Annotated in this window: 49 protein-coding genes (2 of these 49 running past the window's edge); 16 read left to right on the top strand and 33 right to left on the bottom strand. The window is 71.4% G+C overall.

From position 1 onward, the window contains the following. Nucleotides 1-748, bottom strand: the 5' end (the start) of a protein-coding gene (gene pruA / locus ASC60_RS05455; protein WP_055547375.1) for an L-glutamate gamma-semialdehyde dehydrogenase. It extends 884 nt beyond the left edge of the window; 748 of the gene's 1,632 nt are visible here — the first part of the coding sequence; it begins with the start codon at nt 746-748; its stop codon lies beyond the left edge, outside the window. Between the two features lie 58 nt (nt 749-806). Further along, nucleotides 807-1,733 (bottom strand): proline dehydrogenase family protein, encoded by a 927-nt coding sequence (locus ASC60_RS05460; RefSeq protein ID WP_055547377.1) that lies wholly within the window; start codon nt 1,731-1,733, stop codon nt 807-809. Between the two features lie 167 nt (nt 1,734-1,900). Here ASC60_RS05460 and ASC60_RS05465 point away from each other — a divergent pair, with 167 nt between their 5' ends. Then, nucleotides 1,901-3,193: a CdaR family transcriptional regulator gene (locus tag ASC60_RS05465; protein ID WP_055547379.1), complete on the top strand. Its 1,293-nt coding sequence runs from the start codon at nt 1,901-1,903 to the stop codon at nt 3,191-3,193. 40 nt (nt 3,194-3,233) lie between these two features. Here the strand turns inward: ASC60_RS05465 and ASC60_RS05470 are convergent, their stop codons facing one another. Then, complete coding sequence (locus ASC60_RS05470; protein WP_055547381.1) at nt 3,234-3,827, bottom strand: TetR/AcrR family transcriptional regulator; 594 nt, start codon at nt 3,825-3,827, stop codon at nt 3,234-3,236. A gap of 144 nt (nt 3,828-3,971) precedes the next feature. Between ASC60_RS05470 and ASC60_RS05475 the strand changes: the two genes are divergently transcribed. Beyond that, nucleotides 3,972-4,928 (top strand): glycoside hydrolase family 6 protein, encoded by a 957-nt coding sequence (locus ASC60_RS05475; RefSeq protein WP_055547383.1) that lies wholly within the window; start codon nt 3,972-3,974, stop codon nt 4,926-4,928. A 3-nt stretch (nt 4,929-4,931) separates the two neighbouring features. Beyond that, on the top strand, nt 4,932-6,368 hold the full coding sequence (locus tag ASC60_RS05480) for a polysaccharide lyase family 1 protein (RefSeq protein WP_107096998.1): 1,437 nt from the start codon (nt 4,932-4,934) through the stop codon (nt 6,366-6,368). Here the strand turns inward: ASC60_RS05480 and ASC60_RS05485 are convergent. The 9 genes from ASC60_RS05485 to ASC60_RS05525 form a co-directional block, all read right to left on the bottom strand. Next, nucleotides 6,346-6,930, bottom strand: coding sequence for a Uma2 family endonuclease (locus tag ASC60_RS05485; RefSeq protein ID WP_055547385.1), 585 nt, complete (start codon nt 6,928-6,930; stop codon nt 6,346-6,348). The genes ASC60_RS05480 and ASC60_RS05485 overlap by 23 nt on opposite strands. 108 nt (nt 6,931-7,038) lie before the next feature. After that, nucleotides 7,039-8,559 (bottom strand): MFS transporter, encoded by a 1,521-nt coding sequence (locus ASC60_RS05490; RefSeq protein ID WP_055547387.1) that lies wholly within the window; start codon nt 8,557-8,559, stop codon nt 7,039-7,041. Between the two features lie 43 nt (nt 8,560-8,602). Further along, a complete protein-coding gene (locus ASC60_RS05495) occupies nt 8,603-9,295 on the bottom strand; it encodes a TetR/AcrR family transcriptional regulator (protein WP_234356807.1) in 693 nt (230 codons plus the stop codon). 192 nt (nt 9,296-9,487) lie between these two features. Further along, the gene (serA, locus tag ASC60_RS05500; protein WP_055547392.1) at nt 9,488-11,089 is read right to left on the bottom strand and encodes a phosphoglycerate dehydrogenase; all 1,602 of its coding nucleotides are present in this window, start codon (nt 11,087-11,089) and stop codon (nt 9,488-9,490) included. Between the two features lie 273 nt (nt 11,090-11,362). Continuing rightward, nucleotides 11,363-12,361, bottom strand: coding sequence for a ketol-acid reductoisomerase (ilvC, locus tag ASC60_RS05505; RefSeq protein ID WP_055547394.1), 999 nt, complete (start codon nt 12,359-12,361; stop codon nt 11,363-11,365). A gap of 75 nt (nt 12,362-12,436) precedes the next feature. Then, nucleotides 12,437-12,961 (bottom strand): acetolactate synthase small subunit, encoded by a 525-nt coding sequence (gene ilvN, locus ASC60_RS05510; RefSeq protein ID WP_044569623.1) that lies wholly within the window; start codon nt 12,959-12,961, stop codon nt 12,437-12,439. Between the two features lie 39 nt (nt 12,962-13,000). Beyond that, on the bottom strand, nt 13,001-14,854 hold the full coding sequence (locus ASC60_RS05515; RefSeq protein ID WP_055547396.1) for an acetolactate synthase large subunit: 1,854 nt from the start codon (nt 14,852-14,854) through the stop codon (nt 13,001-13,003). A gap of 215 nt (nt 14,855-15,069) precedes the next feature. Beyond that, the gene (locus ASC60_RS05520) at nt 15,070-17,994 is read right to left on the bottom strand and encodes a bifunctional diguanylate cyclase/phosphodiesterase (RefSeq protein ID WP_055547398.1); all 2,925 of its coding nucleotides are present in this window, start codon (nt 17,992-17,994) and stop codon (nt 15,070-15,072) included. 343 nt (nt 17,995-18,337) lie between these two features. Beyond that, nucleotides 18,338-19,342, bottom strand: coding sequence for a 2-hydroxyacid dehydrogenase (locus ASC60_RS05525; RefSeq protein ID WP_055547400.1), 1,005 nt, complete (start codon nt 19,340-19,342; stop codon nt 18,338-18,340). 73 nt (nt 19,343-19,415) lie between these two features. On the opposite strand from ASC60_RS05525, the gene ASC60_RS05530 reads away from it, so the two are divergent. The 3 genes from ASC60_RS05530 to ASC60_RS42045 all read left to right on the top strand — a co-directional run bounded on the left by ASC60_RS05530 (nt 19,416) and on the right by ASC60_RS42045 (nt 22,180). Beyond that, entirely contained in the window at nt 19,416-20,414 is a 999-nt protein-coding gene (locus tag ASC60_RS05530; RefSeq protein ID WP_055547403.1) for an aldo/keto reductase, read from the top strand. Nucleotides 20,415-20,746: 332 nt separating this feature from the next. Further along, nucleotides 20,747-21,940, top strand: a complete 1,194-nt coding sequence (locus ASC60_RS05535; protein ID WP_055547406.1) for a sorbosone dehydrogenase family protein — start codon at nt 20,747-20,749, stop codon at nt 21,938-21,940. A gap of 72 nt (nt 21,941-22,012) precedes the next feature. Next, a complete protein-coding gene (locus ASC60_RS42045; RefSeq protein WP_199830878.1) occupies nt 22,013-22,180 on the top strand; it encodes a DUF6191 domain-containing protein in 168 nt (55 codons plus the stop codon). Nucleotides 22,181-22,199: 19 nt separating this feature from the next. Here ASC60_RS42045 and ASC60_RS05540 read toward each other — a convergent pair whose 3' ends face one another. Both ASC60_RS05540 and ASC60_RS05545 read right to left on the bottom strand, forming a co-directional pair. Next, nucleotides 22,200-24,425, bottom strand: a complete 2,226-nt coding sequence (locus ASC60_RS05540) for an MMPL family transporter (RefSeq protein WP_055547407.1) — start codon at nt 24,423-24,425, stop codon at nt 22,200-22,202. Between the two features lie 135 nt (nt 24,426-24,560). Further along, on the bottom strand, nt 24,561-26,672 hold the full coding sequence (locus ASC60_RS05545) for a phosphocholine-specific phospholipase C (RefSeq protein WP_055547408.1): 2,112 nt from the start codon (nt 26,670-26,672) through the stop codon (nt 24,561-24,563). A gap of 360 nt (nt 26,673-27,032) precedes the next feature. On the opposite strand from ASC60_RS05545, the gene ASC60_RS05550 reads away from it, so the two are divergent. Then, nucleotides 27,033-28,529, top strand: coding sequence for a M81 family metallopeptidase (locus ASC60_RS05550; RefSeq protein ID WP_055547409.1), 1,497 nt, complete (start codon nt 27,033-27,035; stop codon nt 28,527-28,529). Nucleotides 28,530-28,649: 120 nt separating this feature from the next. On the opposite strand, the gene gatB is transcribed toward ASC60_RS05550, so the two are convergent. The 7 genes from gatB to ASC60_RS05585 all read right to left on the bottom strand — a co-directional run bounded on the left by gatB (nt 28,650) and on the right by ASC60_RS05585 (nt 38,006). Further along, a complete protein-coding gene (gene gatB, locus ASC60_RS05555; protein ID WP_055547411.1) occupies nt 28,650-30,155 on the bottom strand; it encodes an Asp-tRNA(Asn)/Glu-tRNA(Gln) amidotransferase subunit GatB in 1,506 nt (501 codons plus the stop codon). 14 nt (nt 30,156-30,169) lie between these two features. Further along, on the bottom strand, nt 30,170-30,409 hold the full coding sequence (locus ASC60_RS05560; protein ID WP_055547413.1) for a hypothetical protein: 240 nt from the start codon (nt 30,407-30,409) through the stop codon (nt 30,170-30,172). Then, nucleotides 30,406-31,899 (bottom strand): Asp-tRNA(Asn)/Glu-tRNA(Gln) amidotransferase subunit GatA, encoded by a 1,494-nt coding sequence (gene gatA, locus ASC60_RS05565; protein ID WP_055547415.1) that lies wholly within the window; start codon nt 31,897-31,899, stop codon nt 30,406-30,408. The genes ASC60_RS05560 and gatA overlap by 4 nt, the downstream gene beginning before the upstream one ends. A gap of 5 nt (nt 31,900-31,904) precedes the next feature. Next, nucleotides 31,905-32,201 carry an Asp-tRNA(Asn)/Glu-tRNA(Gln) amidotransferase subunit GatC gene (gatC, locus tag ASC60_RS05570; protein ID WP_055547417.1) on the bottom strand — a complete coding sequence of 99 codons (297 nt, stop codon included), beginning with the start codon at nt 32,199-32,201 and terminating at the stop codon, nt 31,905-31,907. A 179-nt stretch (nt 32,202-32,380) separates the two neighbouring features. Then, nucleotides 32,381-34,465 (bottom strand): bifunctional diguanylate cyclase/phosphodiesterase, encoded by a 2,085-nt coding sequence (locus tag ASC60_RS05575; RefSeq protein WP_055547419.1) that lies wholly within the window; start codon nt 34,463-34,465, stop codon nt 32,381-32,383. 280 nt (nt 34,466-34,745) lie between these two features. After that, the gene (ligA, locus tag ASC60_RS05580) at nt 34,746-36,980 is read right to left on the bottom strand and encodes an NAD-dependent DNA ligase LigA (protein ID WP_055547425.1); all 2,235 of its coding nucleotides are present in this window, start codon (nt 36,978-36,980) and stop codon (nt 34,746-34,748) included. 15 nt (nt 36,981-36,995) lie between these two features. After that, entirely contained in the window at nt 36,996-38,006 is a 1,011-nt protein-coding gene (locus ASC60_RS05585; protein WP_079038203.1) for a methionine synthase, read from the bottom strand. Between the two features lie 70 nt (nt 38,007-38,076). Between ASC60_RS05585 and ASC60_RS05590 the strand changes: the two genes are divergently transcribed. After that, nucleotides 38,077-39,348 carry a PQQ-binding-like beta-propeller repeat protein gene (locus tag ASC60_RS05590; protein ID WP_055547427.1) on the top strand — a complete coding sequence of 424 codons (1,272 nt, stop codon included), beginning with the start codon at nt 38,077-38,079 and terminating at the stop codon, nt 39,346-39,348. Nucleotides 39,349-39,364: 16 nt separating this feature from the next. Here the strand turns inward: ASC60_RS05590 and ASC60_RS05595 are convergent, their stop codons facing one another. Then, nucleotides 39,365-40,054 (bottom strand): SDR family oxidoreductase, encoded by a 690-nt coding sequence (locus ASC60_RS05595; RefSeq protein ID WP_055547429.1) that lies wholly within the window; start codon nt 40,052-40,054, stop codon nt 39,365-39,367. A gap of 170 nt (nt 40,055-40,224) precedes the next feature. Between ASC60_RS05595 and ASC60_RS05600 the strand changes: the two genes are divergently transcribed. Beyond that, nucleotides 40,225-40,845 carry an SRPBCC family protein gene (locus ASC60_RS05600; RefSeq protein WP_055547432.1) on the top strand — a complete coding sequence of 207 codons (621 nt, stop codon included), beginning with the start codon at nt 40,225-40,227 and terminating at the stop codon, nt 40,843-40,845. Here ASC60_RS05600 and ASC60_RS05605 read toward each other — a convergent pair. Together ASC60_RS05605 and ASC60_RS05610 are read right to left on the bottom strand one after the other, a co-directional pair. Continuing rightward, entirely contained in the window at nt 40,827-41,354 is a 528-nt protein-coding gene (locus tag ASC60_RS05605) for a TIGR00730 family Rossman fold protein (RefSeq protein ID WP_055548674.1), read from the bottom strand. The genes ASC60_RS05600 and ASC60_RS05605 overlap by 19 nt on opposite strands. A gap of 10 nt (nt 41,355-41,364) precedes the next feature. Further along, on the bottom strand, nt 41,365-41,661 hold the full coding sequence (locus ASC60_RS05610) for a hypothetical protein (RefSeq protein WP_055547433.1): 297 nt from the start codon (nt 41,659-41,661) through the stop codon (nt 41,365-41,367). 102 nt (nt 41,662-41,763) lie between these two features. Between ASC60_RS05610 and ASC60_RS05615 the strand changes: the two genes are divergently transcribed. The 5 genes from ASC60_RS05615 to ASC60_RS05635 all read left to right on the top strand — a co-directional run bounded on the left by ASC60_RS05615 (nt 41,764) and on the right by ASC60_RS05635 (nt 46,230). Beyond that, the gene (locus ASC60_RS05615; protein WP_159043207.1) at nt 41,764-42,582 is read left to right on the top strand and encodes a helix-turn-helix transcriptional regulator; all 819 of its coding nucleotides are present in this window, start codon (nt 41,764-41,766) and stop codon (nt 42,580-42,582) included. Further along, on the top strand, nt 42,579-42,830 hold the full coding sequence (locus tag ASC60_RS05620) for a DUF397 domain-containing protein (protein ID WP_055547437.1): 252 nt from the start codon (nt 42,579-42,581) through the stop codon (nt 42,828-42,830). The genes ASC60_RS05615 and ASC60_RS05620 overlap by 4 nt, the downstream gene beginning before the upstream one ends. Nucleotides 42,831-42,910: 80 nt before the next feature. Next, the gene (locus ASC60_RS05625) at nt 42,911-44,344 is read left to right on the top strand and encodes a WGR domain-containing protein (protein WP_055547439.1); all 1,434 of its coding nucleotides are present in this window, start codon (nt 42,911-42,913) and stop codon (nt 44,342-44,344) included. 275 nt (nt 44,345-44,619) lie between these two features. Beyond that, nucleotides 44,620-45,486, top strand: coding sequence for a hypothetical protein (locus tag ASC60_RS05630; protein ID WP_055547441.1), 867 nt, complete (start codon nt 44,620-44,622; stop codon nt 45,484-45,486). Between the two features lie 183 nt (nt 45,487-45,669). Then, nucleotides 45,670-46,230: a Uma2 family endonuclease gene (locus ASC60_RS05635; RefSeq protein WP_055547444.1), complete on the top strand. Its 561-nt coding sequence runs from the start codon at nt 45,670-45,672 to the stop codon at nt 46,228-46,230. A gap of 68 nt (nt 46,231-46,298) precedes the next feature. On the opposite strand, the gene ASC60_RS05640 is transcribed toward ASC60_RS05635, so the two are convergent. The 3 genes from ASC60_RS05640 to ASC60_RS05650 form a co-directional block, all read right to left on the bottom strand. Then, nucleotides 46,299-47,795: a class I SAM-dependent methyltransferase gene (locus ASC60_RS05640; protein WP_055547446.1), complete on the bottom strand. Its 1,497-nt coding sequence runs from the start codon at nt 47,793-47,795 to the stop codon at nt 46,299-46,301. A 328-nt stretch (nt 47,796-48,123) separates the two neighbouring features. Further along, nucleotides 48,124-49,275: a tRNA 2-thiouridine(34) synthase MnmA gene (gene mnmA, locus ASC60_RS05645; protein ID WP_079038205.1), complete on the bottom strand. Its 1,152-nt coding sequence runs from the start codon at nt 49,273-49,275 to the stop codon at nt 48,124-48,126. 51 nt (nt 49,276-49,326) lie between these two features. Beyond that, nucleotides 49,327-50,238, bottom strand: a complete 912-nt coding sequence (locus ASC60_RS05650; protein ID WP_055547450.1) for a TIGR03619 family F420-dependent LLM class oxidoreductase — start codon at nt 50,236-50,238, stop codon at nt 49,327-49,329. 179 nt (nt 50,239-50,417) lie between these two features. Between ASC60_RS05650 and ASC60_RS05655 the strand changes: the two genes are divergently transcribed. Continuing rightward, entirely contained in the window at nt 50,418-51,053 is a 636-nt protein-coding gene (locus ASC60_RS05655) for an N-acetylmuramoyl-L-alanine amidase (RefSeq protein WP_234356857.1), read from the top strand. A gap of 73 nt (nt 51,054-51,126) precedes the next feature. Here the strand turns inward: ASC60_RS05655 and ASC60_RS05660 are convergent, their stop codons facing one another. Continuing rightward, nucleotides 51,127-52,296: a cysteine desulfurase family protein gene (locus ASC60_RS05660; protein ID WP_055547452.1), complete on the bottom strand. Its 1,170-nt coding sequence runs from the start codon at nt 52,294-52,296 to the stop codon at nt 51,127-51,129. Between the two features lie 107 nt (nt 52,297-52,403). Here ASC60_RS05660 and ASC60_RS05665 point away from each other — a divergent pair, with 107 nt between their 5' ends. Then, nucleotides 52,404-53,255 (top strand): alpha/beta fold hydrolase, encoded by an 852-nt coding sequence (locus tag ASC60_RS05665; protein ID WP_055547453.1) that lies wholly within the window; start codon nt 52,404-52,406, stop codon nt 53,253-53,255. A 199-nt stretch (nt 53,256-53,454) separates the two neighbouring features. Here ASC60_RS05665 and ASC60_RS05670 read toward each other — a convergent pair whose 3' ends face one another. The 5 genes in view from ASC60_RS05670 to ASC60_RS05690 are tightly spaced (at most 54 nt apart) and all read right to left on the bottom strand, a layout consistent with a single transcriptional unit that may run on beyond the window. Further along, on the bottom strand, nt 53,455-54,330 hold the full coding sequence (locus ASC60_RS05670) for an SRPBCC family protein (RefSeq protein ID WP_055547454.1): 876 nt from the start codon (nt 54,328-54,330) through the stop codon (nt 53,455-53,457). After that, nucleotides 54,327-54,635, bottom strand: a complete 309-nt coding sequence (locus tag ASC60_RS05675) for a helix-turn-helix transcriptional regulator (protein WP_055547456.1) — start codon at nt 54,633-54,635, stop codon at nt 54,327-54,329. The genes ASC60_RS05670 and ASC60_RS05675 overlap by 4 nt, the downstream gene beginning before the upstream one ends. Before the next feature lie 54 nt (nt 54,636-54,689). After that, on the bottom strand, nt 54,690-55,349 hold the full coding sequence (locus ASC60_RS05680; protein WP_055547457.1) for a trimeric intracellular cation channel family protein: 660 nt from the start codon (nt 55,347-55,349) through the stop codon (nt 54,690-54,692). Between the two features lie 41 nt (nt 55,350-55,390). Then, nucleotides 55,391-56,461, bottom strand: a complete 1,071-nt coding sequence (locus ASC60_RS05685) for an ABC transporter ATP-binding protein (RefSeq protein ID WP_055548675.1) — start codon at nt 56,459-56,461, stop codon at nt 55,391-55,393. 41 nt (nt 56,462-56,502) lie between these two features. After that, nucleotides 56,503-56,856: the final stretch of an ABC transporter ATP-binding protein gene (locus ASC60_RS05690; protein WP_055547458.1), read on the bottom strand. Its footprint extends 780 nt past the window's final position; only the last 354 of its 1,134 coding nucleotides appear in the window; its start codon lies off the right edge, out of view; the stop codon is at nt 56,503-56,505.

The raw sequence follows: 56,856 nt of genomic DNA on the forward strand, positions 1-56,856 counted from the left end.
AGACGTCCTTGCCGTCGCCCGTGACCAGGTTGATCACGCCCTTGGGCAGCCCGGCCTCCTCCAGCAGCCGCATCAGCAGCACGGCGGCGTGGGTCTGGGTCGGGGAGGGCTTCCAGACCACGACGTTGCCCATGAGGGCGGGGGCGGTGGGGAGATTGCCCGCGATGGCCGTGAAGTTGAAGGGCGTGATCGCGTAGACGAAGCCCTCCAGCGGCCGGTGGTCACTGCGGTTCCACACGCCCGGGGAGTTGGCGGGCGGCTGCTCGGCCAGGATCTGGCGGGCGAAGTGGACGTTGAAGCGCCAGAAGTCGATCAGCTCGCAGGGCGTGTCGATCTCGGCCTGCTGCACGGTCTTCGACTGGCCCAGCATGGTGGACGCGGCCATGGTCTCGCGCCACGGGCCGGACAGCAGATCGGCGGCCTTGAGGATGATCGCGGCGCGGTCGTCGAAGCTGAGCGCCCGCCACGCCGGGGCGGCGGCCAGCGCCGCGTCGATGGCGTCCTGGGCGTCGTCCTTGGTGGCGTTCCCGTAGGTGCCGAGGCGGGCCGCGTGGTTGTGCGGCTGTACGACGTCGAAGCGCTCGCCGGCGCCCATCCGCTTCTCGCCGCCGATGGTCATCGGCAGGTCGATCGGGTTGTCGGCCAGCTCCTTGAGCTTGGCCTCGAGGCGGGTGCGCTCGGCGCTGCCGGGGGCATAGGTGTGCACCGGCTCGTTCACCGGCACGGGGACCTGGGTCACAGCGTCCATGATCGCCGTTGTCTCCTTTGTCGTGAGGGTCGTCGTGGTGGTCGTGAGCCGAGGGCTGTCAGCCGCGGCCGGCGAGCGAGCGCAGGAAGAACGCGAGGTTCGCGGGGCGCTCGGCGAGCCGGCGCATGAAGTACCCATACCAGTCTGTTCCATACGGGACGTAAACCCGCATACGGTGACCTTCCGCGACCAGCCGCTCCTGCTCGGCCGGACGGATGCCGTACAGCATCTGGAACTCGTACTCGTCCTTCTTGCGGCCGAGGCGGTGCCCGAGGTCCTGCGCGATGGCGACCATGCGCGGATCGTGCGAGCCGACCATGGGATAGCCGTCGCCGGACATCAGGATCTTCAGGCAGCGCACGAAGGCCCGGTCCACCTCGCGCTTGTCCTGGTGGGCGACCGAGGCGGGCTCGTTGTACGCGCCCTTCACCAGCCGCACCCGCGAGCCTTCCCCGGCGAGCGCGCGGCAGTCGTCCTCGGTACGGAAGAGGTACGACTGGACGACCGCCCCGGTCTGCGGGAACCGGGTGCGCAGCTCGCCGAGGATCGCGAGGGTGGAGTCCACGGTGGTGTGGTCCTCCATGTCGAGGGTGACCGTCGTCCCGGCCGCCGCCGCGGCCTCGACGACCGGGGTCACATGGGCGAGGGCGACGTCGTGGCCGCCGGGCAGCGCCTGGCCGAAGGCGGAGAGCTTCACCGACATCTCCGCGCGGGCCCCGAGCCCCTCCCCGGCCAGCGCCTCGGTCAGCGCCAGATAGGCGTCCCGGCTGCGCAGCGCCTCGGAGCGGTCGGTAACGTCCTCGCCCAGGTGGTCGAGGGTGACCTCCAGGCCGTGGGAGGTGAGCCCCCGCACCGCGGCCATGGATTCGGCCAGCCGTTCACCGGCGACGAACCGGTCCACCATGGGGCGGGTGACCGGCGCGCCGGACACGATCCGGCGGATGGCAGCGCTGCGCGAAGCGGCGAGCAGCACGGGTCCCAGCACAGGGCACCTCCACGATGACGGCCGGTGAACGGCTCCGACAACTCACCGTGAAACCTAAGGATCGCGCGGAACCGGGACCATCGACAGCTGTCACGCATCCGTGTCCGGGATCTCAGACACCTGTATGAGAGGCTGATCCCGCAGTCGGGGAAGGAGGCCGGAGCGCCATGCGCGAGGACTATCAGCAGCTGGTGGACGAGATCACCGCGACGCTCGGGGCGCCCGCGACCCTGGAGAACCGCGACTTCGCGCTGATCGCCTTCGGGGCGCAGGACAGCGACGACGCCGAGGAACCGACGCTGGACCCGGTCCGTACCCGCTCCATCCTGCAGCGCCGCTCGACGGCGGCGGTGCGGGCCTGGTTCGAGGCGTTCGGGATCGCCCGGGCGCAGGCACCGCTGCGGATCCCGCCGGACCCGGGGGCCGGGGTCTTCATGGGCCGCATCTGCCTGCCGGTGCGGCACCGGGGCGTCGTCCACGGCTATGTCTGGCTGCTGGACGACGGCCACCTCTCCGACCTGGAGCTGGGCGGTCCCGGCGGTCCGCCCTCGGACCCGCGGCTGGTCCGGGCGATGGAGACCACGGCCCGGATCGGCGCCCTGCTGGCGGCCGAGGCACGGGCCGGGGAGGAACTGGGCGAGCTGCTGCGCGAACTGCTCACCGGGCCGCCCGCCACCCGCGACGCGGCCTGCTCGGGCCTGCACACCGCGCTGCGCGGCACGGCCGACGGGCCGATGGCGCTGGTGGCGGTCCTGCCGTGGGTTCCGGGCACGGGCGAGGACGAGGACCACCCGGGCCTGCCCCACCTGCCGGGCATCGCCGCGGCCTGTGTGATCCCCGACGAGACGGCGCTGGCCGCCCTCGTCCGGCTGCGCGCCCCCACCTCGCTCGGCCCCGCCCGGGCCACCGCCGAGCAGCTCCTCCGCTCCCCCCGCGCCGCGGCCCCCGACGGCGCGCCGCCCGCCCATCCCCTCCACGTGCCCGGCGCCGCGCCGGCGGCCCGGGGCGGCGGGCCACACGGCGCGGACCTCCCGTGCGGCGGCGGCCGGGAGAGCGGCGCCGGGCTCAGCGAGGCGCGGCGCGGGCTGGACGAGCTGCCCGCCGCCTGGCGCGAGGCGCTGTCCGCCGCCCGGGCCGCGCGGGCCGACGCCCGGCTCGACCCGATCGCGGAGTGGACGGCCATCGGCCCGTACCGGCTGCTGGCCACGCTCCCCATGGCGACCCCCGACGCCGCCGTGCGCCCCCTCCTGGAGCGCGCGCACGCGGAACTGGCCCGCACCGCCGAAACGTTCCTGGACTGCGCGGGCCAGGCGAGCCGCACCGCCCAGATCCTCGGGATCCACCGGCAGACGCTCTACTACCGCCTCTCCCGGGTACGCCAGCTCACCGGCCTGGACCTCGACGCGGGCGACGACCGCCTGCTCCTCCACATGGCCCTCAAGGCCGCCCGGCTGCGGTAGCACCGCTCCGGGCCGGCGCGGCCCGCTCAGCCGGACGCGCTCAGCCGGCCGGGGCCGGGGGCGTGCCGCCGACGACGCGGCGCATCGCCTCGATCAGGTCCCGGGCGTCGGGCGCATGGCCGGGGTTGATGGCCTGCTGGACGGCCATCCCGCTCACCAGGGTCAGATAGAACGAGCCCAGCACCCGGGAGGTCTCCTTATCGACCTCGCCTCCTTCGACGCCGTGGAAGAGCCCCACCAGCCCCTGGCGTGCCTCCGGCTGGGCGCGGTCGAAGGCCTCCCGCAGCGCGGGGTCGTGCTCGGCCTGCATGACGGCCTCCAGTTGGGCCCGCCACATCGCCTGGTGCTTGCCGAACAGTTCGAGGGCCCGGGACCAGCCCGACTCGAAACGGTCCGTCAGCTCACCGCCGGTCGTGGTGTCCTGGGCGAGGGATGCCTGGACCTCGTCGGCCCAGTCGCTCATGGCCGCGAACAGCGCCTCCCGTATGAGGGCGTCCTTGGAGCCGTAGTGGTAGCCGATGGACGCGAGATTGGCGCCCGAGGCGGCCACGATGTCCCGCGCGGTCGTGCGTGACCAGCCCTTTTCCAGCAGGCAGCGCTTCGCCCCGGCCAGCAGATCCTCTCGATGTCCCATGACGTCAGCCTATCCCCGGCCCCATACAAGCGTCTAAGACGCCCGTATGCCGGGACATCACGGACGGCAACCTTTCGGCGCTCGGCGGCAACCAGGAAGCAGTCCCGTCTCCCGTCCCCCGGTCCGCGAGAGGACTGATGCAGCATGCGTGTCATCAGAGCGTTGGCGGCCGCCGCGCTCGCCACCACCTTCCTGGTCGGCGCGGGCCAGGCATCCCGCGCCGCCGCGGGCGAACTGCCCTCCGTCACCGCCTTCTTCAACGACCCCGGCTCGCAAGTCAACAAGTGGGTCGCCGCCAACCCGAACGACTCCCGCCGGGCCCGTATCGCCTCGCGGATCGCGTCCCAGCCCCAGGGCGTCTGGTTCTCGCGGTACACCCCGGGCACCGTCACCGAGGACGTCCGTAAGGTCACCTCGGCCGCCTCCGCCAAGGGCCAGGTGCCGGTGCTGGTCGCCTACCAGCTCCCCAACCGCGACTGCGGCGGCGCCTCGGCGGGCGGGGCCCCCGATCTGGCGAGCTACGACGCCTGGATGCGCGGTTTCGCCGCCGGGCTGGGCAGCGGGCCCTCGGTCGTCATCCTCGAACCGGACTCGATCGCGCTCATCAGCTGTCTGTCGCCCGCCGAGCTGAGCGGCCGCTACGCCTCGCTCGCCCGCGCCTCCGCCACCATCCACGCCGCCGCGCCCAAGGCCCGGGTGTACTTCGACGCCGGTCACTCCGCCTGGAACAGCCCCGCCGTCCAGGCCTCCCGACTGCGCTCGGCGGGCGTGCTGAGCAGCGGTGACGGTATCTACAGCAACGTCTCCAACTACCGCCGCACCGCCGACGAGGTGGCCTTCGCCAAGGCCGTGCTGGCCCAGTTCGGCGGCTCCTCGGGCCTCACCGCGGTCATCGACACCAGCCGCAACGGCAACGGCCCCGCGCCCGGCGACACCTGGTGCGACCCGCGCGGCCGCAAGGTCGGCGAGAACCCGACGGCGGGCACCGGCGATCCGGCGATCGACGCCTATCTGTGGATCAAGCCGCCGGGCGAACTGGACGGCTGCGCGGGGGCGGCGGGCTCGTTCTCGCCGGACTACGCGTACGAGATGGCGGGCTAGGGCGTGTTGCGCCGATCCGCGTACGCCGCGGCGGCCGCGCTCCTGTGCGCCGTACTGGCCGCACCGGGCGGGGCCGCCGCGGCACCCTCCGCGGCGCCATCCGCGCCATCGGCCCGGCCCACCGGCTGGGCCACGGCGGGCCCCGGCACCACCGGAGGGGCGGGCGCCGCGCCCGACAGCGTCCATGTGGTCCGCACCCGCGCCGAGCTGCGGGACGCCCTCGCGGGCCACGGCGATCCGACGGCCCCCAAGGTCATCCGCGTGCGCGGCCACCTGGACGGCAACGAGGCCGACGACGGCCGCCTCCTGGGCGCCCAGGACTACGCCCCCGGCTGGGACCTGCGGCGCTACATGGACTGCTTCGGGCCCGACGGTACGGCGTGGAGCGACGACCGCTACGCGTGGTGCAAGCGGATGCGCACGCTCCGCGTCACCGGCTCGAACGCCCAGAAGCAGCAGATCCAGCTCACCGTGCCCAGCAACACCACGATCCTGGGCACCGGCCGGGACGCGGCCCTGCTCGGCGTCTATCTGACCGTCAACACCGGCCGGAACATCGTCATCCGCAACCTCCGCTTCGAGGCTCCCGCCGACCACTTCCCCAGCTGGGACCCGGGCGACGGCGCGAGCGGCGCGTGGAACGCGCGCTTCGACTCGCTGTCCATCGTCACCGGCCGCAACATCTGGATCGACCACTGCGCCTTCTCCGACGGCCGCTACCCCACCAGCCGGGCGGCCGTCGGCTTCCACGGCAAGCGCGTCGAACACCACGACGGGCTGCTGGACATGGAGGACGGCACGGACTTCGTGACCGTCTCCTCCAGCCGCTTCAGCGACCACGAGAAGACCCTGCTGATCGGCTCCGGCGACGGCAAGGGCGACCGCGACCGCGGCCATCTGCGGATCACCTTTCACCACAACCTGTTCTCCGACACCGCGCAGCGCAGCCCCCGCGTCCGGTTCGGCCAGGTGCACACGTACAACAACTACTTCCGCGGCTCCACCGACGCCCCCGATTACCCGATGCGCGGTCAGGCACTGGGCGGTAGCTCCTATTTCCTGGGCGCCGGGCTCGAATCGAAGATCGTCTCCGAGTACGACGTCTTCACCCACACGGGCCCGGGCGCCTCCCCCGACATCACGGTGGCCACCTTCCACGGCAACCAGTTCTCGGCCACCGGCGCCACGTACAACGGCCGCCGCGTCGACGTGAACCGGATCGCCCGAGCGAAGTTCGAGGCCGAGGCCGCCCGGGCCCGAGCGGAGGCCGACTCCTCGGGCACCGAGCCGCCTGAGTGGGCACTGCGCACCTTCACGACGGACACCGGCTGGACCCCGGCCGACGTCTACCGCTACCGCCCACAGCGCTCGGCGGGGGCGGTGATACGGACGGTGCTGCGCGAGTCGGGGCCGACCCTCACAATCGGTCGATCTCGGTGAGGTCGATGTCGATGTCGAAGGGGACGGTGAGCTTCAGCCGGTCATGGTGAATGCCGGTGGGGACGTAAGCGCCGGTCGCAGGGTCCAGCTCGTAGACGTAGACCACCGGACGACGCCCTTCGCCCTTCTCGATCCGCCAGAAGTGCGGGATTCCCGCCTTGGCGTACAGCTGGGGCTTGCGCTCACGGTCGCGGCCTTCCGACTCCGGCGACACCACCTCCACCGCGAGCACGGCATCCGCGGCGTCGTAGCCCGTCTCATCCGCTTCGTCGGAGACGGCCTCCGCACGCAGGATTGAGATATCGGGCTCGGGACGGTTGCCCTTGTTGATGGTGATGGTCATCTCGCGGCACACCCGCAGCGACTCCGGCACCGAGGCCCGGAGGCCGGTCTCCAGCAAGTACATGGCCAGCGAATGAAAATGCCTCTGCGGACTCACGAAAACGAGGCTCCCGTCGATCAGCTCAGTGTGCGGCGGGAGATCCGGCATGCGGTCAAGGTCATCTGCGGTGAAGCCGCCCGAGGGCGGAAACGCCCAGGCCGGAAGAGGTTCAGCAGTCATGGTTACTCCCATGGACGAGATTCTTGCCGCGCCGCCCAGCCTAGCGGGCGGGAACGCCGGGGCCACCCCTCACACGAGTGATGGGCTACCCCGGCGTTGACGACCGGCTCAGGCCAGGTGTACGGGGGCCGGCGCGGCGCCGTGGGCGGCTTTGTCGCGCTCAGGGCGGGGGGTGTTCATCAGGACACCCACCACCACCGCTGCCGCCGTGAGGATCACCGACGACCAGACGAACGCGTGGGAGAAGCCCTCGACCAGTCCGTCCTTGGCGGTGGCCGGTGTCATGCGGCGGGCGTGGTCGCGCAGGTAGTCGGCGGTCGCGCTGGTGGCGATCGTGTTGAGCATCGCCGTGCCGATCGAACCACCGATCTGCTGGGCCGTGTTCACCGTGGCGGAGGCGATGCCCGCGTCCTGCGGCCGCACGCCGTGGGTCGCGTAGTTCATCGAGGGGGCCATCACCAGGCCCATGCCGAAGCCGACGAGGAGTTCGGAGGGCAGCACGCCCGCCGCGTACGAGCTTCCCGTCTCCAGCGGGACCAGCAGCGCCACCCCGGTGGCCGCGCACAGCAGACCCGGCACGACCAGCGCCCGGGGCGGCACCCTGGGGATGAGGCGGGCGGCGACACCGCCCGCCGCGGCCAGCACGGCCGCGGTCATCGGCAGGAAGGCCACGCCGGTGACCAGCGCCGAGTACCCCTTGACGATCTGCATGTAGTAGGTGAGGAAGAGGAACATCGCGAACATGCCGACCACCGACAGGCCGACCGCCAGATAGGCGCTGCCCCGGGTACGGTCCGCGACCACCCGGATCGGCAGCAGCGGCCGGGCGGCGCGTCGCTCCACCAGGACGAAGGCGGTGAGCAGCACCACGCCCAGGACGAGCAGCCCGGTCACCAGCCGGGAGTCCCAGCCCTCGGACTCGGCCTCGCTGCATCCGTAGACCAGTGACACCAGACCGGCGACGGCCAGCAGCACCCCGGGGATGTCGAAGCGCGCCCGCTCCCCGGCGGGCCGGTCGGCGGGCAGGACCGACCAGCTGAACGCCGCGACGACGGCGATCGGCACGTTGACGTAGAGGCACCAGCGCCAGTCCAGGTACTCGGTCAGCAGCCCGCCGACGACCAGGCCGATCGCGCCGCCGCCCGCCGCGATCGCCCCGAAGATGCCGAACGCCTTGGCGCGCTCGCGCGCCTCGGTGAAGTTCACGGCCAGCAGCGACAGCGCCGAGGGCGCGAGCAGCGCGGCGAAGGCGCCCTGCAGCGCCCGGGCCCCGAGCAGCGTCCCGAGCCCCTGGGCGGCGCCGCCGAGCGCGGAGGCCCCGGCGAAGCCGATCAGACCGATCAGGAAGGCCCGCTTGCGGCCGGTGTAGTCGGCGATCCGGCCGCCGAACAGCAGCAGACTGCCGAAGGCCAGGGTGTAGGCGGTGATGACCCACTGCCGGTCACCGGCGGAGATGCCCAGGTCGCGCTGGGCGGAGGGCAGGGCGATGTTCACGATGGTGATGTCGAGAACGATCATCAGCTGGGCGAGGCCGATGAAGAGCAGGGCGAGCCAGCGCCCAGGGTTGGCCTCGGACGATGCGGCAGCGGGCGGTGTGGCCTCGGGCGGTATGGCTGAGGGCTCGGACATGAGGGTGCCTTTCTGGTCGTGCGGTGCGGACGGCGAGCGGTGATCAGTCGACGTCGGCACGGGCGTCGTCGATCACTCGCTCCCGGATGCGGGTGAAGGCGGCGGCGTCCACCGCCGGGCCGCCGAGGGGCGTGGCGGGCCGCGCGGAGCCGCTGGGGCGCAGCCCGTCCACGTACAGATCGAGCTGGCGGTGGGCGAGGGCGTCGTCGTCCGGGATGCGGCCGCCGCCGGGCAGTGGCCGAGAGAGCCGGATGATCATCAGGACGATGTCGCCGAAGACGACATCGGGGCGGATCGCACCGGCCGCGCGGGCGCGGGCGAGGAGGCGGTCGACGGTCTCGACGGGGTCGGCGGCGTCGCCACGCTCCCGCCCGAAGAGTTCGCCGGCGGTGATGTGGCCCAGCAGGGCCGGCACCACGGACCCGATCTTGAGGTCGAGGGCGTCGTGCATGAAGCGCCGCAGGGCGCCGGCCGGGTCGCCCTCCGCGCCGGCGGCCCGCCGCGCGGCCGCGTCCACCGCGGTGAAGACCTCGGCGGCCACGCCGCGGAGGAGGTCGGGGCGGGTGGGAAACCGCCGGTAGAGGGTGGCGATGCCGACCCCGGCGCGCCGGGCGATCTCGTCGAGCGGGGCGTCCGGCCCCTGGTCGGCGAAGACCTCCCGGGCGGCGCGCAGGATCTCCTCGCGGTTGCGGCGCGCGTCGGCGCGCATGCGGGGCCGGGCGGGATCAGTGGACACGACGGGTCTCCTGCCAAGGGCGCACACCAAGCTATGTGGAGAGTTTTTCTCCACATAAATGAGAGCCTAGCGCTCCGCGCCACCTTATTCAACAGGTGATGAAAAAGGTCCGGCGGCAGGACACCAAAAGGGCCCGGCCCCCGCTCGGAGCGGGGGCCGGGCCCTGACGGCGCGTGGGTGCCGCGCGGCGGATCAGGCCAGGTTGACCGAACGGGCCGACGTGGCGCCGATCTCCTCGGCGATCTCGGTGAGCACACCCTGCGGAATCGTGTCGTCCACGGTCAGCGCGACCAGCGCGGCACCGCCCACGGCGGCACGCGAGACCTGCATGCCCGCGATGTTGATGCCCGCCTCGCCCAGGATGCGGCCGAGCGTGCCGACGACGCCGGGACGGTCGGTGTAGCGGAGGAAGGCCATGTGGTCGGCGAGCGCCAGGTCGACGTCGTACTCCCCTACCGCGACGATCTTCTGCAGGTGCTTCGGACCGGCCAGCGTGCCGGAGATCGAGACCTCCGTACCGTCGGCCAGGGTGCCGCGCACGATCACCACATTGCGGTGCTCCGAGGACTCCGAGCTGGTGGTCAGCCGCACCTCGACGCCGCGCTCCTGCGCGAACAGCGGAGCGTTCACGTAGCTCACGGTCTCGTCGACGACGTCCTCGAAGACGCCCTTGAGCGCGGACAGCTCCAGCACCTTGACGTCGTGCTGGGTGATCTCGCCGTACACCTCGACATCGAGCCGGACGGCGACCTCGCCCGCGAGCGCGGTGAAGATCCGGCCCAGCTTCTCGGCCAGCGGCAGCCCGGGGCGTACGTCCTCGGCGATCACGCCGCCCTGCACGTTCACCGCGTCGGGGACCAGCTCGCCCGCGAGGGCCAGCCGCACCGAGCGCGCGACCGCGATGCCCGCCTTCTCCTGGGCCTCGCCGGTGGAGGCGCCCAGGTGCGGGGTGGCGACCACGTTGTCGAACTCGAACAGCGGGGAGTCGGTGCACGGCTCCTTGGAGAACACGTCGAGACCGGCTCCGGCGACCCGGCCCTCCTTGAGGGCGGCGGCCAGCGCCGCCTCGTCCACGATCCCGCCACGAGCGGCGTTGACGATGCGGACCTCGGGCTTGACCTTGCGCAGCGCCTCGTCGCCGATCAGGCCGACCGTCTCGGGGGTCTTGGGCAGGTGGACGGTGATGAAGTCCGAGACCTCCAGCAGCTCGTCGAGGGAGAGCAGCTTGACGCCCATCTGCGCGGCACGCGCGGGCTGCACGTACGGGTCGTACGCGACGATCTTCATCCCGAAGGCGGACATGCGCTGGGCCACCAGGACGCCGATGCGGCCGAGGCCGACGACGCCGAGGGTCTTCTCGCTCAGCTCCACACCGGTGTACTTGCTGCGCTTCCACTCGCCGTTCTTCAGCGCGGCGTTCGCCTGCGGAATGTTGCGGGCGGTGGCGACCAGCAGGCCGCAGGCCAGCTCGGCGGCGGTGACGATGTTGGACGTCGGCGCGTTGACGACCATGACGCCCGCCTTGGTGGCGGCCGAGACGTCCACATTGTCCAGGCCGACGCCCGCCCGGGCGACCACCTTCAGCTTCTTCGCCGCGGCGATGGCTTCCGCGTCGACCTTGGTCGCGCTGCGGACGAGGATCGCGTCCACGTCGGCAAGGGCGGGAAGCAGTTCGTCTCGGTCCGCGCCGTTGCAGCTCCGGATCTCGAAATCCGGGCCCAGGGCGTCGACCGTGGCGGGCGACAGCTCTTCGGCGATGAGTACGACGGGTTTACCGGGGGAAGCAGTGCTCACGTGGTCTTCAGTCCTCACTAGTCCTCAGCGGACGGCCGTCCCGACGGCCGCAGGCGGTGAAGGGTTCCAGCCGCGTGGAAGACGCACGACGCTGTGAGCCTGACGCGTTTGTTGCAGGAAAGTGTAGTAGCGATCGGGCCTGCGTAATGCGCCTATGCGGCAGGATCACCCGCACGTGGTGGTGCGTGGTGGACAACGGCGAACCGGGTGTGGCGGAGGTTCCAGGGAACCCCCGCCACATCCGGGGCACGGCCCACCGCGCCGTCCGGGCGCTTACGCCTCGTCGTCGACCCAGCTCATGAGCTTGCGCAGCTCCTTGCCCGTGGTCTCCAGGAGGTGGTTCTCGTCCGCCTTCTTCAGCTCGTTGTACTTCGGCAGACCGGCGTTGTACTCCGCCATCCAGTTCTTGGCGAAGGTGCCGTCCTGGATCTCGCCGAGGATCTTCTTCATCTCGGCCTTGGTGGAGTCGTTGATGATCCGCGGACCGGAGACGTAGTCGCCCCACTCGGCGGTCTCGGAGATCGACCAGCGCATCTTCTCCAGGCCGCCCTCGTACATGAGGTCCACGATCAGCTTCAGCTCGTGGAGGCACTCGAAGTACGCGATCTCCGGCTGGTAGCCGGCCTCGGTCAGGGTCTCGAACCCGGCCTTGACCAGCGCGGCGGTGCCACCGCACAGCACCGCCTGCTCACCGAAGAGGTCGGTCTCGGTCTCCTCGGTGAAGGTGGTCTTGATGACACCGGCCCGGGTGCCGCCGATGCCCTTGGCGTACGACAGGGCGAGCGGGAAGGCGTTGCCCGTGGCGTCCTGCTCGACGGCCGCGATGCACGGCACGCCGCGGCCCTCCTCGTACTGGCGGCGGACCAGGTGGCCCGGGCCCTTGGGGGCGACCATGCAGACGTCGATGTTGCCCGGCGGCTTGATGAAGTCGTACCGGATGTTGAGGCCGTGTCCGAAGAACAGCGCGTCGCCGTCCTTCAGGTTGTCCTTCACGGACTCCTCGTAGACCTTGGCCTGGATCGGGTCCGGGACCAGGATCATGATGACGTCGGCCTCGGCGGCCGCCTCGGCGGGGCTCACCACGCGCAGGCCCTGCTCCTCGGCCTTGGCCTTGGACTTGGAGCCCTCATGCAGGCCGACGCGGACGTCGACGCCCGAGTCGCGCAGCGACAGCGCGTGGGCGTGGCCCTGGCTGCCGTAGCCAAGGATCGCGACCTTGCGGCCCTGGATGATGGACAGGTCGGCGTCGTCGTCGTAGAACAGCTCGGCCACTTCGGGATTCTCCTAGCGTGTGGGTTGTGCGTCCCACCGTATGACGGGCGGGCGGGTGAAGGTTCGGGGGTCTCGTCAGGCGGACCGGTCGAGCGCGCGCAGGCTCCGGTCGGTGATGGAGCGGGCGCCGCGCCCTATGGCGATCGTGCCGGACTGCACCAGCTCCTTGATGCCATACGGTTCCAGCATCTTGAGCATGGCCTCGAGCTTGTCGCTGCTGCCGGTGGCCTCGATGGTCACGGCCTCCGGGGAGACGTCCACGGTCTTGGCGCGGAACAGCTGGACGATCTCGACGATCTGGGAGCGGGTCTCGTTGTCGGCGCGGACCTTCACGAGAACGAGTTCCCGCTGGATGGCCGAGCCGTCCTCCAGCTCGACGATCTTCAGAACGTTGACGAGCTTGTTGAGCTGCTTGGTGACCTGCTCCAGCGGCAGCTCCTCGACATTGACCACGATGGTGATGCGGGAGATGTCGGGGTGCTCGGTGACGCCCACGGCGAGCGAGTCGATGTTGAAGCCACGGCGGGAGAACAGGGCGGCGATCCGGGCGAGGATGCCGGGGGTGTTCTCCACCAGGACGGAGAGCGTGTGCTTGGACATGGCGTGTGTCTCTCTTCTTCTTCTCTCGGTCCCGGGGCCTCAGTCGTCTTCGCTGTCGCCGAAGTCCGGACGGGTGTCACGCGCCGCCAGGATCTCGTCGTTGGAGGTGCCGGCCGCGACCATCGGCCACACCATGGCGTCCTCGTGGACGATGAAGTCCACGACCACCGGCCGGTCGTTGATCGCGTTGGCCTTCTCGATCACGGCGTCCAGGTCGGCCGGGTCCTCGCAGCGGATGCCGACGCAGCCCATGGCCTCGGCGAGCTTCACGAAGTCCGGGACCCTGGTGCCCGCGCTGGGCTGAGTGGTGTCAGCGCCGGGGCCGGAGTGCAGCACGGTGTTGGAGTAGCGCTGGTTGTAGAACAGGGTCTGCCACTGGCGGACCATGCCCAGCGCGCCGTTGTTGATGATCGCGACCTTGATCGGGATGTTGTTCAGCGCGCAGGTGACCAGCTCCTGGTTGGTCATCTGGAAGCAGCCGTCGCCGTCGATCGCCCAGACCGTACGGTCCTCCACACCGGCCTTGGCGCCCATGGCGGCCGGGACGGCGTAGCCCATGGTCCCGGCGCCGCCCGAGTTCAGCCAGGTCGCGGGCTTGTCGTACTGGATGAAGTGGGCGGCCCACATCTGGTGCTGGCCGACACCCGCGGCGAAGACGGTGCCCTCCGGGGCCAGCTCGCCGATCCGCTGGATGACCTGCTGCGGCGACAGGCTGCCGTCCTCGGGCAGGTCATAGCCGAGCGGGTAGGTCTCGCGCCACCGGTTCAGGTCCTCCCACCAGCCGGTGTAGTCGCCGGTGTGGCCCGCGTCGTGCTCGGCCTGGACCGCGACGACCAGATCCGCGATGACCTCGCGGGCGTCGCCGACGATCGGCACGTCGGCGATGCGGTTCTTGCCGATCTCCGCCGGGTCGATGTCCGCGTGCACGATCTTGGCGTGAGGGGCGAACGAGTCGAGCTTGCCGGTGACCCGGTCGTCGAAACGCGCGCCGAGCGCCACGATCAGGTCCGCCTTCTGCAGGCCGGTGACGGCGGCGACGGTGCCGTGCATGCCCGGCATGCCGAGGTGGAGGTGGTGGCTGTCGGGGAAGGCCCCGAGCCCCATCAGGGTGGTGGTGACCGGCGCCCCGGTCAGCTCGGCCAGCACCCGCAGCTCGGCGGTGGCGTGCGCCTTGAGGACGCCGCCGCCCACGTACAGCACCGGGCGCTGGGCCTCGGTGATCAGCCGGGCGGCCTCGCGGATCTGCTTGGCGTGCGGCTTGGTGACCGGGCGGTAGCCGGGCAAATCGGTCTGCGGTGGCCAGGAGAACGTGGTCTTGGCCTGGAGGATGTCCTTGGGGATGTCGACCAGCACCGGGCCGGGGCGGCCGGTGGAGGCGATGTGGAACGCCTGGGCGATCGCCTGGGGGATGTCCTCCGCCTTGGTGACCAGGAAGCTGTGCTTGGTGATCGGCATGGTGATGCCGCAGATGTCGGCTTCCTGGAAGGCGTCCGTACCGATCGCCTTGGACACGACCTGACCGGTGATCGCGACGATCGGGACGGAGTCCATGTGGGCGTCGGCGATCGGGGTGACCAGGTTGGTGGCGCCGGGGCCCGAGGTCGCCATGCAGACGCCGACCTTGCCGGTGGCCTGGGCGTAACCGGTGGCGGCGTGGCCCGCGCCCTGCTCGTGGCGGACGAGTACGTGCCTGACCTTCGCGGAGTCCATCATCGGGTCGTACGCGGGGAGGATCGTGCCGCCGGGGATCCCGAAGACGGTGTCGGCGCCCACCTCCTCGAGCGAACGGATGAGGGACTGCGCACCCGTGACGTGCTCGACGGTCGCGGACTGGGGTCCGCCGTTACGGGCCCGCGGCTGGGGATGATGGGCCCCGGAGGCCTGCTCGGTCATCTGCGTTCTCTTCTCGAATGAGGTGTGATGCGGGAGGAAGGCGGTGCACAGGCGTCAGTGCAACAAAAAACCCCTCGTGCCGTGAGGCAAGCGAGGGGAGCGCGCCGGTGAGGGTCCGCAGGGCTTCAACATGACCCTGCTCAGCCGACGCGCTGTCCAAGTACGAGAATTCGGGTGCGCATGGATCCGACCCTCCCCCCCGCGCGTATCAAGTGTCAAGTGGGTGGGACAGGAGTCTCAGTATTTGAGCGGGTCGGTGGGTGGGTGTGATGCGCCTCCGGGCGCCGGGGCCCGTGCCCGCCGTATGCGCCGTGCCGCACCGGCAGCCCGCCGCCGACCAGCAGCGGGGCGTCCGAGCGCGGCACCGGATAGCCACCGCGGATCAGCGCCCGGCGCAGCCGGTGCTCGTCCAGCGGCCCGCTGAAGACCATGCCCTGGGCGTGGGTGCACCCCATGCCGCGCAGAGTCACGAGCTGCTCGGGCAGGTCCACGCCCTCCGCGATGGACTGCATCCCGAGGTCGCCGCCGATCCGCAGCAGCCCTGAGGTGATCTTGTGCAGCCGGGAGGACTCCACCACCCCCTCGACCAGCCCCTGGTCCAGCTTGAGCACGTCGATGGGGAGCCTGCGTAGCGCCCTGATCGCGGCGTAGCCGCTGCCGAAGCCGTCGAGCGCGATCCGCACCCCCAGGCGGCGCAGCGCGCCGAGGCGGTGCTCCAGCTCGTCCAGCGGCACCCGGGGATCGCTGTCGGTCAGCTCCAGGATGAGCGCGCCGGACGGCAGGCCGTGCCGGGCGAGCAGGGTCTCGACGGCCTTGGGCGGCATCGACTTGTCGACCAGACGCCCCGCGGGCAGCCGCACGCAGACGGGGGCCATATGGCCGTCGCGACGGCGCTCGGCGGCCTGTTCCACGGCGGCCTCCAGCGTCCACCGGGTCAGCTCGGCGGTGCGGGCGCCTTCTTCGCCCGCGCGGCCGTGGTCGCCGCCGCGCCCGTTGTCGGCGACCCTCAGGAACTCGGCCGGGGTGAACAGGATGCCCTGGGCGGAGCGCCAGCGGGGCTGCGCCGCGACGGCGGTGACCCGGCCGGTCGCCAGCTCCACGACGGGCTGGTGCAGCAGCACGAACTCACCGTCGTGCAGGGCGGCGCGCAGTCTCGTGGCGACCTCGGCGCGGCGCGCCACCTCGGCCTGCATCTGCGGGGCGTACAGCTCGACGCGGTTCTTCCCGGCGGCCTTGGCCCGGTACATGGCCAGGTCGGCGTTGCGCATCAGGGCGCCGGGGCTGGTGCCGGGCTCGGCGAAGGCGACGCCGATGCTGGCGGCGACCCGCACCTCGGTGCCGCCCTCGACCCGGTAGGGCTGGGAGAGCCGGGCCCGCAGCCGGTCGGCGATCTCCAGGATGTGGCATTCGCGGGTGCTGGTGTCCCCGGCGCCGTCGCCCACGATGAGGGCGGCGAACTCGTCGCCCCCGAGCCGGGCGGCGCAGTCGCCGGAGCCGGAGCGCACGGACTCCTGGAGCCGGCGGGCGGCCTGGACCAGCAGTTCGTCGCCCGCCTGGTGGCCGACGGTGTCGTTGACGGCCTTGAAGCCGTCGAGGTCGATGAAGAGCACGGCGGTGCCCGCGTCGGTGCGGCGGCGGCCGCCGACCGCGTGCCGGACCCGCTTGGTGAACAAGGCGCGGTTGGGCAGGTCGGTCAGCGGGTCGTGCTCGGCGCTGTGCTGGAGCTGGGCCTGGAGCCGGACCCGCTCGGTGACATCGCGGCTGTTGAAGATCAGGCCGCCGTGGTGGCGGTTGATCGTCGACTCCACGTTGAGCCAGTCGCCGGAGCCGGAGCGGAAACGGCACTCGATGCGGGTGGTGGGCTCCTCGCCCGGCGAGGCGGCCAGGAAGCGGCGGACCTCGTGGACCACCGGGCCCAGGTCCTCGGGGTGGATGAGCGAGGCCAGTTCGGAGCCCATCAGCTCATCCGCGTCCCGCCCGTAGACGCCGGAGGCGGCGGGGCTGACGTACCGCAGGATGCCGGTGGGCGCGGCGATCATGATCACATCGCTGGAGCTCTGCACCAGGGACCGGAAGTGGTTCTCCTTGTGCGCCAGCTCCTGGGTGAGCGCGATGTTGTCCATGAGCATGATCGCCTGCCGGACGAGCAGGGCGAGCACGACCGCGCAGGCGGTGAAGAGCACTCCTCCGTCGACCGGGCGGCCGTCCATCACGTTGAACAGGATCCCCAGCGTGCAGACGGCGGCGGCGAGATACGGCGCCAGGGCGGCGAACGCGCCCGCCGTGGGGCGGCTCGGCCGGTCGGAGCGGCGCGCCACGGGCGGCGGGGTCTCGGCGGCTTCCCGCCGGGCCACCCAGGGCGCGTACGCGAGCAGCAGCGAACCGGCGAACCACCCGGCGTCCAGGATCTGGCCGGAGTGGTAGCGCTCGTGGAGCAGCGGCGAGGTGAACAGCGCGTCGCACAGCACCGTCAGGGCGAACGCGGCGATCGCGGTGTTGACCGCAGACCGGCTGGCCGACGACGAGCGCCGGAAGTGCAGCACGATCACCATGCTGACGAGCACGATGTCCAGCAGCGGATAGGCGAGCGAGAAGGCCCTGCGGGCCACGCTCTCGGCGTCCCCGCCGAACTCCCCGGTGTGGGCGAGCGCGAGGCTCCACGACAGGGTCATCAGCGATCCGGCGATCAGCCAGGCGTCCAGGCCCAGGCAGATCCATCCGGCCCGGTTCTGCGGGCGCTTGGCGAGCACCAGCATGCCCACGATCGCGGGCGGCGCGAAGAGCAGGAAGCAGACATCGGCGAACGAGGGGGTGGGCACGGAACGGCCCAGCACCACCTCATACCACCCCCAAGTGGCGTTGCCCAGGGCGGCCATGGCGGAGGAGGCCGCGAACAGCAGCCATGCAGGGCGCATCCGCCCCGAATTCCCGCGCCCGTGCCACAGGCAGGAGGCCGCGGCCGTGAGCGCGGCCGCGGCCAGGCCGAAGTCGCCCATGAAGACGGCCAGTTCGGCCGATCCCCAGCCGAGCACCGCGCCCACCGCGTACCCGGCGCAGACCAGGACGAGGACGACCTGGGGCAGCAGCCGGGTGCCGCCGGAGACCGACGGCCGGGCGAGCACCGCTCCGGTGGCGCTCACCGCGCTGCCACCCGTCGTGCGAGGGGGCGCGGCCGCGCGAGCCGTATCCCCATGAGCTTCGTCATCGAGAGCCGCGCGGCTGCGCGGAATAGTCGCGGTCGACGCCTGAGCTGCGTCGGGTCGTTGGTCCATTGGCCATACATCGCCCGTCGCCCCCCTCGAGTTCCGGTCCATCGCTGACGCCGTCAGGTCATTGGCGCAGCCCCCGCTCGGGACGATACACCAGACTGGTCACTCAGGGACATAGGCCATCTACTCACCGTAACCGACTACGGCGTTGCGTATACGGAGTGCAGTCAATCGATGTCTGTATGTGCTGCCAGGGGCATGTTGCCCCCCTCGTCTACCCCGTGGTCATCATCAGATGTTCCATCGGCTCGCCCGCGGCGAACCGGTGCAGCTGGGCGCGCAACAGCCGCTTGGCGCGCGGCCGGAAGGCCGACGAGGGGCCGCCCACATGCGGGGTGATGAGCACTCCTGGAGCGTGCCACAGCGGATGCCCGGCGGGCAGGGGCTCGGGGTCGGTGACATCCAGCGCGGCGCGCAGCCGGCCGCTCTCCACCTCGGCGAGGAGCGCCTTGGTGTCCACCACCGCGCCCCGTGCGACATTCACCAACAGCGCTCCGTCCTTCATCTTCGCCAGGAAGTCCGCTCCGGCCAGGCCCCGGGTCTGCTCGGTCAGCGGAGTCACCAGGACAACGACGTCGGCCTCCGGAAGCAGTTGAGGCAAGGCGTCGATCGGGTGCACCGGACCGCGCTCGGTCGTGCGCGGGGAGCGCGCGACGCGCGTCACCCGCTCGCACTCAAAGGGTTCGAGCCGGTCCTCGATCGCGCTGCCGATCGAACCGTATCCGACGATCAGAACGGACTTGTCGGCGAGCGCCGGACGGAAGCCGGAGTTCCATTCCCCGGCGTCCTGGGCGCGGACAAATCCGGGGATGTCACGCAGCGACGCCAGGATCAGGGTCAGGGCCAGCTCGGCGGTGCTCGCGTCGTGCAGACCCCGGGCGTTGCACAGCTGCACGCCGGGGACGACGCGTGACATGGCGGGCAGCAGGCTGTCTATGCCCGCGGTGAGCGTCTGGATCACCCGCAGGCCGGTCATGGCCTCCAGCGGCCGGGCCAGCACCTCGGGACGCTTCATGTACGGCGCGCAGTAGAAGGCGACGCGGGCGGGGTCGGTGGGGTACTCGGGGCCACCGTCCCAGTGGGCGTACTCCAGGCTCTCGGGCAGGCCCTCGATCTCCTCGGGCGGGATGGGCAGCCAGACGAGGGGGCGGGCCGAGCCGCCGGACGCGGCATGAGACGAATCGTGGTGCCGGAACGTATCGCTGTGATCTGCACTCATGCCAGGAGGCTATGCGAAGTGAGGCTCTCCGCAGAGGTTAGTTTGGTGCGAGAAACGGGAGGGGTCAGGCCAGGTGGAGCGCAGGACAATCGGAGCGGCGGCGCTCGAGGTGGGTGCCATCGGCCTTGGGTGTATGCCCATGAGCTGGGCGTACACCGCTTCGCAGCGCAACGGCGAGCGCTCGCTGCGCGCCGTGCACACCGCGCTCGACGCGGGTGCGAGCCTGCTCGACACCGCCGACATGTACGGCCCCTTCACCAATGAACTGCTGGTGGGCCGGGCGCTCAAGGAGCGGCGCGCGGACGCCTTCGTGTCCACCAAGTGCGGGCTGCTCGTCGGCGAGCAGCACATCGTGGCCAACGGGCGGCCCGGCTACGTGAAGCGGGCGTGCGACGCCTCCCTGCGGCGGCTGCAGACCGATGTGATCGATCTCTACCAGCTGCACCGGGCGGATCCCGAGGTGCCGATAGAGGAGACCTGGGGCGCGATGGCGGAGCTGGTCGCCGCGGGCAAGGTGCGGGCGCTGGGGCTGTGCGCGGTGGGGGCGCGGGCCCAGCGGCGGGCCGGTGCGCGGATGCACGACGCGACGGTGCGGCAGCTGGAGCGGGTGCAACAGGTCTTCCCGGTGAGCTGCGTGGAGGCCGAGCTGTCGGTGTGGTCGCCCGAGGCGCTGGAGGCGCTGGTGCCGTGGTGCGCCTCGCGCGGGGTGGGCTTCCTGGCGGCGATGCCGCTGGGCAACGGCTTCCTGAGCGGGACGCTCACACCGGGGCAGGGCTTCGAGCCGGAGGACATGCGCGCCCGGCACCCGCGCTTCACGGCGGAGATGATGGCGGCGAACCAGCCCATCGTGGCCGGGCTGCGGCGGGTCGCGCGGCGGCACGGGGAGACGGTGACGGCGGCTCAGGTGGCGCTGGCGTGGCTGCTGGCCCAGGGGCCGCACGTGGTGCCGGTGCCGGGGACCAAGCGGGAGCGCTGGGCGGCGGAGAACGCGGCGGCGGCGGACGTGATGCTGACCGCCGGCGATCTCGCCGAGATCGCCACGCTCCCGCCCGCCCGGGGGTCGTGGGACTAGGGGGTGTCGTGTGGATCGGGCCGGATCAGCGAGCGGCGTCTGGTGCAGGGGGCACCTCCCAGCGGTAGCTGGGGGAGCATCGCAACCCGCGTGAGGAGAGCGCAGCGGCGCTGCGTGCGACGAGCGCGGGGCCGCGAGGTGCCACCCGCCGCGGCAGCGGCTGATGTCAGGCCGGGCGTCGGGAGCCCGGCCTGATCCACAAGACACCCCCCAGGAGTGTCCGCTGGGGCGGGTGGGCTCCGGTTCGGGGAAGGGAACCCGGCGCGGAGCTGCGGTGTATAAGAATCAGTGCCGTGCCGCGGCACACGTGCCCCACCGAGAGGAACCCGACCGTGCGACGTCCTCGCATCACCCCCGCCCTCGCCGCCCCCGCCCTCGCCGCCGCGGCCGCGCTGTCGCTGATCACCGGCTGCTCGACCGGTGACGCGAAGTCCCCCTTCGAGCGGTCGGGTTCGTCCGCGCCCGGGAGGGAGGGTTCCAAGGGCGGCTCCCCGTCGTCGGCGCCCTCGGCCAGTGAGTCGGCGGCGCCCAGGAAGGGTTCGGCGAAGGTGGTGAGCATGCTCACCACCAAGCTGCGATCGCCCTGGGGGGTGGCCCCGCTGCCGGGCGGGGATCTGCTGGTGTCCTCCCGGGACACCGGGAAGATCTTCAAGATCTCGGCGGACAGCGGGAAGCAGACCGAGCTGGGGTCCGTGCCCGGCGTCTCCCCCGCGGGCGAGGGCGGTCTGCTGGGGCTGGCGGTCTCCTCCGACTTCGGCGCGGACCACATGGTGTACGCGTATCTCACCACCGACTCGGACAACCGGATCGTCCGGATGGTGTACGACGACAAGCGCCCCTCGGGTGATCAGCTGGGCGCCCCGGACACGATCTTCAAAGGCATCCCCAAGGGCACGATCCACAACGGCGGCCGGATCGCCTTCGGCCCGGACAAGATGCTGTACGCGGGCACGGGCGAGAGCGGTGAGCGGGGGCTCGCCCAGGACATGGACTCCTTCGGCGGCAAGATCCTGCGGATGACCCCGGACGGCGAGCCGGCGCACGGCAATCCGTCGGCCGATTCCGTCGTCTACTCCCTGGGCCACCGCAATGTGCAGGGGCTGGCCTGGGACGCCCGGAAGCGGCTGTGGGCATCCGAATTCGGCCAGCACACCTGGGACGAGCTGAATCTGATCCGGCCGGGCAAGAACTACGGCTGGCCGGAGGTGGAGGGCAAGGCCGGGAAGAAGGGGTTCGTCGATCCGGTCGAGCAGTGGAAGCCCAAGGACGCCTCGCCGAGCGGTATCGCGTTCGCCAAGGGCTCCCTCTGGATGGCGGGGCTGCGCGGTGAGCGGCTGTGGCGGATCCCGCTGCGGGGGACCAAGCCGGTGGCCGCGCCGCAGGCGTTCCTCACCGGGAAGTACGGGCGGCTGCGCAGCGTGGTCGCCACGGACGACGGCGGGCTGTGGCTGGTCACGAGCAATACGGACGGTCGGGGCAAGCCGGGTAAGGAGGATGACCGGATCCTGCGGCTGGACATCAGCTGACGGCGGGCGGTCCGGCCCTTTTTCGGGCGGTCTGCTTACACTGGCCGTATTCCCACACCTACGGGGGCCGCCATGTTCAACCTCATCGAGGAGCTGTTCGCGCCCGGTCGCAAACACACCGAAGAGGAGCGCAACCGGCTGGAGTTCACGCTGGAGGATGTCGGCGACGGCGACCCCCCATGGAAGGGTCCGATAGACCTCGACTCCGGCCAGGTGGTGATCCGCCCCCGCGAGGGCTGACGTCCCCGTAGGGCGCGCCCTACGGCACGGGCGTGCGGGCCGTGTCCGCCTCGGGCGCGCGCGGTCCGGGCACGGGCAGCGGGCTCCGCTCCGGGTCCGGTGCCTCGATGCTGATGCGCGGCAGGGTCCGCTCCAGCCAGCCCGGCAGCCACCAGTTGGCGCCGCCGAGCAGATGCATCAGGGCGGGGACCAGCAGGGTGCGGAGGACGAAGGCGTCCAGGGCGACGGCGGCCGCCAGCCCGATGCCGAACATGGCGATGGTCCGGTCGCCGCTGAGCACGAACGCCGAGAAGACGGCGATCATGATGAGGGCCGCGGAGTTGATGACCCGGCTGGTCTCGGCGAGGCCCACCCGGACCGCGAGCCGGTTGTCGCGGGTGTGCTGCCACTCCTCGTACATCCGGCTGACCAGGAACACCTGATAGTCCATGGAGAGTCCGAAGAGCACCGACACCATGATCACCGGCAGGAAGGGTTCGATCGGACCCGCCCTGCCGAGCCCCAGCGGTTCGCTCCCCCAGCCCCACTGGAAGACCGCGACGACGACACCGAAGGACGACGCGACGGCGGCCACGTTCATGACCGCCGCCTTGACCGGGATGCCGATGCTGCGGAACGCGAGCAGCAGCAGCACACAGCCGAGCGCCACCACCACCCCCACGAACAACGGCAACTTGGAGACGATCACCGCCGCGAAGTCGTCGTACCCCGCGGTCAGCCCGCCGACGTACACCCGCAGCGAGGTGCCCTCCTCGGCCTTCGGCAGCACCTCGGCGCGCAGCCGCTCGACGAGCCGCGAGGTGTCCGGTGACTGCGGGGCGGTGGTGGGCACGACCGTGATCACCCCGGTGTCGCCTCCGCCGCCGAGGTCCGCCGCGCTCACCGAGGCGACGCCCTCGGTGGTGCGCAGGGTGGTGGTCAGCCGGGTGAAGGCGATCCGGTCCTCGGCGCCGCCGATGCTGCCGATGAGCGTCAGCGGTCCGTTGAATCCGGGCCCGAACCCCTCGGCGAGCAGGTCGTACGCCTGCCGGGTGGTCGAGGTCTCGGGGTTGTTGCCCTGGTCGGAGGTGCCGAGCCGGAGCGAGAGGGTGGGCAGGGCGAGGGTCAGCATGACGGCGACGGCGACCGCGCCCAGCACCTTGGGGTAGCGTTCCACGAAGGACGCCCAGCGGGTGGCGAGACCGGGCACCGTAGCGGGACGTGGCCCGTGCTCGGCCAGCCGCCGTCGTTCGCGGCGGCTCAGGGCCCGCATTCCCAGCAGCCCGAGCAGCGCGGGCAGCAGGGTGATGGAGGCGGCGACGGTGAGCGCGACCGTCAGCGCGGCGGCGACCGCGACACCGTTCAGGAAGCTCAGCCGCAGCACCAGCATGCCGAGCAGGGCCAGGCACACGGTCGCGCCCGCGAAGATCACCGCGCGGCCCGAGGTGGTCACCGCGCGCTGTGCCGCCTCGGCGACCGGCAGCCCCTGCCGCAGCCCCCGGCGGTGCCGGGTGACGATGAACAGGGCGTAGTCGATGCCGACGCCGAGCCCGATCAGCATGCCGAGCATGGGCGCGAAGTCGGCCACGGTCATGGCGTGGCCGAGCAACCCGATCGCCGCGTACGCGGTGCCGACGCCGATGAGCGCGGTGGCGATCGGCAGCAGGGTCGCCGCGAGCGAGCCGAAGGCGAGGAAGAGGACGACGGCGGCCACGGCGACGCCGATGGCCTCGCTGAGGTGGGCGGGCCCGGCGGTCTCGGTGAGTCCGGCGCCGACGCCGCCCATCTCGATCTCCAGCCCCGGGGCGGCGGCCGAGCGCGCGGTGTCCAGGACCCGGTTCACCTCGTCCTTGCCCAGGTCGGCGGCGGGTTCGCGGAAGACGACGGTGGCGTAGGCGGTGTGCTGGTCGGCGCTGACGCGGCTGGTGTCGTCGGTGCCGTACGGGCCGGTGACGGAGACGACGCCGGGCAGCTCGGCGACGCGCCGCAGCGCCGCCGTCATCCGCCGCTCGACGTCCGCGGAGCGCACGGTTCCGGCGCGGTCGGCGGTGTGCCAGACGATGGTGTCGGTGTCCCCCGCCCGGTCCGGGAACCGCTGTTCCAGCAGGCGCGAGGCCGTGGAGGAGCCGGTGCCCGGGATGTCGTAGTCGTTCGAGTACGCGGACCCGGCCACGGCCGCCGCGGCGGCGACGCCCGCGAAGAGGCCCAGCCAGAGCACGATCACGACGGCACTGCGCCTGATACACCATCGTGCGAGTGCGGCCATGGCTGCTTTCCGGTCCGTGCGCCGAGTGCGGCGTGATGTGCTTGTGACCAAAGCACTGTGTCAGCCGGAAAAGATCCTTTGTCCCCTTTGTGGGCTTCGCCACATCCGGAGCAAGCACCTCCGGCAGCCATGGGCTCAACCGCTGACCGAGGGACGCCCGTTCTCGATGTGCCCGGTGAGGCGGCGATGGAAGGAGGAGTCGCCCTCCGCCGTCAGCACCAGGTCGTACCAGCCGTGGCCCTCCTTCGCCGAGAACTCCACGGCCCGCGTCGAGCCCGCGCGCACGCTCACCGCCCGCTGCCGCGCGTCCGCGTCGGCCACATAGGCGCGCGGGCGCACGGTGACCTCGATCGTGCGCTCCCCCTTGTTGGTGATGGTGAGCGTGAGCTGCCGCCGGCGGGCGTCGATGCCGCCGCGCACCCGCAGCCCGGCGGCGGCGCCGTCGGCCGTGCCCCGGAACTCGCGGCGGAAGCCGTTCGGCCCGGTGACGACGACGTCATAGGCACCGTCCCGCACCGGCACGTCCCAGGTGGACAGGGTTCCGGGGGCCAGGTCGCGGTGCTGGGGCTCCTCGTACTCGCCCGCGTACGGGAAGAGGATGATGTGCGCGCTGCGCACCCCGGCGTTGGCCAGCGCCAGCCGCATGACCCCCGCCCGCGGTTCGAAGACGCCGGACACCTCCGGCTGATACGGCAGCGGGCGGGCCGGACGCGTACCCTCCTCCTGCCGTGGCATCCGCTGGTCGGCGGGCGGCCGCGGCGTCCAGTGCGCACGCTCCGGCGGGGGCGGCCCCGGGTGGCGCGGCGTCCGCGGGGCGGCGGCACCGCCGAAGGCGAAGGCGCCGGTCAGGTCGCCGCACACGGTACGGCGCCAGGCGGAGACGTTCGGCACCTCGATGCCCAGCCACTTCTCCAGGAAGCGGGTGGCGGAGGTGCGGTCGAACAGTTCGGAGCAGACGTAGCCGCCGACCGTCCACGGCGAGATCACCAGCATCGGCACCCGCATCCCCAGGCCCAGCGGCCGGCCCTGCCACCACTCCTCGGCCACGTCGGCGGGCGGGTTGGGCGGCACCACATGGTCGAAGAAGCCGTCGTTCTCGTCGTAGGTGAGGAAGACCGCGGTCTTCCGCCACACCTCGGGGTGGGCGGCGAGCGCGTCCAGGACCGCGTACGTGACGGTCGCGCTGTGCGCGGGGGTGGAGACGTCGGGGTGCTCGGAGTCCAGCGGGGACGGCACCAGGTACGACACCGCGGGAAGCCGCCCGGCCGCCACGTCGGCGCGGAACGCCTCCTCGAAGCCGCCCTCCGGCGCCCGGCGCAAGCCCCGTTCGAACAGCCGCCGCTCCTCGTCGTCGAGCTTGGCCAGACCCGCTTCCAGCCCGTCGAGAAGCCGCCGCCGCCCGGCGCCGGACGCTTCCCGCACCGCGGTGTAGAACGCGTTCGTGCTGGTGAAGCCCAGCCCGGCCAGCGCCTTGCGGGCCACGCCCTTGAACGGCCGGTAGAACTCGATGTTGTTGTCCTGGAAGTTGTCCCACTCCTGGTAGACCTTCCAGCTCACCCCGGCCCGCTCCAGCACCTCGGGGGTGGTGGTCCAGTCGTAGCCGGGGTGGCTGTCCTCCTCGTACGCGTCGTTGCCGACCGCCCGCTGCCCGCCCGGTTCGTAGCCGGTGGTGCCGCTGACCCAGTAGTTGCGGTTGGGGCTGGTGGAGGAGTGGATGGCGGAGTGGTAGGCGTCGCAGATGGTGAACGTGTCCGCCAGCTCGTAGTGGAACGGGATGTCCGCACGGTCGAAGTGGACCATGGTGGCGGGGGACTTGGCGGCGATCCAGTTGTCCATCCAGCCGCCGTTCCAGGCCCTCGCGCCGCCGTCCCAGGAGTGGTCGAGCTGGCCCACGAAACGCAGATCCTCGCGCTGCGCCTCGGCCGCCCCGCGCGCCCCGAAGGGCAGGACGTGGCCGCCGCCCGGCTTCGGCTGCTCGAAGACGTTTCGTCCGCCGGGGAGGGTGACGGAGTTGGGGTCGGCGTAGCCGCGGACGCCCCGGAGCGTGCCGAAGTAGTGATCGAAGGAACGGTTCTCCTGCATCAGCAGCACCACATGCTCGATGGCGTCGAGGCCGCCGGGCGGCGGGGCGGGCTGCGCGGCGAGGGCGGCCTGGAGCGACGGCGGCAGCAGCGAGCCCGCCGCGACCGCCCCCGTCGCGCCGGCACCGAGTGCGACCAGCTTCCGGCGTGCGATGTCCGATGCCACCTGTGCCTCCCTGTCCGTGAGCGTCCCCACGGGAAGCTAGTGCCGCGTCAGCCAAGGTTCACCCCGCTCGCCGCCCTGGCACGGCCATCTGCGGCGTTGCCGAATCGACCGAGTAGGCCCACTACGAGGCCGATCCGGCGCCTTGCATCTGACCGCACCAGGACGCCTCGCTACCGGGCAAACCTTGGCTGACGCGGCACTAATGAGAGCAGATGGCCGGTGCACGTCCCCGGCGTTACGGAGCGGCGGCCGGGAGCGGGAGGGAAGCGGCCGGGGCTCCCACGCGAGATCGTCGCTCCGCGCGCTCAACCGGCCGAGCGCATACCGTGGGCGCCATCCGAACGCCGAAAGCGAGACACCATGGCAGCCTCCGCCTCCCGTGCCCCCTCTCCGCGCCGTCGCCTGCGGATCGGCATCGGCGGCATGCACATCGAATCCAGCACCTTCAGCCCCCACCGCGCCGGCTACGACGACTTCCGGGTCACCCGCGGCGACGACCTGCTGGACCGCTACGACTGGACCCGTCCGGACGGCGACCTCTCCGAACACGTCGAATGGGTGCCCCTCGTGCACGCCGTCTCGCTCCCCGGCGGGCCCATCGAGCCCGCGACGTACGCCCGCCTCAAGGCCGAACTCACCGACCGCATCCGGGCCGCCGGCCCCCTCGACGGGCTGGTGTACGACATCCACGGCGCGATGAGCGTCGTCGGCATGGACGACGCCGAGGGCGATCTCACCGACGCGGTACGGGAGGCCATCGGACCCGACGCGCTGATCTCCGCCGCCATGGATCTGCACGGCAACGTCTCACGCCGCTTCGCCGACCGCCTCGACCTGCTCACCGCGCACCGGCTCGCCCCGCACGAGGACGCCTGGGAAACGCGTGAACGCGCCGCCCGCAAACTCGTCGAACGCCTCACCTCCGGCAAGGGCCGCCCCCACATCGCCTGGGTCCAGATCCCGGTGCTGCTGCCCGGCGAGAAGACCAGCACCCGCCTGGAGCCCGCCGCGTCGCTCTACGGGCGGCTCGCCGCCGTCGAGGCGCTGGACGGGGTCGTGGACGCGGCGATCTGGGTCGGCTACGCCTGGGCCGACGAACCGCGCTGCCGGGCCACGGTGGTCGTCACCGGTGACGACCCCGCACTCGTCGTCGACCAGGCGCGGTCGCTGGCCCGCGAATACTGGGAGGTGCGCCGCGACTTCACCTTCGTCGGCCCCACCGGCAGCGCCGACGCGTGCATCGCCGACGCCCTCGCCTCCCCCGACCGCCCCTTCCTCATCAGCGACTCCGGCGACAACCCGACCGCGGGCGGCGCGGGCGACCTCGCGTATCTGCTCGGCCGGTTGCTCGCCCACGACGACCTCGCCTCCGGCCGCGTCACCGCCCTCCATTCCGGCATCACCGACCCGGCGGCGGTCGCGCGGTGCTTCGCCGCGGGGGTGGGCGCGACGGTCTCGCTCTCGGTCGGCGGACACATCAGCGGTGCCACGGCGCACGGCGGCGCGTACGAACTGACCGGCGAGGTGGTCGCGCTCCGCCCCGGCGACGAGGTCGGCGGCGACCTCGCGGCGGTGCGGCGCGGCGGGGTCACCGTGATCCTCACCAGCCGCCGCAAGCCGTTCCATCGGGCGGCCGACTTCGGGGAGCTGGATCCGCGGACGTACGACCTGGTCGTGGTGAAGATCGGCTACCTGGAGCCGGAGCTGTACGAGATGGCGGCGGACTGGCGGCTCGCCCTGTCCCCGGGCGGGGTGGACCAGGACCTGCTGCGGCTGGGCCACCGCCGGGTGGTGCGGCCGCTGTACCCCTTCGACGACCCGATGCCGGAGCCGGACCTGACCCCGGTGCTGCTGTAGCCCCACCCCGCCCCGCCGCCGCCCCGAAAGCCGGGGCCCCGCGGCGCGGGGCCGCACACGGGACGGCGGCGGGGCGCACAGCTCGCGCCCCGCCGCCGACACCGCATCCAGCGGAAAGCGTCAGCCCTCTACGCCCAGCTTCTCCAGGATCAGCTCGCGCACCCGCGCCGCGTCCGCCTGGCCACGCGTGGCCTTCATGACGGCACCGACCAGCGCACCGGCCGCCGCGACCTTGCCGCCGCGGATCTTGTCCGCGATGGCGGCGTTCGCGGCGATCGCCTCGTCCACGGCCGTGCCCAGCGCGCCCTCGTCCGAGACGACCTTCAGGCCGCGGGCGGCCACGACCTCGTCCGGGGAGCCCTCGCCCGCCAGCACGCCCTCGATGGTCTGGCGGGCCAGCTTGTCGTTGAGGGAGCCCTCGTCGACCAGGGCGCAGACCCGGGCGACCTGGGCCGGGGTGATGGGGAGGGCGGCCGGCTCGACGCCCTCCTCGTTGGCGCGGCGGGCCAGCTCGCCCATCCACCACTTGCGCGCGGCACCGGCGTCCGCGCCCGCGTCGATCGTCGCGGTGATGAGGTCGATGGCGCCCGCGTTGAGGACGGACTGCATCTCGTGGTGCGAGATGCCCCATTCCTCCCGCAGCCGGGTGCGCCGCACCCGCGGCAGTTCGGGGAGGTCGGCCCGCAGCTTTTCGACCCACTCGCGCGAGGGGGCGACCGGCACCAGGTCCGGCTCGGGGAAGTACCGGTAGTCCTCGGCCTCTTCCTTGACCCGGCCGGGCGTCGTGGAGCCGTCCTCCTCGTGGAAGTGACGGGTCTCCTGGATGATCGTCCCGCCGCCGCCCAGCACCGCGGCGTGGCGCTGGATCTCGAAGCGGGCGGCGCGCTCGACGGACCGCAGCGAGTTGACGTTCTTCGTCTCGGAGCGCGTGCCGAACTTCTCGGCGCCGTGCGGCCGCAGCGACAGGTTCACGTCGCACCGCATCTGGCCCATCTCCATGCGCGCCTCGGAGACCCCCAGCGCCTTGATGAGTTCGCGCAGTTCGGCGACGTACGCCCGGGCGACCTCGGGGGCCTTCTCCCCGGCTCCGACGATCGGCTTGGTGACGATCTCGATGAGCGGGATCCCTGCCCGGTTGTAGTCCAGGAGGGAGTGCGAGGCGCCGTGGATGCGGCCGGTCGCGCCGCCCACATGGGTGGACTTGCCGGTGTCCTCCTCCATGTGGGCGCGCTCGATCTCGACGCGGAAGATCTCGCCGTCGACCTCGACGTCCAGATAGCCGTTGAAGGCGATCGGCTCGTCGTACTGCGAGGTCTGGAAGTTCTTCGGCATGTCCGGATAGAAGTAGTTCTTCCGGGCGAAGCGGCACCATTCGGCGATCTCGCAGTTCAGCGCGAGACCGATCTTGATGGCCGACTCGACGCCGGTCGCGTTGACGACCGGCAGCGAGCCGGGCAGGCCGAGGCAGGTGGGGCAGGTCTGCGCGTTGGGCTCGGCGCCCAGGGTGGTGGAACACCCGCAGAACATCTTGGTCTTGGTGCCGAGTTCGACATGGACCTCGAGCCCCATCACGGGCTCGTAGGCGGCCAGGGCGTCCTCGTACGACACCAGTTCAGTGACGGTCACGGAAAACTAACCTCTCAACCCGCGAGGACGTCGTCGTCGCCCAGGCGCTTCAGCTCGCGGACGAGCAGGGCGACGCCGGTGGCGATGGCGGCGGCGGACACCAGCGCGTCGGCCAGCTGCAGCTTGTCGTTCTCGAAGCGGGCCTTCTTGGCCTGCTTGATCACGCTGACCGCGCCGAACAGCGAGGTCGCGATGGACACGTAGGTGCCGGGCTTGGACTTCTTGAAGCCCTTGGCCTTCTGAATCGCACTCATAGCGACGGTGCCTCCTCAAGCAGCGGGTGGCCCCAGCGTTCGGTGAGCGCGGCCTCGACCGCGGCACCGACCCGGTAGAGCCGGTCATCGGCCATGGCGGGAGCGATGATCTGCAGTCCGACCGGCAGACCGTCCTCCGGCGCCAGGCCGCAGGGCAGTGACATGGCCGCGTTCCCCGCCAGGTTCGCGGGAATCGTGCACAGGTCGGCGAGATACATCGCCATCGGGTCGTCGGCGCGCTCGCCGATCGGGAAGGCGGTGGTCGGGGTGGTCGGCGAGACCAGCACGTCGACCTGCTCGAACGCGCGCTCGAAGTCCCGGGTGATCAGCGTGCGGACCTTCTGCGCCGAGCCGTAGTACGCGTCGTAGTAGCCGGAGCTGAGCGCGTACGTACCGAGCATGATCCGGCGCTTGACCTCCGCGCCGAAGCCCTCCGCGCGGGTGAGCGCGGTGACCTCCTCGGCGGACTTGGTGCCGTCGTCACCCGACCGCAGGCCGTAGCGCATGGCGTCGAAGCGGGCCAGGTTGGACGAGCACTCCGACGGCGCGATCAGGTAGTACGCCGCCAGGGCCTTGTCGAAGGACGGGCAGGAGATCTCCACGATCTCGGCGCCCAGCTCGCGCAGCAGCTCCACCGACTCGTCGAAGCGCTGCATGACGCCGGCCTGGTAGCCCTCGCCCGCGAACTCCTTGACCACGCCGACGCGCATGCCGCGCACGCTGCCGTTGCGGGCGGCCTCGACGACCGCCGGGACGGGGGCGTCGATGGAGGTCGAGTCGAGCGGGTCGTGCCCGGCGATCACCTCGTGCAGCAGCGCCGCGTCCAGCACCGTGCGGGCGCAGGGGCCGCCCTGGTCCAGCGAGGACGAGAAGGCGACCATGCCGTACCGGGAGACCGCCCCGTATGTCGGCTTGACGCCGACCGTGCCGGTGACGGCGGCCGGCTGGCGGATGGAGCCGCCGGTGTCGGTGCCGATGGCCAGCGGGGCCTGGAAGGACGCCAGGGAGGCGGAGGAGCCGCCTCCGGAGCCGCCGGGGATGCGGGTGAGGTCCCACGGGTTGCCGGTGGGCCCGTACGCGCTGTTTTCGGTGGAGGACCCCATGGCGAACTCGTCCATGTTGGTCTTGCCCAGCACGATCACGTCCGCGGCCTTGAGCCGCTGGGTCAGCGTCGCGTCATACGGCGGGATCCACCCTTCGAGGATCTTGGAGCCGACGGTGGTCGGGATCCCCTTGGTGGTGAAGATGTCCTTGAGCGCGAGCGGAACCCCGGCCAGCGGGCCCAGCTCCTCGCCACGCGCCCGCTTCTCGTCGACGGCGCGGGCCTGCGCGAGGGCGCCCTCGCGGTCCACGTGCAGGAAGGCGTGCACCTTCTCGTCGACGGCCTCGATACGGGCCAGATGGGCTTCGGTGACCTCGACGGCGGTCAGCTCGCCGGAAGCGACCTTGGCGGCGATCTCCGCCGCGGTGAGCCTGATCAGATCGGTCATGCGGGTCAGTCCTCCCCCAGGATCTGCGGCACCTTGAAACGCTGCTGCTCCTGGGCCGGGGCGCCGGACAGCGCCTCGTTCGGGGTCAGCGACGGACGGACCTCGTCCGGCCGCATGACGTTGGTCAGGGGCAGCGGGTGGGAGGTCGGCGGTACGTCTTGATCGGCGACCTCGGAGACGCGGGCCACCGCGCCGATGATGTCGTCCAGCTGTCCGGCGAAGTGATCCAGCTCTTCGGCCTTCAGCTCCAGACGCGCCAGCCGTGCGAGGTGGGCAACCTCCTCGCGCGTGATGCCAGGCATGCAGCGATCCTCAGGGTGAGTGTGAAGTGTTTTCCGGCCCCAATCCTATGGCGCCCCCCACACCCGGCGCGAAACGCTTTGGTACTGCCTGTCGTGGGCACCCGTCCCGCAGGGCGGGACGGGTGGGCACAACCCACCCACCGGTCCGCACCCGCCGACGAAACCGCACGGCGCGCGCCCTACGTGACGGCGTCCTCTTCCGCAGGGGCAGCAGCCTGCTCCTCGCGGCGCCAGCCGCTCTCGCCCCGGGCCCGCAGCCACGCCGTCGTCTCGTCGGGCGGCATCGCCGCGGCCACCAGCCAGCCCTGCACCGCGTCGCAGCCGAGATCCCGCAGCCGCTCCCAGGTCTCGTCGTCCTCGACGCCCTCGGCGACGACCAGCAGGCCCAGCGAATGCGCGAGATCGACAGTGCAGCGCACGATCTCCGCGTCCTCGTTGTCCACGGCGAGCCGGGCCACGAACGAGCGGTCGATCTTCAGCTCGCTCACCGGCAGCCGCCGCAGATGGACGAGGGAGGAATACCCCGTGCCGAAGTCGTCCAGGGACATCTTCACCCCGTGCCCGGTGAGCCCGGCGAGGGTGTCGGCGGCCCGCTGCGGGTCCTCCAGCAGCACGTGCTCCGTTATCTCCAGCTGGAGCGCCCCGGCCGGGACCCCGTGCCGGGCGAGCCGCCCGGCGACGGCACCGGCGAAACCGGGGGTGTGCACATCGCGCGGCGAGACGTTGACGGCGACCGGCACCTCAAGGCCGTCGGCGCGCCAGCGCGCGACCTGGCCGAGCGCGGTCTCCAGGACGTACTCGGTGAGCCGGGGCATCAGCCCGGAGCTCTCGGCCATGGCGATGAACTCGTCCGGCGGCACCTTCCCCCGGTCCGGGTGCACCCAGCGGACCAGCGCCTCCAGTCCGGCGACATGGCCGTCGAAGCCGACCTTGGGCTGGTAGTGCAGCTCGACGTCGCCCGCGTCCAGGGCGCGCCGCAGATCACCCAGCAGGCCGAGCCGGTCGGGGGTGTTGCCGTCGCGCCGCGCCTCGTACAGCTCGACGCCGCTGCGGTCCCGCTTCGCCTGGTACATGGCGACGTCCGCGCGGCGCAGCAGCCCCTCGGCGTCGAGGGCGTGGTCGGGGTAGACGGCGACCCCGGCGCTGGCCTCCAGCACCAGGGTCAGCCCGTCCAGGTCGAGCGGCGAGCCGAGGTCGCCGACGAGGACGCGGGCGCTGCGCTGGGCGCTGGTGAGCGAGTCGGTGGTGGGCAGCAGGACGGCGAACTCGTCGCCGCCGAGCCGCGCCACCTCGGCGCCGCGGGGCAGCGCCAGCCGCAGCCGCTCGGCGATCTGGAGCAGCAGCCGGTCGCCGGCCAGATGGCCGAGGGTGTCGTTGACCGAGCGGAAGCGGTCGAGGTCCAGCAGGACGAGCGCGGTGCGGGCCCCGGCCCGCTCGGCCTCGTCCAGCGCGGTCCAGGTGCGCTCCAGCAGCCACTGGCGGTTGGGCAGGCCGGTGAGCGGGTCGCGCAGCTGCTCCTCGGCCCGCACCCGGGCGATCCACAGCGTGGAGTCGAGGGCGACGAGCGGCACCGCGAACAGCGGGAGCAGCAGCGGGGTGTCCCCGGCGACGACGACGATGAGCGGGGAGATGCCGAGCAGCGCGATCCCGACGAGGGCCTGCCGGAGGAGGGCGGTGCGGGCGACGGTGGGCAGTCCGGCGCCGGGTGGCGCGAGGGAGTACCACAGCAGGGAGCGGGTCACCGCGAGGTAGACGAAGGCGGCCAGGATCGTCTGGGGGACGGCGGAGGCCTGCCATGTGTCGGTGTGCCAGGGCTGTTCGACGGAGGGGGTGGTGCCGAAGGCGGCGAGGGTGAGGGCGGCCGCGCCGACGCCGAGGATGTCGACCGCGCCGTGCAGCGCCGCCTGCCGCCAGCGGTGCCGCCGGGCGGCGCCGACCAGGACGACGACGGCGAGGCTGACGAGGGTGGCGGGCATCCAGCCGTAGAGCAGGAGCGCGGCAAGGGTTAACGCGGCGCCCGATCCGGTGCCGCCCCACCAGCGGTCCCGGCCGAGGGCGACCAGATGGCCGACGATGATTCCGGTGAGGACCGCGAGCGACCAGCCCACGGTGCCGTCGGGAAAGAGCGCATGGCCCGCGTCGAGCACTCGGAATACTCCGATGCCGAGTGCGAAAGCGGCCATGGCGACCGCGGCGGCGGGCAACACGGGCAGCAGAACCCGGCGCAGCCGCGACGCCGGTGCGGCGCTTTCGGTCGGTTTCATACCCGTCCCTCTCACAGCCGGCGGTGCCAGCGCCACGGCAGGCGCACACCTCAACAGTAGGCGGCAGAAGGGGATGGTGGGCGGCGATCGGCAGCGGTTGCCCGAATGCCGCCCGACGATCCATAACCTTCTGGTATGCGCTGTAAGGGTGATGCCCGCTGGCTGTGCCCGGGAAGTGCTCCCAGTCGTATTCCGGCCAGCTTTGAACTGTTGTGGAGCCCAAGATGGCCGGACTACTGCGCCGTACGGGTGGTTGGACTACTCCTCGTGAGCGACCTGACTACCCCTCGGACTTCTCTCCCGGTTCTTCCGCCGCCTCTCCCCCGGTCTCCTCCGGTGGTGTTACGGCGACCTCGCGGGCGGCGTCGGGGCCCTGTTCGAGGAGGACGCCAAATCCGTCGTCATCGAGCACGGGGACCTTCAACTGCATGGCCTTGTCGTACTTCGATCCGGGATTGTCGCCGACGACCACGAAATCGGTCTTTTTCGAAACAGAGCCGGTGACTTTCGCACCACGGTTCTGCAGCGCCTCCTTGGCGCCGTCCCGGGTGTGCGATTCCAGCGTGCCCGTGACCACCACGGTCAGCCCCTTGAGCGGCAGCGGGCCCTCGTCCTCGCCCGCCTCCTCCTCCAGGCGCACCCCGGCGCGCCGCCACTTCTCCACGATCTCGCGGTGCCAGTCGACGGCGAACCACTGCTTCACGGAGGCGGCGATGATTCCGCCGACGCCCTCGGTGGCCGCCAGCTCCTCCTCGTCGGCCTCGGCGATCCGGTCCAGCGAGCGGAATTCCCGGGCCAGCGCGGCGGCCGCGACCGGGCCGACGTGACGGATCGAAAGGCCGGTGATGACCCGGGCCAGTGGGCGCTGCTTGGCGGCCTCGATATTGGCCAGCATCGCCAGGGCGTTCTTCTTCGCCTCGCCCTTCTGGGTGGCGAAGAAGGTGACGACCTTCTCCTCGCCCGACTCCGGATCGCGCTTGGGCAGCCCGCTGTCCGGATCCATCACATACGAGCGGATGGGCAACAATTGTTCGATCTTCAGATCGAACAGATCGCCCTCGTCCCTCAGCGGCGGTTCGCTGGGCTCCAACGGCTGGGTGAGGGCGGCCGCGGCGACATAACCGAGGTTCTCGATGTCCAGGGATTTCCGCCCCGCGAGATAGAAAATCCGCTCGCGCAGCTGCGCCGGGCAGGACCGGCCGTTGGGACACCGCAGATCGACATCGCCCTCCTTGGCGGGCTGCAGCGGGGTCCCGCACTCCGGGCACTCGGCCGGCATCACGAATTCGCGCTCGCTGCCGTCCCGCAGATCGGCGACCGGTCCCAGGATTTCCGGAATGACATCGCCCGCTTTACGCAGCACCACAATGTCACCGATCAGTACACCTTTGGCCTTGACCACGTCCTGGTTGTGCAGTGTCGCGAATTCGACCTCCGAGCCCGCGACTGTGATCGGCTCAACCACCGCATAAGGCGTCACCCGCCCCGTGCGCCCCACGCCCACCCGGATGTCGACCAGCTTGGTGTTGACCTCCTCCGGGGGGAACTTCCACGCGATCGCCCAGCGCGGCGCCCGCGAGGTGGAGCCGAGCCGCCCCTGCAGCGGGATCTCGTCCAGCTTGATGACCGCGCCGTCGATCTCGTGCTCCACCGAGTGCCGGTGCTCGTTGTCCCCGTAGTACGCGATGTACTCGCGCACGCCCTCGATCGTGTTCACGACCTTGAAGTGGGCCGCGGTCGGCAACCCCCACTCGTGCAGCAGCTCATACGCCTGGGACAGCCGGTCGATGGCGAAGCCCTCGCGCGCGCCGATGCCGTGGACCACCATGTCCAGCGGGCGGCCGGCGGTGATCTTCGGGTCCTTCTGGCGCAGCGAACCCGCCGCCGCGTTCCTCGGGTTGGCGAACGGCGGCTTGCCCGCCTCCACCAGCCGCGCGTTCAGCTCGTCGAACGCCTTCCTGGGCAGGAAGACCTCGCCGCGCACCTCCACCAGCGCCGGGACGCGGTCGCCCGTCAGCCGGTTGGGGATCTTGGCGATGGTGCGCACGTTGGGGGTGATGTCCTCGCCGGTGCGCCCGTCGCCACGGGTCGCGGCGCGGGTCAGCCGCCCGTGCTCATAGGTGAGGTTGACCGCGAGACCGTCCACCTTCAGCTCGCACAGGAAGTGGTACGCGCCGGTGCCCAGCTCCTTGGCGATGCGGTCGGCCCAGGTGGCCAGCTCGTCGTCGTCGAACGCGTTGTCCAGGCTGAGCATCCGCTCGCGGTGCTCGACCTCCGTGAACTCCGTCTCGTACGCCCCCGCGACCTTCTGGGTGGGCGAATCGGGGGTTCGCAGCTCGGGATGGTCCTCCTCCAGCGCCTCCAGTCTGCGCAGGAGCCTGTCGAACTCCGCGTCGCTGACGACCGGGGCGTCCTTCACGTAGTACCGGAAGCGGTGCTCCTCGACCTGCTCAGCGAGCTTGGCGTGCTCATCCCGTGCCTCCGTGGGCACCGTCGACTGCTGTTCGCCGGCCACCGTGTCGTCCTCCCGTCACTCAGGGTTGTCCGCGAGCGATCTCGCCGCCCGGACACAGTGGGCCAGCGCGGCGCGCGCGTACGCGGGCGAAGCGCCCGCGAGCCCGCACGACGGCGTGATCACCACGGACTCCGCGAGAGTCCCCGGTGACAGCCCCAGCCTGCGCCACAGCGTCCTGACACCCCCGACGCTACCGGCAGGGTCCGACAACGCGGCGTCGATGCCGGGTACGGCGCCGACGAACAGCGCCGTGCCCCCTTCCACGGCCTCCCCGATCGCCTCCTCCTCACGCTCCGTGAGCAGCGAGAAATCGAACGAGATCCCGCCCGCCCCGGCCCTCCGCAGCAGCCCGAACGGCACCCCCGGCGCGCACGAGTGCACCACCACCGGCGCCTCGGCCGCCGCCACCAGATCCCGCAGCGCGCCCTCCACCACGCCCCGGTCCACCGCGGCGTGGGTGCGGTAGCCGCTGGCGGTACGGACGGTTCCGGTCAGCACCGCCGTCAGCGACGGCTCGTCCAGCTGCAGCACCACCTCGGCACCGGGCACCCTGCGGCGCACCTCCGCCAGATGCGCGCGCACCCCCTCGGCCAGCGAGGCCGTCAGATCGCGGCAGGCCCCCGGGTCGCTCAGCGCCACCTCCCCGTTCCGCAGCTCCAGGCTCGCGGCGAGGGTCCACGGCCCGACGGCCGACACCTTGAGCGCCCCGCGGTGGCCTTGGGTGAACTCCTCCAGCGCGTCCAGGTCCTCCCCCAGCCAGGACCGCGCCCGCCGGGTGTCCCGCCCCGGCCGGTCGCCGATCCGCCAGCCGCTCGGCTCGACACGGGCGTACACCTCGACGAGCATCCCGGCGGTCCGCCCGATCATGTCCGCCCCGGGCCCCCGCGCGGGCAGCTCCGGCAGATACGGCAGGGCCTCAAGCGACCCGGTGACGGTCTTCGCGGCCTCCCGCGCGTCCCCGCCCGGCATCGACCCGACCCCGGTCGCGGCCCCCGCGCCCCAGCTGTGCTTCTTCGTCTCGCTCACCCCGGCAAGGGTAGGCGGTGATCGCCACTGGCTAAGGTGTCATGACCACGCCGCAGGAACAGGGGGGTTCATGGGCAAGCCGAACTGGCGGTCGCACCGGTCGCTGGGATTATCACTCGTGCTCGTGCTGGCCGTCGGCGCCGGGCTGACCTGGTGGCTGACGCGGGGGCCGGACGAGTACGGGGAACGGGTCAGCGGGCCGCATGGCGCGTACCCCTCCTCCCGTACCGGCGCCCCGGCCGCACCCGGCCGCTTCACACGCAGGGTCAACGACGCCGTGGACATCGTCGACGGGCTCTCCTTCCATCTCTCCGGGCACACCGAGAAGATCCACGCCCAGGGCCTCGTAGCCCGTAATCTGCGCACCGGCAAGACGTACTGGCACTACAAGCGGGACGGGAAGCGCATCGAGGCGGTGCGCGTCGCGGAGGGCACCGCGGTCCTGCGGTACTTCGACGGCCCGCTGATCGCCGTCGACATGCGCTCCGGCAGGCGGCGCTGGTACCAGGACCTCCCCGAGGAGCGCCGGTCCGGCGACGGGTTGTGGATCGCGAACGGCGTCGTCGCGATGTACACCGAGGGCAAGCTCGTGGCGTTCGACCTGAAGTCCGGCAAGCGGTCGTGGACCGCCGGGGTTCCCCGGTCCTGCCGCCTCGACAGAGTCCGGTACATCGTGCCCACCGCCTTCGGGGTCGAGGCCACCTGCGGCGGTGGGCCCCTCGCCGAAGACGTCGTCCTGGGGATCGACGCCCGGCGCGGCACGGTGCGCTGGCGCCATCCCGACTGGATGGGCGGTCTCCGCTATCTGAACCTCACCGACCACACCGTGTTCGCGCCCTACTGGAGGGACAACAAGCACACAGCCGTGATCGACGTCTCCGGAGCCGAGCCGACCATCCGCACCGCGCCCAACCCGGACCTGGACTGGGACGGGCAGGACGGCACCGTCGTGACGACGACGTTCGGCAAGGAGGGCAAGCTGTGGAGAGGGGACAACGTACTGCGGGCACGCGGCGCGGAGGACGGACGCGTCCGGTGGACCCACCACGCGCCGAGGGACCGGCGGTTCGGGCGGACGCTGGTCACGGAGGGCCGGGTGTACGTCGTGGAGCAACCGCAGGAGGACCGCGACCACAAGCCCGAGCCCGGCCCCACCCGGCTGCTGGTCCTTGACCTGGCGAGCGGGAAGACGCTGCACACCGCCCCCGTGCCCGCGCCCGCCCACCACGACTACGTCGGCACCCTCGACGCCTGGGTGGTGCGGGACGGCGTCGTGGCCGTCGCGTGGGATGCCGACACCCCCTACCACGACCCCGTCGACTTCACCGTCCTCGGCGGCTGACGGACGGCTTCCGGACTCAGCCGCGCGGACGGATCTGAAGGTCCGTGATCTCCGCGTCGTGCGGGAGGTCGAGGGCGGTGAGGACGGTCGTCGCGACGGTCCCCGGCGCGATCCAGCGTTCCGCGTCGTACTCCTTGCCCTCCTGCTGATGGACCTTCACCTGCATCGGCGTCGCCGTGCGCCCCGGGTAGACGGTCGTCACGCGCACACCGTTACCGCTCTCCTCCCAGCGCAGCGCGTCGGCCAGCGCCTTCAGACCGTGCTTGCTGGCCGCGTACGCGCCCCACTGGGCGTTGGCGCGCAAGCCCGCGCCGGAGTTGACGAAGACGACATGGCCCTGCGCCAGCCGGAGCTGCGGCAGGAGCAGCCGGGTCAGCTCGGCGGGCGAGACGAGGTTGGCGGCGAGCTGCCGGTTCCACGCCTTGGGCGTCAGCTCGCCGATCTCGCCGAGGTCGACCACGCCCGCGATGTGCAGCAGCGAGTCCAGCCGCTCCGGCAGCGCCTGGTGACTCAGCGCCCACGACAGCTTCTCCGGGTCCCCCAGGTCGCCGACGACCGTACGCACCCCCGGGAACCGCCCGGCCAGCTCCTTCGCCCGGCCGGCGTCCCGCGCCAGCAGCCACAGCTCATCGCCCCGCTCGGCCAGCCGCTCGGTGACCGCCGCGCCGATGCCCGAGCCTGCCCCAGTGATCAAATGCGTTCCCATGCCCCCAGCTTGCCGCACCGGCTCCGGCCCCACGGCATCGCCCTTCCGGCGCGACGCTAGATCTTCACGCTTTGGTTTGAGGTTCTTACGAAACCCATTGACACTGCCTCCGACTCTGCGTTAGAACTTCTAACGAACACGAGAACGACTAACCTCTCCTGGAGGACCCGATGCCGCGCATCCGCCCGTTAGCCACCTTGTTCGCGATCCCGCTCGCCGTCGCCGCCACCCTCGGAACGGCCACCCCGTCCGCCCAAGCCGCCTCCGGCGGTGCGCCCGCATGCCGAGGAGAAGGCGTCGACCCCGCCGCGCAGATCCGCCACCGGACCGACACCGTGATCAAGGCGCCGCTCAGCACCATCTGGAAGCTGCAGACCGACGTGGAGCGCTGGCCCGCCTGGCAGGCCCCCGTCCTCACCATGAAGCGCCTCGACCCGGGCCCCCTGCACAAGGGGTCGCGGTTCCGGTGGACCACCCCGGCGCCCGCCACCCCCACGACGCCCGGGACCACCCTGAGCATCACCTCGACCGTCCGCCAACTCCAGCGCGGCTCCTGCATCCTGTGGAGCGGGCCCGCGATCGGCGAAGGACTGCGCATCGACGAAGGTGTCCACCTGTGGAAGTTCACCAAGGTCAAGGGCGGTGTGCGGGTGCACACCGAGGAGACATGGACCGGCGAGCAGGTCGAAGCCGATGTCCCCACCGCGACCGAGGCCCTTGGCCAGGGCCTCGAACAGTGGCTACGCGACCTGAAGGCCACCGCCGAAGCGGATCAGACCGACTCCAGGTAGGTCATCGCCTCCACGCCGTTCTCCGCGAAGTGCACCAGCTCGCCGAGCGGACGCGGCAGGAAACCCTCGGCCTCCATCCGCTGGAACTGCTGCTTCAGCCCGTCGTAGAACCCCGCCGCGTTCAGCAGCACGACCGGCTTGATGTGCAGCCCGTGCTTCTTCAGCTCCAGGATCTCCGTCGCCTCGTCCAGCGTTCCGGTCCCGCCCACCATGATCACCACCGCGTCGGCGCGGGCGAGGAGCTGCGCCTTGCGGTCCGCGAGGTCCTTGGCGATCACCATCTCGTCGGCGTCCTCCCGGGCCTTCGCGGCGAGGAATTCCACCGAGATCCCGACCAGCCGCCCGCCGTGCTCCTGCACCCCGTCGGCCATGACCTTCATCAGCCCGACGTCCGACCCGCCCCAGACGAGGGTGTGTCCGCCCTTGCCGATCAGCTCGGCGAACTCCCGGGCGGGGGTGGTGTAGCGGTCGTCGAGGTCGGCGGCGGAGCAGAAGACGCAGATGTTCATGCCGGTCACTCTACGAGCCGGGCCGGGCACCTTCACGGCTCCGCGCCACGCGGATCGCGTCGCGCAGGGCTTCGGAGAGGCGAGCGGAGAGAAAGCGGAATTCGCCGAGCGGGACTTGGGGATCGGCGAGCATCGCGCGAGCGTGTGCCAGGAGTTCGTCGCCGGTGGAGAGCTGCATGGCCTCGACCTCGTCGGCGAGAGCGGATACGCGGCCGCTTCCGTCGGTGGAGAGATAGCACGGGCGGCCGTCGTCGGTCGTCCAGGGTAGCAAGCGGAGACCGGTCGGTGAGGTGACTTCGTGCGACATGTGCCCACTGTCACAGGTCGCGTCTAGCCTGGTCGCGGAATCGGCATAACGGTGCGTGACGGGTTCGCGACCGTGCGATCTGTGCGATGGGGAGGGGAACCGTTGACCGAACGGAAGAAGAAGCCGTCACCGGCCGCGAAGGTCTTCGGAGCGCAGTCCCGCATGATGCGGGAACGGCTCGGCTGGACCATGAAGGACCTGGAGAAGCGGATTCCGTATACGGAGTCGATGATCGCCAAGGTGGAGCGCGCCGAGCGGGTGCCGAAGCCGCCGTATGTGGTGGCGGTGGACGAAGCGCTCGCCGCGCAGGGGCTGCTGATCGAGGCGGCGAAGCTGCTGTGGCAGGACGGGCCGCCGGAATGGACGCAGGAGTACCGCGAGTTGCAGGCCCAGGCGTTGTCGCTGTGGGTGTACTCCACGCACATCCTGCATGGGTTGCTCCAGACGGAGGACTACGCGCGGGCGGTGTTCCGGTCCGTACGCCCCAGCCTGGATGAGGAAGCGGTGGAGCTTGCCGTACAGAGGCGGCTTGCGACGCAACAACTCCTGCACCGCAAGCCCGCGCCCAGGCTGGCTTTCGTCCTGGAAGAGGCCGTACTCAAGAAGATGACCGGCGGCCGGGCCGTGTGGGAAGGCCAGTTGCGTCACCTGCTGAAGTGCGCCGAACTGCACAATGTGCAACTACAGATCATGCCGAACTCCCGCGAGACCAATGCCGGGGTCGAGGGCCCGTTCGTCTTGCTGGAGACGCCAAACCACTGCACGCTTGGCTACGTTTCAGGCCAGCAAGGCAGCTACTTTCTCGCGGACGCTGAAGACGTGAGCATGCTCAGCCACCGCTATGGCACCATCCAGTCGCAAGCCCTCGATCCCGAGTCATCCGTGGCTTTCATCAAGCGACTGCTGGCAGGAGACAAATGAACACCGAACTTGCCTGGTTCAAGAGCAGCTACAGCGGTGGGCAGGACGAAGCCTGCGTCGAAGTAGCCGTCGAATGGTGCAAGTCCAGCTACAGCGGTGCCGAAGGCGAAGCCTGCGTCGAGGTCGCCGCGTGCCCTGATGCCGTGCACGTCCGCGACTCCAAGGACACCGCGATACCGGCCCTCACCGTCCCCGCACCCGCCTGGGCGGCCTTCGTGTCCTTCGCTGCCGCCCGCGACGCGGACTGATTGTCAGTGGCCCCTCCTACGGTCTGAGCAGTGGGGCCCACCGGACAAGGCGGCGGGCCCGTCCTGGGGAGGGGTCTGCCGTGTCGACGACGTATCTGGAGCTGTCGCAGGAAGGCGAAGGCGCACACAAGTTCTACGAGGTCGCCGTCAACGGGCTGACCGTGACGGTGCGGTACGGGCGGATCGGCGCCGCCGGGCAGACGCAGACGTCGACGTTCGCCACGGCGGAGAAGGCGAAGGCCGCCGCCGCGAAGAAGCTCGGGGAGAAGGCCCGCAAGGGATACGCCCCGGCCGTTCCCGGGCAGCGGGCCCCGCGCCGGGTGACCCGGCGCCAGGTGACCTCCGCTCCGTCCACCGCGCGTGCCGTGGCCCCCGTGCTGTGGCGATTCCGCACCGGCTCGTCGGCCTTCGGCATCCACGTCGATGACGACCGGTGCTGGGTCGGCAACCAGGCGGGGGATGTCTTCACCCTGGACCACGACGGCGGCGTCCTCGCCCACTTCAACCTGCCGGACGGGGTGAAGTGCCTGGTCGCCGACGACTTCTGGATCTACGCGGGCTGCGACGACGGCAAGGTCTACGACCTGTCCTCGAAGCTGCCGTTCGCGGCGTACGACATCGCGTCCGACATCGACATCTTCTGGCTGGACATCCATGAGGGCGTCCTCAATGTCTCGGACCAGGACGGCCGGCTCACCGTCATCGACCACGAGGACGAGCACCAGTGGGCCCGCCGCAGCCAGGGCAAGCATGCCTGGATGGTCCGCGCCGATGACCGGGCCGTCTACCACGGCCACGAACAGGGCATCACCGCCTACGCTCCCGACGGCGGCGGCGAGCTGTGGCACAGGCAGACCACGGGCAGCGTTCTGTTCGGCTGGCAGGAGGACGACAGCGTGTACGCGGGGACCGGGCGCCACGTGGTCCAGCGGCTGTCGAAGGCGACCGGCGTGGTCGAGGCGACCTATGCCTGTGACGGCGCGGTGTACTCGTGCGCCACCTCGCCCGGTGGGCGGTTCGTCTTCGCCGGTGACTCGGCGTCGTCGGTCTACTGCTTCGACCAGGACGGCACACGCCTGTGGAAGCTCGGCACGGGCGGGGGCTCGGCGCTGTCGATGCAGTACCGCGACGACCGGTTGTACCTGGTGACCACGGACGGCTCGCTGGTGTGCGTGGACGCGAGCGAGGCGGCCATCTCGGCGGCGCATCAGGGCACGGTCCCGGCGGTGCGGGACGTCAAGCTCGCCGCCGCCATGCCGACCTACGCCCCGGCCACGGCCGTGGGATCGGTGGCCACCGTCACCCAGGCCCCGGCCGGGTCGGTCGTCGTCGAGTGCGTCCAGGACGGCGGCCGGGTCCGGGTGCGCGTGGTGTCCGAGGGCTACGACCCGTCCTGGAAGGTCCAGTTCCCGCGCGCGATACGGGAGCCCGGGGCGCGCTATGTCGTGGACACCCTGCACGCGGCGGCCGGGGGCTTCTACCGGGTCCGCGGTGACATCCGGCGGCTGCTCTGACGGACGACCGGATGCCGGGCCCCCGTCGCCCGGTGCAGCGGAGCCAGGCGCCGGGCAGCCGACAGCCGGTGGGACGGCGCCCTACCAAAGAACCCCGGTAGAGAACTCCCACCCACCCACCCCGCCAACTCATCACCCCATCGGGTGACTTGGGCGCGAATATGCCAAGGGTCGCGTTAGTCTCGCCGCAACAACCTCACACAGACGTCGGCCCCCGCCGGGACTGCCATCCCAAGGCGAGGGCCTGACCAAACCAGGAAGAGACGAGCTTCCCGATGGCTGTCACGCAGTCTAGTGCGCCCGTGCGCGCTCGCGCCGACGCTCCCGCGTCCGGCGTCACCCGCATCCGCACCCGGCACACCGCCAATTTCACGGTGCTCTCGAATCGGCTCGCCCAGCGGGCGGGCAGTGCGGTGACCGTCGGCGTCGCCGCGTACATCCTGTCGCTGCCCGACGGCGCCTCCATCCGCATCGACGCGCTCTGCGCCCACTTCAAGGAGGGCCGGGCCCGGATCTCCGCCGCGCTCAACGAGCTGGAGGCGGAGGGCTGGCTGGAGCGGCGCGTCGAGCGGGGGCCAGGCGGGCGGATCGTGACGCGGACGTTCGTCTACGACGCGCCGGGCCGTACGGAGAGCGACGCGCCGTCGGCCGTGCCGCCCGTCGTCGGGGCGCCCGTCGCGGAGCCGGGACCGAAGCCGGGACCGAAGCCGGAAGCGGCGCAGGCACATGCGCCGGAACCGGCGCAGGAAGCGGCGCAGGGCGCCGCGCCCGATCCCCGGGCCGCCGCCGTCCTCGGCTCCCTGCGCCACCGCGACCGGCGCCTCGTGCTGTCCGAGCGAGAGACCGCCGCGCTGGCGCCCGCCGTCGCGGAGTGGCTGGACCGTGGGGTCGGGCCGTACGAGATCGCCGAGGCTCTGACCTCGGGGCTCCCCGACCGCATCGACCGCCGTCCGGTGCGGCTGCTCGCCTACCGCCTGGCCGCCCTGCGGCCGCCGGAGCCCGCCGCCGCCGACCCGGCGCCGCCCCGTCCGATGCCCTTCCAGGACTGCGACGGCTGCGACCGCGTCTTCCGCGCGCCCCAGCCGGGGCGCTGCCGCGACTGCCGAGCCTCGGCGGCCAGCTCGGCGCTACTCGCCGCTTAACCGTGACGTGAACCCACGCTCTCCGACCTGAAGGAAGAGGAATGACCGCATGACGCCCGCACACCGCGGCACCCCGCGCTCGCCTGCCGCACGCACGACGTCGCCCATAGCGCCGACTGTGTGCAGGGACACATACGCACAGCTACCCTGGCAGAGGCCAGGGTCACGAGGGGAGGGCACACCATGACAGCGCAGATGGAGAGCCCAGTGCAGACCGAAGAGATGCGGCGCTTCGAGGAATTCGACGCGGCATTCCCGGACTACCACGCCGAGATGATCGATGGAGAGGTCTACGTCAGCACCTTGGTTACCAGCGCCCATGGGCAGATGGTCATGGCCATCGGAGCCCAGCTCATGTCCAGGTGGTGTGTCATGACCGAGGTCGACACCCTCTACGACGGCTGGCACGGCACGACGCTACTCAGGCCGGACATCTCCGTCGCGGATCCCTCCTACCGAGGGACGCGACTCGCCACGTTTCCGGCCGACGAGATCATTCTCGTCGTCGAGGTCGTCTCGGAGTCCAATCCGGAGAACGACACCGAGAAGAAGGTCAAGAAGTACGCCCTCGCCGGGATCCCGTACCACCTGATCGTCAACCCCATCCAGGGGAGGTGCCTGCTCTACTCGCTGCCCAGCGGGGACCACTACCGCGGATCGGTTGAGGCCGACTTCGGGGAACCGGTGCCGATTGGTGATCCGATCGACATGACGCTCGACACCAAGGCTCTCTACACGTACTGAGCGACCCACAAGCGGCCGGTGGCGGGCCCGCCCGCCACCGGCCGTACCGGGTTACCGAACGGACCGGGCTACCGGGTGAAGTGGAAGATTCCCCATGTCACGTGGTTGTTCCTGCCGCCCTCGACCCAGTTGGTGAGACCTTTCTTCATGTGGGCGAGGTAGTCGGCGCTGACGTGTTCCGCCAGGCCCTCGGACTCCTGGCGGCGGGTCTCCTCCAGGACCCGGGCGTAGTGCGCGATCAGGTGGTCGCGGTGCTCCTCGAAGCCGCCGCCGACCTCGGTGAAGCCGAGGCGGGCCAGTTCGTGGCGGTAGAAGTCCGGGGAGCCCATGGTGTCCAGGTGGATGCGGTCCAGGATGGGGCGCAGGGTTTCGGGCGGGCAGCCGTCCGCCGCCATGGGGTCGGTGAAGATGAGGTGGCCGCCGGGGCGCAGGACGCGGGCGGCCTCCGCCAGGGGACGGGTGCGGCTGCCGCTGTGCAGGAACGCGTCCTGGGACCAGACGACATCGACGCTGTTGTCCGGCAGCGGGATGGTCTCGAAGGAGCCGTCCACCACCTCGATGATCTCGCTGAGCCCGCGCTCGGCGTTGATCGCGCGGTGCCGCTCGTTCTCCACCTCGCTGAGGTTGAGCGCGGTGACGCGGCAGCCGTAGGTCTCGGCGAGATAGCGCGCCGAGCCGCCGAAGCCGGATCCGAGGTCGAGGACGCGGGAGGAGGGTGTCAGGTCGAGGCGGCTCGCCATGCGGGCCACGGTGCGCCTGCTGGCCTCGGCGATCGGCTCGTCGGGCCGGTCGTAGAGACCGATGTGGATGTCCTCGCCGCCCCAGACGCGCCAGTAGAACTCGTCGGCGTCCGTGGAGTTGTAGTAGGCGCGGGCGGTGCCGACGGTCGCGGAATAGTCGGCGGTCGGCTCGTCCGTCGCGATGTACTCCTTCTCCGCGACGTGGATGAAGAAGTCGGGCCGCTCCTCCCGGTAGGTGTGCTGGAAGTCGCCGTACGTCTCGATCCGCTGGAAGCCGACCTCCTGCATGAGCCGGCGCGTGTAGTCCTTGCGCAGCGGAAACATGTTGAGGTGGTAGACGGAATCGTCGGGGAAGCTGTAGCGCATGCGGCACAGCCCCTCGTCGACGTGCTCCGGCTCGACCGCGACGTCTTCGCCGCAGTAGTAGTACACGTGCTTGCTGGTGAAGCCGTTGTCGAGCATCGCGTCGTAGTTGCGGTGGTCCAGGATGAGGATGCCGTCGTGCTTGAGCATCGCGTAGAACTCGGCGAGGGCCTTGCGCCGGTCACGCTCCGAGAAGAGGTGCGTGAAGGAATTGCCGAGACAGACGATGGCGTCGTACTGGCCGTGCACGTCGCGGTTGAGCCAGCGCCAGTCGGCCTGGACGACGCGGAGGATGTGCTCGCCGTGTTTGAGCCCGTTGTCGAACGCCTGGGCGAGCATTTCGGCGCTTCCGTCGACGCTCGCGGTCTCGAATCCGGCTTCCAGAAGCCGTACCGAATGAAACCCGGTCCCCGTGGCCACATCGAGGACCGTCTTTACGCCACGCTCCCGAAGGAGGTCGATGAAGAACGTACCCTCACTTTCCGATCGCTTTTCCCAGTCGATGAGCGAGTCCCATTTTTCAACGAAGCTTGGTACGTACTCCTCGGTGTAGTGATCGGTGTCCCTGACCTCGAATGGATTGTCTCCGAATTTCTGGACAGATCGCGCAGAAATAACGAAACCTCCGGTACTGAGACAGCGGACAACGGCACCCGTGTCCAGAAGTGCGCCTCCCCGGAGCCGCGTGATCTATGCCACCCACGAGGCCAATTGCATGTAAATACCAGGCAACACGGACCGACCTATCTGGAATACACCGCTTTATGCTGTTCTTTAGCGTTTCGCCCCGTTACGCCTGTACGGCGGGGCGGGACCGCTCCGTCGCCGCGATGGTCGCCGAGCCCACGACGCGGGTGCCGTCGTAGAGCACGATCGCCTGGCCCGGGGCCACTCCGCGGACCGGCTCGGCGAAGGTCACCCGCAGCTCGCCGTCCACCGGCTCGGCCGTCACCCCGGTCTCGCCGCCGTGGGCGCGGAGCTGGGCGGTGTAGGTGCCGGGACCGGTGGGCGCGGCGCCGCACCAGCGGGGCTTGATGGCGGTGAGCGCCGAGACGTCCAGGGCCTCGGCGGGGCCGACGGTGACCGTGTTGTTCACCGGGGAGATGTCCAGCACGTACCGCGGCTTGCCGTCGGGCGCCGGGTGGCCGATGCGCAGCCCCTTGCGCTGGCCGATGGTGAAGCCGTACGCGCCCTCGTGGGTGCCGAGCTTGTGGCCGCCCTCGTCGACGATGTCGCCTTCGGCGGTGCCGAGGTGACGGGCGAGGAAGCCCTGGGTGTCGCCGTCCGCGATGAAGCAGATGTCGTGGCTGTCGGGCTTCTTGGCGACGGCCAGACCGCGCCGCTCGGCCTCGGCGCGGATCTCGTCCTTGGTGGTCAGGGTGTCACCGAGGGGGAACATGGCGTGGGCGAGCTGCCGCTCGTCCAGGACGCCGAGGACGTACGACTGGTCCTTGGCCATGTCGCTGGCCCGGTGCAGCTCCAGTGCGCCGTCCTCGCCGCGGACGACCGTGGCGTAGTGGCCGGTGCACACGGCGTCGAAGCCGAGCGCGAGGGCCTTGTCCAGCAGCGCGGCGAACTTGATCTTCTCGTTGCAGCGCAGGCAGGGGTTGGGGGTGCGGCCCGCCTCGTACTCGGCGATGAAGTCCTCGACCACGTCCTCGCGGAACCGCTCGGCCAGGTCCCACACGTAGAAGGGGATGCCGATCACATCGGCGGCCCGGCGGGCGTCGCGCGAGTCCTCGATGGTGCAGCAGCCGCGGGCGCCGGTGCGGAAGGACTGCGGATTGGCGGAGAGCGCGAGGTGGACGCCGGTCACATCGTGGCCCGCCTCGGCCGCCCGCGCGGCGGCGACCGCCGAGTCAACGCCGCCGGACATGGCGGCGAGGACGCGCAGGCGACGGCCGTCGCGGGGACCTGTGGGCGCACCGGGGAAGTCAGTCATAACCCAGCCAGCATAATTCGCTGCGCGGGGAACGGATAACGGGTTCCGCGCTCAGCCGGCGCGGACGCTTTCCAGCACGCGCCCGGCCAGGTCAAGGGCCTGATCGGCGTCCTTGGCGAGGTAGGACAGCTCGACGAAGCAGTGCTCGACGCCCGCCTCCCGCTCCGCGCGGGTGATCGTGGCCGCGATGTCCTCGACCGAGGCGTCGGCATCGGGGTTGACGCGGAGGATCGCGCCGAAACGGGCCGGATCCCGTCCCTCCCGCTCGACCGTCTCCCGCAGCCCGGCCAGGCCTTGGGCTACGGGCGCGATGGGGTCGGTCCCGGCGTACTTCCGGCCGACGAGCGCGATGGGCAGCCAGCCGTCGGCGCGCCGGGCGGCCCGGGCGAGGGCGGCGGGGGCGAAGGCGCCCAGGTAGACCGGTGGGCCGGGGCGGCCGACGGGTTTGAGGTCGATGTGGCTGGCGGGCACGGTCCAGTGTTCGCCGCGGTGCTCGACCGGGTTCTCCGTCCACCAGGCGGTGAGCACGTCCAGGCATTCGTCGAGCCGGCGGCCGCGCTCGGCCATGGGGATGCCCGTCGTCTCGTACTCCTCGGGCGACCAGCCGGTGCCGAGGCCGACCAGCAGCCGGCCCGCGCTCAGCAGGTCGACGCTGGTGAGGGAGCGGGCGAGCAGCGCGGGCGCGTACCAGGGGGCGTTGATGACGTTGGTGCCGAGCTGGACGCGTTCGGTGACCGCGGCGGCGGTGGCCAGCAGGGCGAACGGGTCCAGGGCGGAGCGGAATTCCGGCGGGATCACATCCGTACCGGCGTAGCCGACCTTCGGGTCGACCGGGGCGAGCAGCCGGTCGCCGACCCACAGGCTGTCCGCGCCGAGCGCTTCGGCCTGCTGTGCGAAGCGTGTGACGTGCTGTGGATGGTGGGCCAGATCACCGAATTGGGGAAGGGTGAACCCGATGCGCATACGGCGGCTCCTCGTCGACTCGTTGTCCTCGGGCTACGGGTGATCCTCTCCGTTGGTTCAATATTCAGCTACCCGTCGGCGTACGGTTCGCGCCATGATCCGCAAGCGGCGGAACCGCACGCGTGGGCCCGCGCGTTGAAGCCTGCGTGAGTGAAACCAACGGCGGCGTGCGCCGCCGCATGAGCCGGCGCACGCTGCTGCTGGGCGGTACCGCGGCCGGTCTCGGCGCGGCCGGTCTCGCCGGGTATGCCGCGCGGGACAGCCTGGAGCACCTGTGGTGGCGGATGCCCGGTGAGCAACGGCCGCGGAAGGAGGGCGCCGTCGACCACCCGGGCGCTGACTGGGTGGCGGCCTCCGGGGCCAACTACCGCCGCGCCGACCGGCCGTACGACTACACGGTGGACCGGGTGGTGATCCATGTCGTGCAGGGTTCCTACGAGGACGCGCTCAAGGTCTTCCGGGACCCCGGGCACCGCGCCGCGGCGCACTACGTGGTGCGCCGCGACGGGCACATAGCGCAGACGGTCCGCGAGCTGGACGTGGCGTTCCACGCGGGCAACCGCTCGTACAACGAGCGCAGCGTCGGCATCGAGCACGAGGGCTTCGTCACCCGGCCCCAGGACTTCACGGACGCCATGTACCGGTCCTCGGCCCGGCTGACCGCGGCGATCTGCGAGCGCTACGGGATGGAGCGGGACCGCGAGCACATCGTGGCCCACTCGGAGGTGCCGGGCACCGACCACACCGACCCCGGCCGCCACTGGGACTGGGACCGCTATCTGGAGCTGGTGCGGGCGGTACGGATCGCCACGTGAGCGCGGGGGCCACGTCGCTCAGGCGGTGCCGAAGACGACGGCGAGCGGGCGGTCGGCCGCGCGATCTCGCCGGTCAACTGAGCCCCGCGCCGCGCGCCCGTTCCACGGCCGGGCCGATCGCCTCCGCCACCGCCTCGACATCGGCCTTGGTCGACGTATGGCCGAGCGAGAAGCGCAGGGTGCCGCGCGCCAGGGCCGCGTCGGTTCCGGTGGCCAGCACCACATGGCTGGGCTGGGCGACCCCGGCGGTGCAGGCCGAGCCCGTGGAGCATTCGATGCCCCGCGCGTCCAGCAGCAGGAGCAGCGAGTCGCCCTCGCAGCCGGGGAAGGAGAAGTGGGCATTGGCCGGGAGGCGGCCGCCCGGATCGGGGTCGCCGCCGAGGACCGCTTCGGGGACGGCGGTGCGGACGGCGGTGATGAGCGCGTCGCGCAGCGCGCCGATCTCCCGCGCGAACTCCTCGCGGTGCTCGGCGGCGTACGCGCCGGCCACGGCGAAGGAGGCGACGGCGGGGACGTCGAGGGTGCCCGAGCGCACCTGGCGCTCCTGGCCACCACCGTGCAGGACGGGCACGGGGGCGTACTCGCGGCCCAGCAGCAGCGCGCCGATGCCGTACGGACCGCCGATCTTGTGGCCGCTGACCGTCATGGCGGCCAGGCCGGAGGCGGCGAAGCCGACGTCGAGCTGGCCGAAGGCCTGGACCGCGTCGGCATGCAGCGGAACGTCGAACTCCGCCGCTACGTCGGCGAGTTCGCGCACCGGCTGGACGGTGCCGATCTCGTTGTTGGCCCACATGACGGTCGCGAGGGCGACGTCCGCGGGGTCGCGGGCGATCGCCTCGCGCAGCGCGTCCGGGTGGACGCGCCCGTACGCGTCGACCGGGAGCCACTCGACCCGCGCGCCCTCGTGCTCGGCGAGCCAGTCGACCGCGTCGAGCACGGCGTGGTGCTCGACGGGGCTGGCGAGCAACCGGGTACGGGCCGGGTCGGCGTCGCGGCGGGACCAGTAGAGCCCCTTGACGGCGAGGTTGTCGGCCTCGGTCCCGCCCGAGGTGAAGACGACCTCGCTGGGGCGGGCGCCCAGTGACTCGGCGAGGGATTCACGGGACTCCTCGACGGTACGGCGGGCCCGCCGGCCGGCGGCGTGCAGGGAGGACGCGTTACCGGTGACGGCGAGCTGGGCGGTCATCGCCTGCACCGCCTCCGGAAGCATCGGGGTGGTGGCGGCGTGGTCGAGATAAACCATGGTGAGCTCGATTCTACGAGCCGTGGGGCGAGGCCGTACCGGGTGCGCGGGCGCGGAGTCCGCGCGACCCCTTTTTTCTTCGGTAAGGAGTGTCTAGGGTTTTACTCATGACAGCCGCTGATGACTGGGACCTGGACCGCACGTATCGCAGCGCCTCCGGCGAGGTCCGCTGGGCCATTCTGGGCTCGCCGGACGCCCCGCCGGTGGTGCTCCTGCACGGCACGCCGTTCTCCTCGTACGTCTGGCGGGCCTTCGCCCGCGCCCTCGCCGACCGGTGGCGGGTGTTCGTCTGGGACATGCCGGGCTATGGGGTCTCCGAGAAGAGCGCGGGCCAGGACGTCTCCCTCGCCGCGCAGGGGCGGGTCTTCGGTGAGCTGCTCGACCACTGGGGGCTGACCGCGCCCGGGGCGGAACCGGTCGTCGTCGCCCATGACTTCGGCGGGTGTGTCGCGCTGCGGGCGCATCTGCTGCACGGGGCGCGCTACCGGCGGCTGGCCCTGGTCGACCCCGTCGCTCTGCCGCCGTTCGGCTCCGCCGCGTATCAGCTGTTCGGCGGTCACGCCGAGGTCTTCGAGCGGTTGCCGCCGGCGCTGCATCGGGCGCTGGTGCGGGAGTACATCGGCTCCACGGGCGGGCCGGGGCTGCGGTCGGGGGTTCTGGATCGGCTCGTCGAACCGTGGTGCGGGGATGCGGGGCAGCCCGCCTTCTACCGGCAGATCGCGCAGAACGATCAGAGGTTCATCGATGAGATCGCGGGGCGGTACGGGGAGGTTTCGGGGCCGGTGCTGGTGTGCTGGGGCACGGATGACGCGTGGATTCCGGTCGCGCACGCGGAGGAGCTGGCGGCGCGGATTCCGGGGGCGCGGGTGCGGTTGATCGAGGGCGCGGGGCATGTGGTGCAGGAGGATGCGCCGGCGGAGCTGATGGCCGCGGTGTGGGAGTTCCTCGGGGAGGGCTGAGGTTGTGGGTGCGGGTGCCGGTGCGGGTGCGCCTGCGGCGGACTGCTCCCCTGCCCCGCCCCTTCCCGAAACCGGGGCTCCGCCCCGGACCCCGTCTCGGGCGCTCGGGGTTTCGTGGGCGGGTGCGGGGCGGTGGGTGGGTTGTGCCCACCCACTCCGCCCCGCGGAACGATGGCCCACGACCAGGCCCACAACGGGTTCACCCCCGCATGCGCAGCAGCTTGGCGGCCAGGAGGGCGATGTGGCGGCGCCAGGCGGTGAGGGACCGGGTTCGCTCCTGCTCCGCGCCCGGCGGGCCGGTCTGGGTGAGGATGAGGCGGGCGCCGTGGCCGGTGCCCCGGGCCAGTTCCCAGCGGACCCGGCCGGCGGGCCGCCCGGCGTGCTCCCAGTCGTAGGACAGCGTCCGGGGCGCCTCGGCCTCGGTGATCGCGCCCGCCGGGACCCCCTCGGTGCGGAATCCGAACGGCACCGGCTCCCCGGCCGTGAGCCCGGCCGCGCCGGTCTGCCCGGCCAGCGCCTGCCACACCGTCTCGGCGGGGCGGACCAGTTGGCGCTCGAAGCGCAGCCGCCAGCCGCCGTCCTCGGTGGTCTCCACCGCGCCCTCGGCCAGGCCGAACGCCTCGACGTACGACTCGTGCAGCTCGGCCATGTCGCCCGGGGCGGGCTCCTCGCCGCCGAGCAGCGCGGCGAGGGCGGTGATGCAGGCGTGCCAGCCGGAGGCGAAGCTCGCGGCGCCGAAGCGGTCGCCGAAGGTGTGGGTGAGGGTCAGCAGACAGCCCTCCCCGTCGGGGCGCAGCTCCCAGCGGAGCTGGTCGTCGCCCCAGGTGAAGGCGAAGACACGGGGCGGGTCCAGCTCGGTGACCACGCCCTCCATGTCGGGGGCCTCACGGCCGGGGAAGACGAAGCCCATCCGGCCGCCGACCTCAAGGTCCACCCGGACCTCGGAGGGGAACCAGTGGGCCAGTTCGGCCGGGTCGGTCAGGGCCTGCCAGACCCTCTCCGGGGGATGGGCGAGGCGGCGCTCCAGGCGCAGGGCGGAGCGGCCGCCGCCGGACTGGCTGAGGGTGTCCTTCATGGCTCTTCTCCGTCGAGGTGGCGTTCCAGCGCGTCGAGGCGGTCGGTCCACAGCCGCCGGTACGGGGCGAGCCAGGCGTCGATCTCGGCCAGCGGCTCGGGGCACAGCTCGTACCACCGCCGCTGGGCGTCCCGGCGCACCCGCACCAGCCCGGCCTCGCGCAGCACCCGCAGGTGCTTGGAGGTGCCGGGCTGGGTCAGCCCGAGCCGGTCGGTCAGCTCGCCGACCAGTCGGGGGCGCTCCAGGAGGAGGTCCAGGATCTGCCGTCGGCTCGGCTCCGCGAGCACGTCGAACGGTATGGGCATGAAGGGAAATATAGCTTGCGGGGTATATAGCCGCAAGGGAATGTAGCTGTCCGGTCAGATGTCTTCGGTCGCCGTGCTGCGGCGGTTCCACGCGCGCGGCGCCCGCCATCCGTACCGCATCGCCAGCAGCCGGGCGACGAAGGCCACCACGGCCGCGAGGGCGCTGGTGGCCCCGGAGAGCGCGCCGAAGTGGATGAGCAGGGCGGCTATGGACGCGCCCACGATGGCGGGGACGGCGTACAGGTCGCGGTCCCAGCGCAGCAGCGAGGGCACCTCATGGGCGAGGACGTCGCGCAGCACGCCGCCGCCGACCGCGGTCGCCATGCCGAGGGTGACGGACGAGGTGAGGCCGAGCCCGTGCTCGTGCGCCTTCACGGTGCCCTCGACGCAGAACAGCCCCAGCCCGGCCGCGTCGAAGACGCCCACCGCCCGGGTGATCCGCTCGACCTGGGGGTGCAGGAAGAAGACGATGACGGTGGCGACGAGCGGGGTGAAGAAGTAGCCGAGGTCGACGAAGGCGGCGGGCGGCACCGCGCCGATCACCAGGTCCCGGAACACCCCGCCGCCCAGCGCGGTGACCTCGGCGAGCACCGCCATGCCGAAGACATCGAAGTTCTTGCGCACCGCGAGCAGCGCACCGGAGATCGCGAAGACGAAGATCCCGACGACCTCGAACGCGTGCTGGACGGACGGAGTGACCAGTTCGATGAGCACCCGACATTGTTATCCGACGATGCCGCCGCGCCCGCCCCGTCTCAGCTCTCGGTCTTCTTCGTCGCGCTCCGCACCGGTCCGGCGACCTGGCCGGGTGCCTGGTCCACCGCGTTTTCCGGGTGGTGGCAGGCCACCTGGTGGCCGGTGGCGAGCGCCACCAGCGGCGGTTCCTCCCGCTTGCACACCTCGGTCGCCTTCCAGCACCGGGTGTGGAAGCGGCAGCCGGACGGTGGCGAGATCGGCGAGGGCACATCGCCCTTGAGCAGGATCCGCTCGCGCCGGGCGCGCCGCCGGGGGTCGGGCACCGGCACCGCGGAGAGCAGCGCCTTGGTGTACGGGTGCATGGGGGTCTCGTACAGGGCCTGGCGATCGGCCAGTTCGACGATCTTCCCGAGGTACATCACCGCGATCCGGTCCGAGACGTGCCGGATGACGGACAGGTCGTGCGCGATGATCACGTACGTCAGGCCCAGCTCGTCCTGGAGGTCGTCCAGCAGGTTGACCACCTGGGCCTGGATGGAGACGTCCAGCGCGGAGACCGGTTCGTCGGCGACGACCAGCTTGGGCTTGAGGGCGAGCGCCCGGGCGATGCCGATGCGCTGCCGCTGGCCGCCGGAGAACTCGTGCGGGTAGCGGTTGTAGTGCTCGGGGTTGAGGCCGACCAGCGCCAGCAGCCGCTGCACCTCGGCCTTGACGCCGCCCTCCGGGGAGACGCCCTGCAGCCGGAAGGGCGCGCCGACGATCGCGCCGACGGTGTGCCGGGGGTTCAGCGAGGAGTACGGATCCTGGAAGATCATCTGGACGTCGCGGCGCATCGGGCGCATCGAGGCGGTGCCCAGGTGCGTGATGTCCTTGCCCTCGAACTCGATCTTCCCGGAGGTGGGTTCGAGCAGCCGGGTGATCAGCCGTCCCATGGTGGACTTGCCGCAGCCCGACTCGCCGACCACGCCCAGGGTCTCCCCCTGGCGCACGTCGAAGTCGAGGCCGTCGACCGCCTGCACCGCGCCGCTCTGGCGCCGCAGCAGCCCCTTCTTGATGGGGAAGTGCTTGACCAGGCCGGACACCGTGAGCAGGGGCTCGGGCGCGGTGGTCACCTGCTCCGGGACCGTCATCTTCGGATCCTTCACGTCTTTCGTGCCCTGGGAGTCCGTCGTCACAGCTTCGGCGCAATCTCTTCGGTCCAGATCCGCGTACGGTCCTCCCGCGCCATGTGGCAGGCGGAGAAGTGCTCGTCGCCGTCCCGCACCTGGCGCAGCTCCGGCCGCTCGGTGCGGGTGACGCCCCCTTCGGGGACGTCGGCGTACGGGCAGCGCGGGTGGAAGGCGCAGCCGGACGGGACGTTGATCAGGCTGGGCGGGGAGCCCTTGACCGGAATCAGCCGCTCGGTCTGGTCGCGGTCGATACGGGGCATCGAGCCGAGCAGTCCCCAGGTGTAGGGGTGCTGGGGCTCGTAGAAGACCTTCTCGGCGGGTCCCCGCTCCACGCACCGGCCCGCGTACATCACCAG

The organism is Streptomyces sp. NBRC 110028 (assembly GCF_001417735.1).
Classification (GTDB): domain Bacteria; phylum Actinomycetota; class Actinomycetes; order Streptomycetales; family Streptomycetaceae; genus Streptomyces.

Excerpts from the sequence above, each read along its gene's own strand:
- ASC60_RS05465 (WP_055547379.1), top strand. The coding sequence starts at position 1,901 with ATGCGCGAGGACTATCAGCAGCTGGTGGACGAGATCACCGCGACGCTC.
- ASC60_RS05470 (WP_055547381.1), bottom strand. The coding sequence starts at position 3,827 with ATGGGACATCGAGAGGATCTGCTGGCCGGGGCGAAGCGCTGCCTGCTG.
- ASC60_RS05475 (WP_055547383.1), top strand. The coding sequence starts at position 3,972 with ATGCGTGTCATCAGAGCGTTGGCGGCCGCCGCGCTCGCCACCACCTTC.
- ASC60_RS05485 (WP_055547385.1), bottom strand. The coding sequence starts at position 6,930 with ATGACTGCTGAACCTCTTCCGGCCTGGGCGTTTCCGCCCTCGGGCGGC.
- ASC60_RS05490 (WP_055547387.1), bottom strand. The coding sequence starts at position 8,559 with ATGTCCGAGCCCTCAGCCATACCGCCCGAGGCCACACCGCCCGCTGCC.
- ilvN (WP_044569623.1), bottom strand. The coding sequence starts at position 12,961 with ATGTCCAAGCACACGCTCTCCGTCCTGGTGGAGAACACCCCCGGCATC.
- ASC60_RS05515 (WP_055547396.1), bottom strand. The coding sequence starts at position 14,854 with ATGACCGAGCAGGCCTCCGGGGCCCATCATCCCCAGCCGCGGGCCCGT.
- ASC60_RS05525 (WP_055547400.1), bottom strand. The coding sequence starts at position 19,342 with ATGAGTGCAGATCACAGCGATACGTTCCGGCACCACGATTCGTCTCAT.
- ASC60_RS42045 (WP_199830878.1), top strand. The coding sequence starts at position 22,013 with ATGTTCAACCTCATCGAGGAGCTGTTCGCGCCCGGTCGCAAACACACC.
- ASC60_RS05540 (WP_055547407.1), bottom strand. The coding sequence starts at position 24,425 with ATGGCCGCACTCGCACGATGGTGTATCAGGCGCAGTGCCGTCGTGATC.
- ASC60_RS05550 (WP_055547409.1), top strand. The coding sequence starts at position 27,033 with ATGGCAGCCTCCGCCTCCCGTGCCCCCTCTCCGCGCCGTCGCCTGCGG.
- ASC60_RS05560 (WP_055547413.1), bottom strand. The coding sequence starts at position 30,409 with ATGAGTGCGATTCAGAAGGCCAAGGGCTTCAAGAAGTCCAAGCCCGGC.
- gatA (WP_055547415.1), bottom strand. The coding sequence starts at position 31,899 with ATGACCGATCTGATCAGGCTCACCGCGGCGGAGATCGCCGCCAAGGTC.
- gatC (WP_055547417.1), bottom strand. The coding sequence starts at position 32,201 with ATGCCTGGCATCACGCGCGAGGAGGTTGCCCACCTCGCACGGCTGGCG.
- ASC60_RS05575 (WP_055547419.1), bottom strand. The coding sequence starts at position 34,465 with ATGAAACCGACCGAAAGCGCCGCACCGGCGTCGCGGCTGCGCCGGGTT.
- ASC60_RS05590 (WP_055547427.1), top strand. The coding sequence starts at position 38,077 with ATGGGCAAGCCGAACTGGCGGTCGCACCGGTCGCTGGGATTATCACTC.
- ASC60_RS05595 (WP_055547429.1), bottom strand. The coding sequence starts at position 40,054 with ATGGGAACGCATTTGATCACTGGGGCAGGCTCGGGCATCGGCGCGGCG.
- ASC60_RS05600 (WP_055547432.1), top strand. The coding sequence starts at position 40,225 with ATGCCGCGCATCCGCCCGTTAGCCACCTTGTTCGCGATCCCGCTCGCC.
- ASC60_RS05605 (WP_055548674.1), bottom strand. The coding sequence starts at position 41,354 with ATGAACATCTGCGTCTTCTGCTCCGCCGCCGACCTCGACGACCGCTAC.
- ASC60_RS05610 (WP_055547433.1), bottom strand. The coding sequence starts at position 41,661 with ATGTCGCACGAAGTCACCTCACCGACCGGTCTCCGCTTGCTACCCTGG.
- ASC60_RS05620 (WP_055547437.1), top strand. The coding sequence starts at position 42,579 with ATGAACACCGAACTTGCCTGGTTCAAGAGCAGCTACAGCGGTGGGCAG.
- ASC60_RS05630 (WP_055547441.1), top strand. The coding sequence starts at position 44,620 with ATGGCTGTCACGCAGTCTAGTGCGCCCGTGCGCGCTCGCGCCGACGCT.
- ASC60_RS05635 (WP_055547444.1), top strand. The coding sequence starts at position 45,670 with ATGACAGCGCAGATGGAGAGCCCAGTGCAGACCGAAGAGATGCGGCGC.
- mnmA (WP_079038205.1), bottom strand. The coding sequence starts at position 49,275 with ATGACTGACTTCCCCGGTGCGCCCACAGGTCCCCGCGACGGCCGTCGC.
- ASC60_RS05650 (WP_055547450.1), bottom strand. The coding sequence starts at position 50,238 with ATGCGCATCGGGTTCACCCTTCCCCAATTCGGTGATCTGGCCCACCAT.
- ASC60_RS05655 (WP_234356857.1), top strand. The coding sequence starts at position 50,418 with ATGAGCCGGCGCACGCTGCTGCTGGGCGGTACCGCGGCCGGTCTCGGC.
- ASC60_RS05660 (WP_055547452.1), bottom strand. The coding sequence starts at position 52,296 with ATGGTTTATCTCGACCACGCCGCCACCACCCCGATGCTTCCGGAGGCG.
- ASC60_RS05665 (WP_055547453.1), top strand. The coding sequence starts at position 52,404 with ATGACAGCCGCTGATGACTGGGACCTGGACCGCACGTATCGCAGCGCC.
- ASC60_RS05670 (WP_055547454.1), bottom strand. The coding sequence starts at position 54,330 with ATGAAGGACACCCTCAGCCAGTCCGGCGGCGGCCGCTCCGCCCTGCGC.
- ASC60_RS05675 (WP_055547456.1), bottom strand. The coding sequence starts at position 54,635 with ATGCCCATACCGTTCGACGTGCTCGCGGAGCCGAGCCGACGGCAGATC.
- ASC60_RS05685 (WP_055548675.1), bottom strand. The coding sequence starts at position 56,461 with ATGACGGTCCCGGAGCAGGTGACCACCGCGCCCGAGCCCCTGCTCACG.